This window comes from Actinocrispum sp. NPDC049592 (genome assembly GCF_040675465.1).
GTDB lineage: Bacteria > Actinomycetota > Actinomycetes > Mycobacteriales > Pseudonocardiaceae > Kibdelosporangium.
Genome location: NZ_JBFAPA010000001.1, coordinates 111450 through 168216 on the forward strand (window position 1 = coordinate 111450; position 56767 = coordinate 168216).

A 56767-nucleotide genomic window follows, 5' to 3' on the forward strand; every position below is an offset into this window, starting at 1 on the left:
CGTCCGGACGGCTGAACTGAGTGCGCTCAGGATCCTGACCGGGACGGCCAGCCTGCACCTGATCCGGACGACCCGAGTCCTGACGAAGCTGGTCCGGACGGCTGAACTGAGTGCGCTCAGGATCCTGACCGGGACGGCCAGCCTGCACCTGATCCGGACGACCCGAGTCCTGACGAAGCTGGTCCGGGCGACTGAGCTGGGTGCGCTCAGGGTCTTGGCCTGGGGGGCGGCTGAGTTGGGTGCGCTCCGGGTCCTGGCGGGATTGGTCGGGGCGCGCGACCTGCGTGCGTTCCGGGTCCTGGTGGGATATCTGGGTTCGGTCCAGGTCTGGGCGGCCTGTTTGGGGCCGGTTGGGGTCGGGCACCGGTTTGTTCATCCGGACGGGGTCGCTCACCACCTTCGTCCGGTCGAGCGCCTGGATGTCCTCGCGTTTGACGACTTTGGTGATCGGGCCGTCCTCCTGGTGGCCGCCCTTGCTCAGCCAGCCGCCGGTCTGCCGGATCACGGTGTCGAGGGTGGGCCTGCCGGCGAGGTCGGCGCCGAGGGCCGCGGAGATCAGCCGGTAGTGCACGCTCTTGGTGGGGAGGTGGCTGATCCGCTCCGCCTTGGCGGCGGCCATCAAAGCGGCCATCGGATTCTCGCGGACACCACGCGGGGGTTCGCCGGTGAGGGCGTACGACACGGTCGCGGCGAGCTGCCAGGCGTCCGAAGCGGGGGTCGCGGGGGCGCCCGCCGCGGTCTCGGGCGCGAGGAAGTCCGGCGTCCCGACCATCATCCCGGTCTTGGTCAGCGTCGAGTCGCCCTTCGCCCGCGCGATGCCGAAGTCGATCAGGTGCGGCATGCCGGACGGGTCGATCATGATGTTCGACGGCTTGATGTCCCGGTGCAGCACGCCCTTCGCATGCGCCGCCGACAAAGCACCGGCCATCGTGACCCACAGCCGGGCCGCGGCGATGTCATCGAGCGGACCGTTCTCGTGCACGGCGTCCGCCAGGGCCATGCCCTCGATGTACTCCATGACAATGCCGAGGCCGTCCTCGTCCTCGACGATGTCGTAGACCCGCACACAGTTCGGGTGCCGCACGGCCGCCAGGGCACGCGCCTCACGCAACATCCGCTGCTCGGTCTCGGCATCGGGGGCGTGCGCCATCTTCACGGCCACGGTCCGGTCCAGCTGGGTGTCCATGGCCAGCCACACCGTGCCGAACCCGCCATGCCCCAACGCCTTGATCTTCTGGAACCGGCCACCCGACCGGGTCCACATGCTGTTCCCGGTTACCTGGCGGGTCATCGGCGGCTTGACCGGCGGCGGCGCGCCCCCAGCCAGCGGGAACGGCAGCGGCCCAGGGGTGTCCGCGAGCTTGGCGGGCCGCTGGCGGCCGGCCAGCAGCTCCGAGTTCTGCTGACCGGACAACAAAGGCGGCTCACCCCGGAACGGCGGCGGCGACGGTTCCGGCCGGTACGGCGGGATCTGCTGTTTCGACGGCGGAGGCTGCTGCTGGTGCTGAGCCAGTGGTTGCTGCGGCGGAGGGGGTGGCTGCTGCTCCTCCTGGACCGACCGGTTGATGGCCGTCCACGTCGGCGGCCCGATCACCAGCACCGGGATCATCGCCAGCACACTGCCCAGCAGCAGCCCGATCCACAGGAGGAACGCGGTATTTGCCTCGACGCCCACGCTGAACAGCAGGAAGGCCACGAACGGCAGCCAGATCAGCCGGCCCGGCCACTTCGGCCCGCGCCGCATCGCGGTGCGCGCCTGCAGGATCACGAACAACGCCGCCGCACCCGGCAGAGCGACCAGCCGTGCGATGTCCACCGCGTACAGCGGACCGCCGCTGGGCCGGGTGAGCACGTCGTAGACCGTGGGTCCGCCACCGAGGAACGCCACCTGCGGGCCGATCAGCAGGTTGTCCGACTTCTGCAGCGAGGTGACCTCGGCCCCGGACAGCCCGAACGAGGGACCCCCGCCGAACACCGACGAGTAGACCTGCGACATCCCGATCGTCAGCACCCACGGGATGATCAGCGCGAACGTCAGCCCGATGATCGCGAAGATGGTGACCGTCGTGGCGTTGTAGGCGTTGCCGGTGCCCTTGCGGATCAGCGCGACCAGCAACGAGGCGAGCATGGGGAACACCGCGAGGAAGAAACCCGCGGCGATGGTCGCCCAAATCCATTCCCCCGGCCAGATCCCCGGCCCGAAAACGGTGTGGGCGAACGACAGCAGACTCGCCGCCATTCCGACCAGGCCGTCCACGATCCCCTCCTCTGTGGCGCTCACCCGACGTGAGCACTGACCACCATATGTCCAGCGGCGTGGGCGAGGTTAGGCAACCGTGGACGCTGTTAGCGGGACGTGCCATGGGCATCCAGGTTGCATGGGTGGCAGAGTGCTGGCATGGGTGACTACCGGGACGCATATCGGCGCAGCCTGACCGATCGTGACGGGTTCTGGCTCCCGGCCTCGACCGCGCTGGACTGGACGAAACCGCCCACCACAGCGCTGGACGAGAGCAATGCCCCGTTCTACCGGTGGTTCCCCGACGGCGAGCTCAACACCTGCTTCAACGCGTTGGACCGGCACGTGGACTCCGGCCGGACCGCGCTGATCTACGACTCGCCTGTCACCGGCAGCAAGCAAACGTTCACCTATCGTGAGCTTCGGGACGAGGTCGCGGTCTTCGCGGGCGCCCTGGCGGGTCTTGGGGTCGCCAAAGGTGACCGCGTGATCATTTACATGCCCATGATCCCGCGCGCTGTGGTAGCGATGCTCGCGTGCGCACGGCTGGGCGCGGTGCACTCCGTGGTGTTCGGTGGGTTCGCGCCGAAAGAGCTGGCCAGCCGCATCGAGGACGCCCGGCCCAAGGTCATCGTGGCGGCGTCGTGCGGGATCGAGCCGACCCGGGTGGTCGCCTACAAGCCGATCATCGACGAGGCGCTGAGCCGGACCCAGCACCAGCCAGACCACGTCGTCGTCACGCAACGGCCGCAGGCGACGGCCGAGATGGGCGCGAAGGACATCGACTGGGACACCCTGGTCGCCACCGCACAACCCCACGACTGCGTCCCAGTGGCCGCTACAGACCCGCTGTACATCCTGTACACCTCGGGTACTACCGGTCGTCCCAAAGGCGTCGTACGGGACAACGGCGGGCACGCGGTGGCGCTCGCGTGGTCGCTGAAGGCCGTCTACGACATCGACCCCGGCGACGTGTTCTGGACGGCGTCGGACGTCGGCTGGGTCGTCGGCCACTCGTACATCGTCTACGCGCCCCTGCTCGTCGGCGCCACAACCGTGCTCTACGAGGGAAAACCGGTCGGCACTCCGGACGCGGGCGCGTTCTGGCGGGTGATCGCCGAGCACGGGGTGAAAGCCCTGTTCACCGCGCCGACGGCGTTCCGCGCGATCAAACGCGTCGACCCCGAGGCCAAGGAACTGGCCAAATACGACCTGTCGAGGTTCAAGACCCTGTTCCTGGCCGGCGAACGGCTCGACCCGGAGACCTACCACTGGGCGACCGACAAGCTCGGCGTGCCGGTGGTCGACCACTGGTGGCAGACCGAGACGGGCTGGCCGGTCTGCGCGAACCTGCGGGGCCTGGAGCCGATGCCGATCAAGCCCGGCTCGCCGACCGTGCCCGTGCCCGGCTACGACGTCCGGGTTCTTCACCCGGACGGGTCGGCGTTGCCCCCAGGGCAAGAAGGTGCGATCGCGATCCGGCTGCCGTTGCCGCCGGGCACGCTGCCGACCTTGTGGAACGACGACAAGCGGTACCTGGAGTCGTACCTGTCCACATTCCCCGGCTACTACTTGACAGGCGACGGCGGGTACATCGACGAGGACGGCTACGTCTACGTCATGGGCCGGACCGACGACGTCATCAACGTGGCCGGGCACCGGTTGTCCACAGGTTCGATGGAGGCCGTGCTCGCGTCCCACCCGGCCGTCGCCGAATGCGCGGTGATCGGGGTCCGGGACGAGCTGAAAGGCCAGCTCCCCCGAGGGTTCGTGGTGCTCAAGGCCGGGGTGGAGATCGACGAGCAGACCCTGGCCGACGAACTGGTGGCCGCAGTGCGCCGGGACATCGGCCCGGTCGCCGCCTTCAGGGACATCTCCGTGGTCAACGGCCTGCCGAAGACCCGCTCCGGGAAGATCCTGCGCAAGACCATGCGGGGCATCGCGGACGGCCGCGACGAGCCGGTCCCGTCGACGATCGAGGACCCGGCGGTCCTGGACGCGCTGAGGCCCGTCCTACGCCCCTAAGACACCTAAGACACCTACGACACCGTCAGCTGGATGTCCTTGGGTTCGGGTTTGGTGCTCCACTTGGCCGTGCTGCCCGAGGGGAACTCCGGGGCGATGGTGAGCACGCCCGCGGTGAACGGGTCCGGCACGGGGAACAGCAGGCCGGTGACGCCCGACTTGGGCGTGACCTTGGTGCCGTCCGGGAGGGTCAGCACGACGCTGCGGCTCATGTCCACCTTGAGCTGGTTGTCGTCGGTGCTGATCTTGGCGTTCTTCAGGTGCAGCCAGACGTGCTTGGCGGGCGGGTTCGCCACGCCCGCGATGGACGCGTTCAGCTCGGCGCCGTCGCCGAGCGTCAACGTCACCGCGAGCGGGCCCGAGGTGCGTTGCCCCTGGTAGGAGCCCTGGGCCGAATAGTCGCCGTTCTGCCAGCGGACCTGCCTGCCCGCCGCCGACCCCGAACTCGATCCCGAACGTGGGGCCGCGTCGACGGACGGGGCCGGGCCACTGCCGTCACGGACGCTGTACGAGTAGGGCTTGTCGTCGGTGACCTCGAGGGTGGCGTCCGAACCGGTGGGCACGCTGATGATGACGCCACTGCCGGGCGTGATCGGCCGGGGCAAACGCTTGCGCACGTCCTTGACCACGACGTCCACCGGCAACGAGGGCGCACCCTCGGGCGGTGGCGCGTACGAGTCGTCGCTCTGCAACCGGTAGAGCACCAGGAACTCGTAGCCGGGCGCGGCGCTGGCGGGCCCGGTCTCCAGGCTGCCGCTGGTCTCGTCGGTCGTCGGGCGGACCGACATCGCGCCGAACTGGTAGGCGAAGTGCGGGCCCTTGAACACGCCCTGGATCGGGCGCGCACCCGATGGGATGCCCTGTGACCAGCTGAAGACGTCGACGTAGTCGGCCGGTTTCACGGACAGGTCGACCGTTGTGGCCGGGCCGGCAACGGGTTTGCCACAGGCGGCGAGTGCCGCTAAGGCGGTCAGGACGACGAGCAGACGAGAGCGCACCACGGGCAACAGGGTGTCATCCGTAACCCCGTAGCGACAATCGGCCGTTGTGACCTGGAGTGATTGGTCTATACCTTGAAGTGGTCGCCGCCAGTAAGAACGCGGGAGGACCTGTGCTCGTACGTCGACTACTCGCGGCAGTGACGGTGTCGACCGTCGCCGCGACCGGTGTTTGCAGCCCGGCGAGTGCTGATGAGGCGTTATCGGCCGGCAAGTCCTTGTCGGACGTCGTACCCGCCCCGGTGTCGGTCACGCCGGATGCACGACAGGCATTTCAGCTGAACTGGGGGACCGTCATCTGGGCCGACCGGGGTGCCGGGGACATCGGCACCCAGCTGGCCTCGATCCTCCGGCCCTCCACCGGCTACCTGATCCCGGTGCTGCCTTCGTGGTTCCACGGCAACGGAATATCCCTGAAGCTCGGCGGCGCCGACCGCAAGGTCGGCGCCGAAGGCTACGAGCTGACCGTCAAGCGCTCGGAGATCGTCATCCGGGCCAACACCCCCGCCGGTCTCTTCGCGGGAACGCAGACGCTGCGCCAGCTGCTGCCCGCCAAGGTGGAGAACCGGACCCGCCAGCCCGGCCCGTGGGTCGTGCCCGGCGGCAGGATCGTGGACTACCCGCGGATGGCCTACCGCGGCACGATGCTGGACGTGGCCCGGCACTTCTTCAGCGTGGCCGAGGTCAAGCGCTACATCGACCAGATCGCCCAGTACAAGATCAACCGCCTGCACCTGCACCTGGCCGACGACCAGGGCTGGCGGATCGAGATCCCCGGCTGGCCCCGGCTGACCGGCTACGGCGGCAGCCTCGAGGTCGGCGGCACGCCCGGCGGCTTCTACACCGAGCGCGACTACGCCGAGCTGGTCCGGTACGCGCGGAGCAGGTTCATCACCATCGTGCCCGAGATCGACATGCCCGGGCACACGAACGCGGCCCTGGCCTCCTACGCCGAGCTGAACTGCAACGGCGTGGCCCCGCCGCTCTACACCGGCACCGACGTCGGTTTCAGCTCGCTGTGCGTCGGCAAGGAGATCACCTACAAGTTCGTCGACGACGTCGTCCGCCAGCTCGCCAGGATCACCCCGGGCGAGTACCTGCACATCGGCGGCGACGAGGCGCATTCCACGCCGCCGGCGGACTACACCACGTTCATGAACCGGGTGCTGCCGATCGTGGCCAAGTACGGAAAGAAGGTCACCGGCTGGCACGAGATCGTCAAGTCCGATCTGCGCACCTCGGCGGTGCCCCAGTTCTGGGGAACCGACGACGTCGACCCGGACGTGGCCGCGGCCGCCGCGCGGGGCAACAAGATCCTGATGTCGCCCGCGCACAAGTCCTATTTGGACATGAAGTACGACGAGAACACCCCGCTCGGCCAGGACTGGGCCGCGCTGATCGAGGTGGACGACGCGTACGGCTGGAACCCGGGCGCGTTCCTCAAGGACGTCGGCGAGTCGTCGGTGTTCGGCATCGAGGCGCCACTGTGGACCGAGACGATCACCGACAGCGCGGACATCGAGTTCATGGCGTTCCCGCGGCTGCCCGCCTACGCCGAGCTGGGCTGGTCGCCGTGGTCCACGCACGACTGGGCGTCGTTCCGGGTCCGGCTGGCCCACCAGGGCGCCCGCTGGGTGCCGCAGGGGATCAACTTCTACCGGTCCCCGAAGGTTCCCTGGTAGGACGCGAGCGGCGGGGGCTCCGCGCCCCCGCCGCTCAAGTCCACTAAGGACCGTAGTTGACCAGGAGCCGGCGTTCGCGCCAGTACTGCGGGAGCAGGCCGTGCCGGTCCTCGTGGCCATAAACCGCTTCAGCCGGGAACGTGTGGTCGTTGTTGACCCACACCCGATCCGCGTGGATCGCTTGCGCGGCACGGAATCCCACGCCCGTGTCACGTGACCAGACCGACACGCCGCTGCCCGCGGGCAGGTCGTTGACCAGCTTCACCGCGTCGTCGAAGTCGTTGAACCGGCCGGCCGAGATCACCGGCCAGCCGGGCGGAACGCGGTTCTTGTCGCCCTCGATCATGGTCGGTGCCACGAAATATCCCCCGGTGAGGGGACCGCCGAGGTCCAGCCGGCCGCCGCCGCACCGCACGACCGCGCCCGACGAGACGGCGTTGTCGATGTACCACAAGACTTTGCCCAGCTCGTCCGCGCTCACCAGCGCACCCACCGTGGTGGCCGGATCCAGGGGGTGGCCGGGTACGAGAGCCTCGACGCGCCCCAACGCCGCCTCGAGGAACTGCTCGTACCGGCCATGCTGCACGAGGGCCAGCGAGGTGCCCGTGGCGAAACCGTCCAGTGCACGGCCTGCGAACCCGTCACCGCGACCGGTCACATCACCGAAGAACACCGCTGGTCCCCGGCCCCCCGGCGGCTCGCCGGCGTAACCGTTGACCACGTTGATCACGCCGGGCGGCACCAGATCCGCGATCACCCCGAGCAGAACGTGCAGTGACACCGGGGTTTGCATCGCGGGCTTGAGCACAACCGTGTTACCCGTGGCGAGAGCGGGCGCGAGCACCCAGGCCGCGTTGAGCATCGGGAAGTCCCACGAGATCGACCGCGACACCACGCCCAGCGGCTTTCGCACGCCATGGACCACGACCGATCCGTCGACAAGCGAACGAGTGCATTCCTTGGCCCGGATCGCGCCCGCGAAATAACGGAAATGATCCGCCGCCAACGGAAGATCGGCACCGAGCGTTTCGCGAACCGGTTTTCCGGTCTCCCAGCTCTCCGCGACCGCCAGCGCCTCCAGGTTGTCCTCGATCCGGTCGGCGATCTCGGTCAGGATGACCGCCCGTTCGGCCACCGCGGTCTTCGACCAGCGTGCGGCGGCGCCGTGCGCCTGTTCCCACGCCAGTGAGACGTCCTCCACCGTGCCGTCGGCGACTTCGGCGAACGCCTCGCCGGTGACCGGGCTGGTGTCGGCGAAATACCGTCCTTCCGCGGGCGAGACGTACTCGCCGCCGATGAAATGGTCGTAGCGGCCCGCGAACCGAACGACGCACCCGGGCTCCCCAGGAGCGGTGTACCTGCTCATGCCCTCACGCCTCCCCGCATGCTTTCATGGGTACATCGGGCCGACGCTAGAAGAGGCCGGGTTGCAGTCACGTTGCAGAGGCATGGGGAAATGACCGAACGCGGGTATGCACACCTGGTGAGCCGGTTGCGGGACGGGGTCCACTCGCCCGGCTCGCCGGAAGGCGCGCTGCGGCCGCTGGTTACCGCTTCGTGGCAACGATCTCTCGCGGCCAAGGTGGATCCGGACCACGGTGTACCACCCATGGTGTACGACCAGGGTGAGGTCGCCGAGCTGCGCGCGGACCACCCGCTGGCGCCGGTGATGCCCGCGTTGCGCGCGATGCTGGTCTCGATCGCCGACGAGGCCGAGCACGTCATGATCATCACCGACGCGGCCGGGCACCTGTTGTGGCGCGAGGGCAGCGCACGGGTGCGGGTGAACGCGGACCGGGTGGGGCTGACCGAGGGCACCCGCTGGACCGAGGACGCCATCGGCACCAACGCGATGGGCACCGCGCTCGCGGTCGACGGGCCGGTGATGATCCACGCCACCGAACACCTTGTACGTACGTACCATCCATGGACCTGCGCGGCCGCACCGGTGCACGACCCGGAGACCGGCACGATCATCGGTGTCATCGATGTCACCGGCCCACTGTCCACAATGCACCCTTCGACCCTCGCCCTGGTGTCCGCGGCGGCACAGCTCGCCGAGAACCAGTTGAAGGTTTCGCTGGCGTTGCGCGACGAACGCCTGCGGCTGCGCAATATGCGGCATTTGACGGGTTTGCGCGCGGGCGCGCTGCTCAACCGCAACGGCCGCGTCATCGCCGCCGAGTCCTGCGGGCCACTACCGTCCAAAGTGGATGTCGAACGCGACTCGTTGTGGCTGCCCGACGGCCGCCAGGCGCTGCTGGAACCGTTGTCCGAAGGGTTCCTGCTGCGGGTGATGCCGGCCGGTGCCACCGGGCACCGGTTGCCGTTGCTGACATTGCCGTTCCTCGGCGTCAACGAGCCGAAGGCGCTGATGGACGGCCGGGAGATCCCGCTGACCCTGCGGCACGCCGAGATCCTGGCGCTGCTCGCGTTGCACCCCAAGGGAATGACCGCCGAGCAGCTGGCTCTGGAGCTGTACGGGGAATGCGGCAACCCGGTGAGCGTGCGCGCGGAAATTCACCGGCTGCGCACGCAACTGGGCACATCCGTCATCGTCACCAAGCCCTACCGGCTGGCCGCCGAGGTGGACGCGGACTTCCTCAACCTGCGGGGTCCGTTGCGGGAACGGAAGGTCCGCCACACGGTCGCGCTCTGGCGCGGGCCGCTGCTGCCGCGGTCGCTGGCCCCGGGCGTGTGCGCGGAACGCGAGGCGGTGCACGCCCAGCTGCGCAACCTCGTCATCGAACGCGGCGACTCGGACACGCTGTGGGTGTTCGCGCGCACCACCCCGGACCTGGCCGTCCTGGAGGCGTTGCTGCGCAGCCTGCCGGTCGCCGACACCCGCCGTGACTGGGCGCAGTCGGAGCTTCGGCGGTCCGTGGCCGACGCGTAGCGGGCTTACACAACCCGAACATTCGCCGGACGTTCCGCTCATGGTGAGCCGTCAGAGTTACTGCCATGACCAAGTGGACACAACGCATCGCCGCGGCGAGTGGCGTCACCGTCATCACCCTGACCCTGATGGGCACGGCCGCCAGCGCCGACCCGAGCACCCCGCCGGCCGCGCCGCCGACGTTCGACGTCAAACGCGTCTGCGACACCCGCATCCCCAAGATCGAGGACAGGGCCAACAAGCTGATCGCCCGGATCACCGGCGACGCCGGCACCAAGGGCTCCTCGGCCAACCTGCGGGCGCGGGCCGAACGCGCCAAGACCGCGGGCAACGACGCCCAGGCCGACTGGCTCAACGGCAAGGCCCAGCACCGCGACGACCGCGTCGCCCTGGTCCGCAAGGCGATTGACCAGATCAACGCCTACAAGCAGAAGTACTGCGGCAAGTGAAGCGGCTAGCCGCGGCCTTCGCGGTCGCCGCCCTGCTGCTGGGCGGGTGCGTGAAGGAGACCACCAGCCCGCCGCCGACCGGGGACCTAGACTCCATCGAGTCCACACTCAACAGTGTCGAGTCGGAGTTGAATGAGCCATAAGGGCCTGGTGCTCATCGTCGAGGACGAGCAGTCGATCGCCGATCTCGTCGGCCTCTACCTGCGCCGCGACGGGTTCGGCGTGCACTTCGAACCCGATGGCCCCGGCGCGCTGGCCGCGGTGAAGCGGCTGCGGCCGGTCGCGGTCGTGCTCGACATCGGGCTGCCCGGGATGGACGGCATCGAGGTGTGCCGCCAGCTGCGCGCGGCCGATGACTGGACGCCGATCCTGTTCGTCACCGCCCGCGACGACGAGGTGGACCGGGTGCTCGGCCTGGAGATGGGCGCCGACGACTACGTCACCAAGCCCTTCAGCCCACGGGAGCTGGTCGCGCGCGTGCGAACCGTGTTGCGCCGCGCGGCCGGCCCGCCGGGGCGGGAGGTGCTCGCGGTCGGCACGACCAAGCTCAACGTCGAGCAGCGCCGCGCCTGGGCCGGGGACCGCGAGGTGAGCCTGACCTCCACCGAGTTCGACCTGCTCGAGCACCTGATGCGCGCACCCGGCCGGGTCTACGCGCGCGAACAGCTGCTCAGCGCGGTCTGGGGGTACGAGGCCGCCGCCGGGACCCGGACCGTGGACGTGCATGTCGCCCAGCTGCGCGCGAAACTCGGCGACGACAGTCCAATAAGGACAGTCCGGGGCGTGGGTTACGCCGCGGAGGCCAAGTGAACCGCCGCCGGACCACGCTCGCGGTCCGGATCACGTCACTGTGCCTGCTCGTCGCGGGCATCGCGGCGATCGTGGCCGGGCTGGTGTCCTGGCGCCTGGTGGTGAACACCGCCCAGAGCGTCAGCAGGTCCGTGCTGTCCGACCAGGCGACCGTGGTGGCCGCCCAGCTCGACGAGGGCGGCCAGCTGCTGCTGCGGCCGCGGATCGTGGAGATCCTGAAGGGGCAGAACATTCTCGCGGTGAACATCGGCCCGCGAGGGGCCGTGACCGGCGACACCACCGCGGTGACCATTGCCCGGCAGGCGGATGTGCTGGACGGCAGTGACCATTCCAAGGTCACCGAGTACAACGGTCACACCTGGCTGATCGAGGCACGCGCGACCCCGCGCGGCGGGTTCGTCCTGGTGCAGCAGCCCGCCGGGGACCGGTCCACGGCCCGGAAGCTGCTCGGGAACATCCTGGTGGCGCTGGGCATCGGGCTCGCGGTCGCCGCGGTCGCCGGGGTCCTGCTGGGGCGCCTGCTGGCCCGTCCGCTCCGGCGGACCGCTCAGGTCGCACACACCATGCGGGGCGGCAGGCGGGATCTGCGGGTTCCGGTCGAGGGGCCGACCGAGGTGGCCGACGTCGCCGTCTCGGTGAACGCGCTCGCGGATGCGTTGCAGCGCAGCGAATCCCGGCAGCGCGACTTCCTGTTGTCGGTGTCCCACGAGCTGCGGACGCCGTTGACCGCGGTGCGCGGGTTCGCCGAGTCGCTGGCCGACGGCGTGGTCACCGGGCCGGAGGCGGCTGACGTCGGCAAGACCATCGAGAAGGAGTCGCACCGGCTGGAACGCCTGGTCGGCGACCTGCTGGACCTGGCCAGGCTGTCCGCCGACGACTTCCGGCTGGACCTGACGACAGTCGATCTTTCCGGTGTGGCAAGGGAAATGGCCGACGTGTGGTCGGCCAGGTGCGCGGCCGAGGGCGTCGCCTTCCGGTTGGAGGCGTCCGGCCAGCCGATCATGGCCCACACCGATCCCCGGCGGCTCAGGCAGGCGCTGGACGGGCTGATGGAGAACGCGTTGCGGGTGACGCCGTCCGGACGGCCAATCGTGTTGTCGTTGCTGGGCCGCACTTTCCAGGTCCGCGACGGCGGTCCGGGACTGTCCGAAGAGGACTATCGGGTCGCGTTCGACCGGGGCGCGCTGTACAAGCGGTACGCGGGCGTGCGGCCGGTCGGTACCGGTCTGGGGCTGGCGATCGTGCACGGCCTGGTGACCCGTATGGGGGGTTCGGTGCGGGCCGGGCCCGCTCCCGAGGGCGGCGCCTGTTTCACGATAACGCTGCCCGGGTAGCCGACTTCGGTGACAACTCATGCCGAGATCGAACGCAAGTACGAGGCCGAGTCCGACACCAGCGTGCCCGCCTTGGACACGATCCCGGGCGTGACCACGACGTCGGGGCCGAAGCACGAGACGCTCGAAGCGATCTACTACGACACCCCGGACCTCCGCCTGGTCCGCTCGGGGATGACGCTGCGCCGCCGGGAGGGCGGCGCCGACGAGGGCTGGCACCTGAAGGTCCCAGCCGGCCCCGACCAGCGGGAGGAGATCCGGCTGCCGCTGGACGGCAGCCTTGGCGACCTGGCGACGCTGGTGCAGGGCATCACCCGGGGCGAGCCGCTCGAGCCGGTCGCCCACATCCGGACCAACCGCACCCGCTGGGAACTGCTGGGCCGCAAGGGAAAGCTGCTCGCCGAGGTGACCGACGACCGGGTCACCACGGACGACAAGTCCTGGCGCGAGTTAGAGGTGGAGCTCGGCGAAGGGCCGCGGGACCTGCTCGACGCCGCCGAGGAGAACCTGCGGCGGGCCGGGTTCCGGCGCTCGAAGGTGCCGTCGAAGCTCAGCCGCGCCCTCAACCGGCCGATCGAGAAACGCGAACCCGTGCACCGCAAGGCCAAGGCCGGGACCGCGGTGATCGCGTACATCGCCGGACAGGTCGACACCCTCAAGCACTACGACATCCTGGTACGGCAGGACACGGACGACGCCGTGCACCAGATGCGCGTGGCCACCCGCCGGTTGCGCAGCGCGTTGCGGGTCTACCGGCGCCTGCTCGATACCGGCGACCTGGCCGCCGAGCTGCGCTGGCTCGGGCAACGGCTCAGCCCGGCCCGGGACCTCGAAGTGCAGTACGACCGGATCCAGCAGGCGGTCTCGTCACTGCCGGTCGAACTGGTGCCCGGCCCGGTGCAGGCGCGCCTGACCCGGCACTTCGGACCGCTGCAGCAGGAGGCCGGCGAACACGTCCTGCAGACGTTGCGCAGCAAGCGGTACATGAAACTGCTCGACCGGCTCGACGCGCTGGTGGCCGAGCCGCCACTGACCAAGAAGGCCGGCCGCAAGGCACGCAAGGAACTGCCCGTGCACCTCGCCCGCGCCCACCGCAAGACCGCCCGGCGGGTCGCCGCCGGAGAGATCCACCCGGCGCGCAAGGCAGGCAAGCGCTTGCGGTACGCGCTGGAGGCGGCCGTCCCGGTGCTGGGCAAGCGCGCGGACAAGGCACGCAAGCGGGCGAAGGAGTTCACCAAGCTCGGCGGCGAGTACCAGGACCACGTCGTCAGCCTGCCCACCCTGCGTGAGCTGGCCATGCAGTCGCACGCGGCCAACGAGAACGCGTTCACCTTCGGCCTGCTGCACGGCCGGGCGCAGGCCGAGGCCGCCCAGGTGGAACGGCAGCTGCCGGGATCGTGGAAGCGGGTGAAGGGGGTCTAGCCCCACCCCGGTTCTACGGCTGCGGGCAGTGCGCGGCGATCTTCCGGTCGGGGAGGATGGACCCCGGCCGGAAGGAGGTCCGATGCGCACGATCCGAGCGCTCCCCCGCAGCGCGCTGCTGTTCGCGGTCGCGCTCGCCTGCCTGCCGGTCCTGGTCCTGGTCATCGTCGCGTTCTGCTTCGTGTTCCCGGCGCCGTGGGCGATGCTGCGGGTCCGCCGGTTCTCGTCGATGGCCCGCACGCTGGCCGGGGTGTCCAACGTGGGGATCTACTGGGACCCGCCCGCGCCGATGGAGCCCGACGAGGAGGGCTACTACCAGGTCAACAACCGGCTGGTGCGCAACCCGTGGTGGCACGAGTTCTCCCGGCGGCTGGACTGGGTGACCGACGACCCGGGCGCCCGCCGCGACCTGGCCTGGCTGTTCTGCGAGCCCCTGGTCGGCGGTCCGCTGGCCGGGCTCGGGCCGGGAGCGCTGGCGTTCGGCGTGTGGCTGACGACGACCTCGTGGTGGCCGCTGGCGGTCCCGCTGGGTATCGCGGGTGTGCTGGCGACGCCGTATCTGGTCCGGTTGCACGCGCGGTGGACGTCGGCGATGTTGCGAGGCCGTCCCGAGGGGCGGATGGCCCGGCTGGAGCAGGCCGTCGAGCTGCGGGTCAAGCAGATCTGGCACGCCCTCGTGCTGTTCCTGCTGGCCGTGGCGAGCGTGCTGGTGACCCTGGTGACCGCGGTGCTGGCGATCCCGATGCACTGGTTCGGCCTGTGGATGTTCGGCTGGCGGCCGGTGATCGAGTCCGGGCGGGCGTTGACCAACCTGCGCCGTTCGCTCGTGACAAAGTGGACAGACGTGCCGATCCCCCGGCCGTACCTGCCGCATCCCCCGCCGCCGCAACGGCGTGCGGACGGCATGTACCGCCGTGGCCGTCAGCTCTACAAGACCCCCAACATCCCGATGCGGCTGGCCATGTACCGCTGGGTGATGACCGATCCGGCGACCTGGCGCGACCTGGCGTCGGGTTTTCTGGACACCTCGGTGGGCCTGTTCGCCGTGCCCGCTTCGATCTTCGCGGCACCCTGGGTGCTCCGGCTGCAGGGCCGGGTGTCCCGGTTCCTGCTCGCTCCCACCGCCGCTGCCCAGCTGGCGCAACGGGTTCAGCACCTGACCGTGTCCCGCGCCGAGGCCAACGACGCTCAGGCGGCCGAGCTGCGGCGGATCGAACGCGACCTGCACGACGGCGCCCAGGCCCGGCTGGTGGCCCTGGGCATGACGCTGGGGGCCGTGGAACGGCTGATCGACCAGGACCCCGAGCTGGCGAAGAACCTGGTCGCCAAGTCCCGGGAGGCATCCGCGGATGCCTTGGTGGAACTGCGGGATCTCGTCCGCGGGATCCACCCGCCGGTGCTGGCCGAGCGCGGGCTCGGGGACGCGATCCGCGCGCAGGCCTTGGACAGCCCGTTGAACGTGACCGTATCCGGGTCCCTGTCTGATCGACTGGACGCCCCCATCGAGTCGGCCGCGTACTTCGCCGTGAACGAACTCCTGGTCAACGCGGCCAAACACGCCAGGGCCGACCACGTTGACATCCAATTAGGACATTCGGATGGCATTTTGACGATCTCGGTCACCGACGATGGCCAGGGCGGCGCGAACCCCGACCGCGGCAGCGGACTGGCCGGGTTGCGCCGCCGGCTGGCCGCGTTCGACGGGACGTTGACGCTGGACAGCCCGCGCGGCGGGCCGACCGTGGCGTCGCTTCGGATCCCTACCCCGTGAAGTCCGCCTTGTGGTCCAGCGTCCACTGGGCGTAGGTCAGCGCGGGGCGGCCGGTGATCCGTTCGACGGTGTCGGTGACCAGGTCGGGCTTGCCCAGGAACTCCTCGTAGATCCGGATCCTGGTGTCGACGATCGCCGCGCTGCCGTGCGCGCCGAACCGTTTCGTCAGCTCCTCGCGGGCCTCGTCGCCGATCAGGTCCTCGTAGGCGACCGGCCGCCCGATCGCCTGGCCGATCAGGTCGGCCTGGCGGGCCTGCGTGATCGACTCCGGGCCGGTGAGCATGTAGATCTGGCCTTCGTGGCCGTCCTCGGTGAGGGCACGGGCGGACACCTCGGCGATGTCCCGTTCGTGGATGGACGCCAGGTTCGACTGGGCGTACGGGAGCCTGAGCGTCTCGCCGTTGCGGATGGATCTGGCCCACTGCAAGGAGTTCGTCGCGAACGGGCCCGGGCGGACGAACGTCCACGCCAGGCCGGAGTCCCGCAGGGCGGCCTCGACGATCCGGTGGATCCGGGCGATGCCGTTGCGCGGATCCGGATCCTGCGCGGCCTGCGCCGACAGGAGCACGATGTGCTTGACCCCGGCGGCCTTCGCCTGTGCCACGAAACCGTCCACACCGGACGGTTGGGTGTACAGGTAGACCTTGTCCACGCCTTTCAGCGCGTCGGCGAAGGTCTCCGGTTCGGCGAGGTCGGCCTTCCGCTTGTCGACGCCGTCGGGCAGGGTGTCCGGGTTGCGCGAGGTCGCGCGGACCTCAACGCCTTGCTGCAGCAGGAGATCCACCACCGCGCGGCCGACGTTCCCGGTCGCGCCCGTCACCAGGATGGTCATGCCACGAACTCCTTCCGGTGGTCCCGCACCCATTCCTGGAAGCTACGGGCGGGTGTACCGGTCGCGCGCTCGACGTCGTCGGTGACATCGGCTGCGACGCCGACGGTGCGTTCCATGTAGCGCAGCATCGCCTCAGCGGCTTCCTTGCTGCGCAACCGGTCGGTCATGTCCTGCAGGGCTTCTTCCTTGCTGAGCTGGTGGACCTCGACGGGCTTGCCGGTGTCCGCCGAGATCTGCGCGATGATCTCGCGCACGGTCAGCGACTCCGGGCCGGTCAGGGTGTAGATCTCCTTGTTGTGCCGGTCTTCCAGCAGGCTCGCGACGGCCACGGCGGCCAGGTCCTTCTCGTGGACCGGCGCCACCTGCTGCTCCGGGTAAGCGATGCGGGCCACGCCGGTCTCGCGGATCGGCTGCGCCCACTGGCGGATGTTCGTGGCGAAGAAACCACCGCGCAGGAACGTCCACCCCAGGCCGGACCGCTGCACGGCGTCCTCGACCAGGCTGTGCCGCAGGGCGATCGGGTTCCTGTCCGCCCCCGGATACCCCACCGAGATCGAGGAGAGCACCACGACGTGCCGCACTCCCGCCTGCTCGGCGGCGGCGACGAACTCGTCCACAGTGGACGGCTCGGCGTACAGGAAGACCTTGTCAACGCCGGCAAGGGCGTCCGCGAACGTGCCCGGGTCGGTCAGGTCGAGCTTGTGAGTGTCGCCCGCCGGGTTGCGCGAGGCGGGCCGGACGGGAACCCCGGCTTGGCGCAGGAGATCAACCACACCGCGACCGACAGCGCCGGTCGCCCCAGTTACCAGAATGGTCATACGACGAGTATCAACCGGTTGTTAAATCTCGTCAACCAAATAGCTGAATGATAGCCTTCACCGGTGCGCGAACCGGGCAGTCCACGTCGGTCACCAGCGCCGGAGGAGCGTCAGGCGGATGCCGAGCGGTCCCGGCGCCAACTGCTGGCGGCCGCGTACGACGTGTTCGCCTCCAAGGGGTACGCGGGCGCGCGGGTGCAGGAGATCGCCGAGCGCGCGGGCGTGAACAAGCAGCTGATCAACTACTACTTCGGCGGCAAGGAAGGCCTGTACCGGGCGCTGCAGCGGCAGTGGCTGGAAGTCGAGGCCACCTTCGACGACCCCACCCAGTCAGCCGCGGACGTGGCCGCGAAGTACCTCCATGCGAGCCTCGCAGACCCACGCGGCACCCGCCTGATGATGTGGCGCGGGCTCGCGGCGGGCTGTGGCGGCGACCCGGTCCCCGACGAGGAGCCGGTCCAGGACCTGTCCGGCCTCACCAACCGCCAGCAGGCAGGCGAGATCGACCCGTCGATCGACCCGGCCTGCCTGCTGCTGTCCCTGATCGGCATCACCAGCATCCCGGTGGTCGTGCCCGACCTGGTGCGGAAACTCTTCGGGGTCGACCCGTCCGACCCGGAGTTCGAAACCCGCTACACCCACCACATCCGCGACCTCATCAACCGCCTCGCCCCACCCGCGTGACCGGTCAGCGGGCCGCGGCGAGGATCCCGCCGACCAGCTTGAGCATGGTGTCGATGTCGTCGGCCTGGTACATCAGGTCGACCAGGACGTGCCGGACCTCGGTCTGCTCGCCAACGCGCTTGATCACGGCCGCCACGTCCTGGACCACCGTGTCTGTGCGGATCGTCGGGTAGATGCGCAGGATCATGTCGAGGGACTTGGGATCGCGGCCGATCTCCGCCATCAGGCCGTGGATCTGCTCCAGCGGCCGGTTGATCATCAGGTCGACGTCGGTGGCCTGCGGCAGAACCAGCGCGGGCAGCCAGCCGTCGGCGCGGCGGGCGACCCGCTTCATGGCGGCCGGCGCGAAGCCGGCGAGGTAGATCGGCGGCTTGCGGACCGGCTTGAGCTCGCTGCGGGTGGCCGCGATCGTCCAGTGCTTTCCGTTGTGCTCAGCCGGGTTCGCGGTCCACAGGTGCTCGAACACGTCCAAGGCCTCGTCGAGGCGCTCACCGCGTTCGCTGATCGGCACGCCCACCGCCTCGAACTCCTCCGGCGACCAGCCCGCGCCCAGACCGGGCACGAACCGGCCGCCGCTGAGCACGTCCAGGGTGGTGAACATCCGGGCCAGCACCGCGGGCGAGTAGTAGGGGGCGTTGATGATGTTGCTGCCGACCAGCACCCGCTCGGTGGCGCTCGCGGCCACGGCCATCAGCGCGAACGGGTCCAGCAGGGCCCGGAACTCCTCGGGGAAGTCGTCCGCGCCGTTGTACCCGACCTTCGGATCGACCGGCGCCAGCAGCCGGTCGATCACCCACAGGCTGTCCGCACCGAGGTTCTCGGCCTCACGGGCATACCTACCGGCCTCCGCCGCCTGCCACGCCACGGCGCCGGTCTGCGGCAACGTGAATCCGATCTTCATGACACTCCTTTGACGAGATGTGACTAGTTCAAATAGTAGTCACATCGAAAAACGAAGTGCCATCGCTGGCTACCATTGACCCGTGGCTCACGACGACTGCGCGAGCGCCGACGCGGCACTGACCCGGGCATTCACCATCCTGGGCACCCGCTGGACGGCGATGCTGCTGGGCGTCCTCGGCCGCGGCCCGGCCGGCTACCGCGAGCTGTCGCGAGCCCTCGGCAAGGTCAGCGACTCGGTCCTGTCCGAACGCCTGACCACCCTCACCGAAAGCGGTCTGGTGTCCAGAACGGTCCAGGAGGGCCCGCCGATCACGGTGACCTACCGGCTCACCACGGCCGGCGAGGCCCTGATGCCGGTCCTCGACCAGATCTCCGCCTGGGCCGACCACCACCTCCCCGAACCCGCCCACAGCAGGCAGCCCTGACAGCGCCCGGCCGGGCGCCCAGACCTGTAAGTCGGACTCGATGCGTTTGATGTGGACATGCATTCCTTCAACGCTGTGTCGATGTTCATCACCAAGTTGCGGAAAAAGCGAACCGGCCGCGTCACCCCAGGTGGGCGACGCGGCCGGTTTTATTCGACTTATCCGGGTCAGAACTTGCCCGCCTTGATGTCGGCCACGGTCACCCGGGCGGACTTGTAGGTGTCCGCCGGCATCGGCTTCTCGCCGGGGCCCGGCTTCGCGACGGAGCTGATCGGCAACCCGGTCTTGGCGTTGATCGTCAGCACCTGCCCGCCGGTGCCGCCGAAGATCGCCGGTCCCGCGGTGAGAGCCAGCGCGGCCTGGCCGTCGCTGGTCGTCTCCTCGACGGTGACATCCGGGATGGTCGAGATCAGCCGCAGCACACCCGCCCGGACCTGGGCGTTGGCCGCACCCCTGGTCAGCGCGTTGAGGCTGTTGACCCAGAGGCTGTTGTTGATGTAGCCGTCCATGCCCTTGCCGGTGGGCCGCGGCCGCGGCTGCGCGTCGGCGACCCCCTTCATCTTCAGGATCCGGACCCGCTCGGCCTCGGACTTGTCCCAGGCCGCCTGCGCCTCGGCGGGGCCCAGGCCCAGGCCCCACCCGTTGGGGACGGCGTTGACCATGTCCTGCCGTGCCTTGTTGAGGTCACCCTTGGCCGCGTCGCGCGCCGCGGCGATCTCCTTGGCGTCCACCGGGTCGGCGAGGTTGTCGTCGTGGGCGACCGCCGCGGACAGCTCGGCCTTCGTCTCGGAGACGTACTCCGCGCCCTTGTCGGTGTACAGGTTGTAGGTGATGTACGGCTTGCCGTCCGGCGCGGTGCGGTTGCGGATGACCAGCGACGCGTCCCCGGGAAGCGTGCCGTCGGTCGCCTTGACGTCCGCGGCCAGCGACACCAGCTTCGAACCGACCGGAGGCGCCTCGGCCGTCGTCCCGGACGACGGTGCGGGGCTCACCCCCGACGTACCGACGGACACCACGACCGCCGCGACGGCAGCCGCACCAACGGCGCCGATACCGACCTTGCCCATCAGGCCCAGCCGAAAGTTGCGGACCCAGCCGGGCTTCTCCTTGCGCGCCGGCGCCGCCACCCGCATGGTCCCGGTCTGTGCCATCGCCGTCCCGAGCATCGTCCGCGCCCGCTCGTAGGCCTCCGGACGCAGCGGCGGGACCTCTTTCAGCTGGCCGACCAGGTCCATCTCATCCATGATCACGAGCTCTCCTTCACACGTTCGCGTTGGTCAACAGGGCCGCTACTTCGGGCGCGGTCCGCAAAGCCGTGCGGGCCTGGTGCAGCAGGCGGCGGGCGGTCCCGGCCGGCATGCCGAGCGCCCGCGCGGCGTCGGCGACCGTCAGGTCCTCCCAGGCGACGAGGGTCAGGACCTCGCGCTCCTCCGGCTGCAGCCTCGCCAGCACGCTCCGGAGCACCGACTGGGTGTCCACCCGGGCGTCCACCGCCGACCAGGGGTCCCACCCGTTCGCCAGGCTCGTCGCGTCCGGTACCGGGTCCTCGGCCGGCCGGGACCGCCAGTGGCGGCGCATCTTGTTCAGCGCCACCCCGTACAGCCACGGCCGCGCCTCGGGGTAGGCCCGGTCGTAGGTGCTCCGGGACTCGAAGGCCGCGACCCACACCTCCCCGAGCAGGTCCTCGGCCGCCTCGCGTCCCACCCGCCGGGTGAGGTAGGCGCCGATCGCCCGCTCGTGACGGCAGATCAGCTCCACAAAGGCCTCTCCGTCACCGTCCAGCGATTTGCCGATCAGTTCCGCGTCTGAGGTCATCACGCTCCTCGTCTCGCTGTGCCCTTACACCCCGCCTTTGCCATGAGGGCCGGAAACCGTTCAGCGTTCGGGTGCGGTCTCGCGTGATGTGTCGACGTCTGGAGCGGTGTTCTCGGTGTAGTGCCCGGGGCGAACGTGGCCCGGATCAGCGCTTACGCCCAGGTGACCGGCAGTGCGTGGACGCCGTAGATGTTCATGTCGGTGCGGAGCTTCACCTCACGGGCCGGAACGGCGAGCTGGAGGGCCGGGAACCGGCGCAGCAGCCCCTCGAACCCGGCGCGCATCTCGATGCGGGCCAGTTGCTGGCCGAGGCACTGGTGAACGCCGTGTCCGAAGGCGAGGTGACCGCGGGCTTGCCGGTGAATGTCCAAAGTGTCCGGGTTGTCGAAGCGCTGCGGGTCGTGGTTGGCGGCCAGCATCGACACGACGACGGTCGACCCCTTGGCGATCGTCTCGCCGCCGAGCTCCAGGTCCTCGGTGGCGTAGCGGTAGAAGATGTCGCCGATGGACAGGTAGCGCAGCAGCTCCTCGACCGCGTCCGGGATCAGCTCCGGGGTGGCGCGCAGTTCGGCCATCTGCTCGGGGTGCTCCACCAGCGCGAACGTACCCAGCGCGAGCATGTTGGCGGTGGTCTCGTGCCCGGCGAGCAGCAGCAGGAAGGCGACCCCGACCAGCTCCTCGATGCTCAGGTCGTCCTGCCGGGCCAGGTCGGACAGCAGGTCCTCACCCGGCTCGGCGCGCTTGCCGACGACCAGCTGGGCGAGGTACCCGGTCAGCGCGCCCACCGCGGCCATCTTGTCCTCCAGCGACTGGTCCCGGACCAGGAACTGGGCGGAGTTGGCCTGGAAGGTCTCCCGGTCCTCGTAGGGGACCCCGAGCAGCTCGCAGATCACCAGCGACGGCACCGGCAGCGCGAACTCCCTGACCAGGTCGACCGGCGGGGCCAGCCGGGCCAGGTGGTCCAGCTGACGCTCGACGATGTCGTTGATGTGCTCCTCGAGCAGTTTCATCCGCTTGACGGTGAACGCGCCGGTCAGGCGCTTGCGCAGCCGGCCGTGGTCCGGTGGGTCCATCGAGATGAACACGCCCGGCATCTGCGGGGACGGTTCGGTGGCCACGGGCATGCCAGGCGTCTCGAACGGCACGTGGATGACACCGAGGTCGAGCCGGGAGCTGAACCGGGTGTCGGCCATCACCTGGCGGACCGCCTCGTAGCCGGTTACCAGCCAGCCCTCGTGACCGTCGGGGAAGATCATCGGACTGACCGGCCGCGCGCTGCGCAGCCGGGTGATCTGCCGGGGCGGGTCGAACGGGTTCGCATCGCGCTCCATGGGCAGACCGTGCGGGATGCCGACCTTCTGGCTCATCGGATCGCCTCTCGTGGTGGTGTGTTGCGCCCACGATCACGACAGTCGCTGACATGCCCCTGACACGGGCGAGACATGGCCGTTCGCCCGTTCGTGGCAAAATCGGCCGGGTGCAGGTGGGGATGCTTGGGTCATTCGAGGTTCGCGCGGATGACGGCGTCCTGACCGACGTGCCGGGCGCCCGGCTGCGCGGCCTGCTGATCGCCCTCGCGCTCGACCCGGGCCGGGTGGTGCCGAAGGCGACGCTGGTCGACTGGATCTGGGGTGAGCGGCCACCGGCCGACGCGTCGAACGCGTTGCAGCGCTTGGTCTCCCGGCTGCGGAAGGTGCTGCCGGACGGGTCCATCGAGGGGACCGCCAACGGCTACCGGCTGAAGGTGGACCCCGATGCCGTCGACGCGGTCCGGTTCGAACGCCTCGTCGGCCAGGCCCGTGACGAGAACGACCCGCGGCGGCTGCGTGAGGCGCTGGCGTTGTGGCGCGGTGCGGCCATGCAGGACGTCGGGCTGCAGGACAGCGAGGCGTTCGACGCGGCGGTCACCCGGCTCGAAGGGCTGCGGCTGACGGCCATGGAGGACCGGTTCGACGCGGAGATCGACCTCGGCCGCGGCGCGGGGCTGGTCACCGAGCTGACCGACGTGGTGGCCGCGCATCCGGTGCGGGAACGGCTTGTCGCCGCGTTGATGCGGGCCCTCGTCGCGACCGGCCGCGACACCGATGCGCTGCTTGTGTACCAGCGCACGCGGGAGACGTTGGCCGACACGTTGGGTGTGGATCCCTCGCCGGAGCTGTCCGAACTGCACGTGGCTCTGCTGCGTGGCGAACTGGGGCGGCGGGAGGAGACCCGCAAGACCAACCTGCAGGCCGAGCTGACCAGTTACGTCGGCAAGGACGAGGACCTCGCCGCGGTCCGTGGCCTGATCGCCGAACACCGGCTGACCACGCTGATCGGGCCGGGCGGTTCGGGAAAGACCAGGCTGGCCAAGGAAACCGTGCGCACGCTGCTCGGCGGCCTGCCGGACGGGGCCTGGCTGGTGGAACTGGCGCCCATCGGTCCGGAAAGCACGGTGGGTGGGCCTGCAGGGCAGGGGGACGGGAAAAACATCGCGCAAGCGACCCTCGCTGCCCTTGGTCACCGGGACTCGCTGCTCGGCGAGGCCCAGGACACCGAACCGACCGACCGGGTCATCGCCGCCATCCGCGACCGCGAGATGGTGCTGGTCCTGGACAACTGCGAGCACGTGATCGAGTCGGCGGCGGCGTTCGCCCACCGTGTGCTCGGCGAGTGCCGCCGGCTGCGGATCCTCACGACGAGCCGTGAACCCCTTGGTATCACTGGGGAAGCACTGTGGCCGGTCGCGCCGCTGGTCCTGCCTGCGGAGGACGCCGACCCTGGTGAGATCGAGTCCGCTCCAGCCGTCCGGTTGCTGCGGGACCGTGCTGGCGCGGTGCGTACAGACCTCGCGGCCGATGCTTCGACACTGTCCACAATGGCCCGGATCTGCCGGGCGCTGGACGGGATGCCGTTGGCGATCGAACTCGCGGCGGCCAGGTTGCGAACGATGACCCTCGATCAGCTCGCCAACCGGCTCGACCACCTGCTGCGCCTGCTGACCGGCGGCAGCCGGACCGCGCTGCCGCGGCACCGGACGCTGCGCGCGGTGGTCGATTGGAGCTGGGAGTTGCTCAGCGACGCCGAGCGGATGGTGTTGCGCAGGCTTTCGGTGTTCTCCGGTGGGGCCAGCCTGGAAGCGGCCGAGCGGGTCTGTGCGGACGATCCGGACGATGTGCTGGAACTGTTGACCGCGCTGGTCGAGAAGTCGCTGGTGGTCGCCGGGAGCGGCGAGGCGCCGCGCTACCGGTTGCTCGGCACCATCAAGGAGTACGCCACCGAACGGCTCGCCGAGGCCGGCGAAGCCGAACTGGCGCGCCGCGCGCATCTGGCCTACTTCACCGAGTTCGCTGAGATCGCGGACCCGTATCTGCGCGGTCGCGAGCAGCTGGAATGGCTTGCGGTGCTCACGGCCGAGCACGACAACATCAGCGCGGCGATGCGTGGCGCGCTCGCGGCGGGCGAGGCGGAAGGCGCGATGCGGCTCGCCGCGGCCGCCGGCTGGTACTGGTGGCTGGGCGGGCACAAGGCCGAGGGCCACGAGCTGATCATGGCGGCCACCGCCGTGCCCGGTGAGGTGCCCGACGAGATCCGGGTCGTGGTGTACGCGTATGTCGTGATGCTCATGGTCTCCGGGCGCAGCGACCAGTTCGAGGCGGCGGAGTGGATCCACCGGGCGTACGAGATCGACGAGCGGGCCAGAACCAGCCACCCTGCACCGAAGGCCATCGCCCCGCTGGAACGGATGCTGCAGTCGCCGGACGCCGCCCTGACCGCGTGGGAACCGTTGTTCACCGACGAGAACCCGTGGCTACGGGCCCTGAGCCGGCTGCAACACGGCAAGACGCGGATCATGCTCGGCGACGGCGGGCTGGACGCGGACGCGCATCTCGAGGCGGCGCTCACCGAGTTCCGGGCGAGCGGTGAACGCTGGGGCGTCTCGTTCGCCCTGACCGAGCTGGCGGACCGGATCGCCGTGCGTGGCGAGTTCACCGCCGCGGCCCGGCACTACGAGGACGCGATCGCGATCGTCACCGAGGTCGGCGCGGCCGAGGACATCGTGACGATGCGGTCGCTGCAGGCCCAGTTGTACTGCCTGGCGGGCGATGCGGAGGCAAGCGCCACGGCGATGGCGGAGGCACAGCGGTACGCGGAACAGGTCGCGTGGCCGGACGCGTTGGCCGAGCTGGCTTTGTCGAAGGCCGAACTCGCGCGCCGGAGCGGTGACGCCGAGCAGGCTCGCCGTCATCTCCGTGACGCGACAGCGATGCTGGGCAAGGCGGCCGAGCGGCCGAACCCGCGTGCGACAACCCAGGACCTGCTCGGCTATCTCGCCGAAGATCTGGGCACGGCCCGCGAACACCGTGCCGCGGCGGTCAAGGCGGCGACCGAGGCGGGCAACGCACCGCAGATCGCGCGAATCCTCGTCGGGGTGGCGGATCTGGCGTTGCGCCAGGAGGAGTTCGAGCAGGCGGCGCGGCTGCTGGCGGCCGCCGAAAGCGTGCGCGGCCTGCGGGATCGGTCCCAGCCGGATGTGGACCGGATCGAGCAGGCCGCGCGGAGCCGCCTCGGCGACACGAGGTTCGCCGAGGCGACCCAGGAGGGGTTGCGGGCGGACTGGAACGAGCTGGCCGCGGTCACACTCGCTTGGTGAACTTGGCCCGGGCCCACACATAGCCGACGACCGCGATCCCCACGCTCCAAGCGAGTGCGGCGATGATGTGGCCGGTCGAGGGTATACCGGTGAACAGGCCCCGCACGCTCTCGATGATCGGCGTGAACGGCTGGTACTCGGCGAACTGCCGGATACCAGGGCCCATCTTGTCCGCGGGCACGATCGCGCTGGAGAAGAACGGCAGCATGATCAGCGGCACGGCGGCGAACCCCGCCGACTCCGGCGTCTTGGCGGCCAGGCCGAACGCGATGGTCAGCCAGGTGACCGCGAACACCGCCAGCACCAGGATCCCAGCCACAGCAAGCCATTGGGGGAAGGTCGCGGCCGGACTGAACCCCATCAGGAACGCAACACCCACGATAGCCACCATGCTGACCACGGTACGGACCAAAGTGGACACAACATGTCCGGTCAGCACGGCCCCGCGCGAGACGTCCATGACGCGGAACCGGTTGATGATGCCCTTGGTCATGTCGGAGTTGACGGCCGTAGCGGTGGCGCCCATCCCGTAGCAGATCGCCAGCATGACCATGCCCGGCGTGGCATAGTCGACGTAGGCGCCGCCACCGACGCTGAACCCGTCGCCGAGCACATAGACGAACATGAACATCATCACGATCGGCATCAGGATCGCGTTGAACCAGATGACCGGGTTGCGCATGGTGTGTTTGACGTTGCGGCGCAACATGATCGCGGCGTCGGTCAGGGGTGCGGTGAGAGTGCTCATCGGGCCACGGCCTCCGTGCTCGAGTGTCCGGTAAGGGCAAGGAAAACGTCGTCGAGGTCCGGCGTGTGCACGGAGAACTCCTCGACCTCGATGGCGTACTCATCGAGCCGGTCCAGCACGAACCGAACCGACTTGACGCCGCCATCACTGGGCACCCGCAACACAAGCCCCTCAGGGTCCGCTGTGGACCCGGTCAACACCCGCGCCGCGGAGTCCAGCCGCGCGGCATCGGCGAACCGGAGCCGGACGTGACTGCCGGGAATCTGCCGCTTGAGCTCATCCGGGGTGCCCTGAGCAACGAGCTTGCCCTGATCCAGCACGGCGATCCGGTCGGCGAGCTGATCGGCCTCCTCCAGGTACTGCGTGGTGAGGAAGATGGTCATCCCCTCGGCGACAAGCTCCCGGACGATCGTCCACATGGTCCGCCGGCTCCGCGGATCCAACCCAGTAGTGGGCTCGTCCAGGAAGATGATCCGCGGCCGCCCCACCAGCGTCATGGCCAGATCAAGCTTGCGCCGCATGCCCCCGGAGTAGGTGGCGGCCATCTTCCCAGCCGCCTCCCCAAGATCAAACCGCGCCAACAACCCCTCGATGACCCGCTGCCCCTCCCGCCCGCCAAGGTGCAACAGATCGGCCATCAACCGAAGGTTCTCGGCCCCGGTGAGCAGGTCATCAACCGACGCGAACTGCCCAGTAACCCCAATAGCCCCCCGCACAGCCTTCGTCTGCGTACCGACGTCGTACCCAGCCACCCGCACCACGCCGGCATCGGGCTTCATCAACGTGGTCAGGACGTTCACCGTCGTCGTCTTCCCAGCCCCATTGGGCCCCAACAGCGAGAAAACACTCCCCGCCGGAACCGAGAAGTCAATGCCATCAAGCACAACCCGGTCCCCAAACCCCTTACAGAGCCCCAAAACCTCAATCCCAGATTCACTCATGCCGCAACCCTGACCCCACCCCCTGACACCACCCCGCCACCCCCCTGACACCACACCCAACGGGGGTGAGGCGGCGCAGCCGCGCGTGGAGGTCTGGGGGCCCGACCCCCAGACGGCCGGCCCGGCGGAAGTTGTGAAGCAACGACAGCCGATCCCGTCGTGAGAACGGCTCGTGTCCGAGCTGTTCGATCACGACACGGAACTCGTTTCCGCCAGTCGGTCCAGGATGCAGGACGACCACAGCCGTCTCCCGACCTTCGTCCTGCGCAGCACGTCACATCAACAGCATCGCGATGAGGAACAGTCTCGAGCTAGCTACCGCCATCAGCGGTCACACTGCGGCACCATCTTGATGCTGTCGGACCCAAGCACCACCACCCCTGCGTCCAGGTCGACGCCGTTGGGTGGCGCACCGTTGGTTTCCTCGTCGCGCAGAAGCGACTGCGTGGCACGCTGGTCCAACTCGACCCGTTTGGCTCCATAGAAGAAAGCGATGAACTCGTCGAAAGAGGCTGCCGACAGCGACGTTCCAGTTCCAGTGTCCCGCACGCGCCGCGCCCGCCGCCACGCTCGTTCACAGAGCGCCAAGAAACTGATCCCCAAGGCGATAGCGGGAAGAGAACATACCCAGAACATCACCATGCTTGGTGCAACGTCCAGGCCCGGACACCGGTTCCGGCCCGGTACGGACTCGCGCAGTGACCTGACCGTAGGACACTGTCCTCCCACGTCGTTCCCGCACAGTCCTCACCACTACGGGAGATCTCCGCCCGAGCCTCTTCCAAAGAAGACCAGGGACGCACTGAAACGGCATGGGAAGCCTGGACGAGAGCGGCAGCTACTGCTGTACCTCGCTGCTGTACAACATGGATCAGGGCCGTCCATTCCTCTTTGGACGGCCCTGACCAGGTGTGGAGCTGAGGGGAATCGAACCCCTGACCTTCTCGATGCGAACGAGACGCGCTACCAACTGCGCTACAGCCCCTTGGTGCCTGGAAAGCATAGCAGTGGCCTTCCAGGCGGTTTTCACTCCCCTACCGCTCGGCGATATCGCAGGCTGTGGGGGTCGTCGAGCTCGTCGAACGCCGGGTCCTCGTCGTCGATGTCGACCACGACCGCGTGGGGGTGGGTGACCCGGGGCGGGGTGTGGCCGATGGGGGCGTCGGGGTGGTGGCGCTCGTCGTGGTGGTCGTAGTCACCGTCGTAGTCGCGGTCGTGGTCGAGGCGGGCTCGTTCACGCTCGCGTTCGCGGTATTCGAGTTCCTGGTCGCTGGGGCGGATGGCGCGGCGGGTCTGTGCCATCCGGGCGAGCCGGCGCTGGCGGATCTCCTCTTCGATGCGGACCTGGCGGCGCAGGTAGGCGAGGTAGCTCACCAGGCCGAGGTCGATCACCCCGTGGCCGATCCAGGCCATGGGGTAGAGGACGCCTGCCGCGACCGCGCTGCCGACCGCGAGCAGCAGCAGGACCACGACCACCCGCTGGCGGGCGGCGTAGCGGGCGCGCGCCGTCAGCGCCGCGGCTTCGGGGTCGAAGCCGCCGCGTCCTGGGCGGTAGCGCCGGTGCTGCTGCTGGGGCGCAGGGTTATGGGTGGCGGCGGAGACGGTGTCCGTGTCCACGGGGTCACGATCGTCCGCTTCGGCGTCGATGTCGAGGGGGTCGTGCTGTTCCGTAGTCGAATCAATACCGTCGGGCGCCGGTCCGGCTTCTTCCGTAGGGTCGGCGACGTCCGTCTCGCGCATGTCGGCCTCCTCGGCCGCGCCCTTCCGCACGACCCGGGCGGCCAGTGCGGAGTCCGCGGTCCTGGCGATCTCCTGGCGCTTGCGCACGATCATCGGGACGAGGACGACCAGCCACGCCACGACGAGCGCCACCACGATGAGTGAGCTCGGCATGCCTCGTCACCTCCCCCGATCCGTTGCAATTAGTCACGGTAGTCACAACAGTCACAGCAGTGTCGGAGGCGCGCCGGTAGCGATCTTGCGGCGCAAGGGCCTTTCAGGCGTAGTGCTGCGGCAAAAGAGCCAACGAGGGAAAGGAAGTTCCCCCTACCGGGGGATGGTGGCGCGCCCGTCCGCGAGCAGCCGGCCGACCAGTCCATCTGGTACGTCCTCGGTCGTCACCGCCAGGCACAGATGGTCACGCCAGCCCCCGGCGACGTCCAGGTAGCGGCGGAACAGGCCCTCCTCGCGGAACCCGAGCTTCTCCAGCACCCGCAGGCTGGCCTTGTTCTCCGGGCGGACGGTGGCCTCGATCCGGTGCAGGCCGGCCATCATGAAGCAGTGGTCGACGACCTGCGCGACCGCCGCGGGTGCGACGCCGCCGCCGATCACGTGCGAGGCGACCCAGTAGCCCACCCAGGCGGAGCACAGCGAGCCCCGGATGATGTTGCCCACGGTGACCTGCCCGGCCAGCTGACCGTCCACTGTGATCACGAACGGCAGGGTCATGCCGCGCCGGGCCAGCGCCCGCAGCGAGGACCACTGCCCCGGCCACGCCAGCATGGCGTTGCGGTCCTCCCATGTGCCGGGAGCGGTGGGCTCCCAGCGCTCCAGGTGCTCCCGGTCACGCAGCCGGATCCGGCTCCAGGCACCACCGTCGAACAAGCGTGGGCCACGGACCGCGACCAGCCCCGCGGGCACCTGGAGCGGCCCGAGAGTGGCGGGCCAGCCGGGGTGCCGGCCCTGGGGGCGCGGCGGATCCATCACGCCGCTCACCCCCGCTGGGCGAGGAAGCTGACCTGGACCTCTTCGCCGACCGCGACGTCCGTCGTCTCCTCGTCCACGAGCACCAGGCAGTTCGCCTCGGCGAGCGCGGCCAGCAGGTGCGCGCCGGACAGGCCGAGGGGCTGGACCAGGTACTGGCCGTTGCTCTCGTCGCGCAGCAGCTGCCCGCGCAGGAAGCCGCGGCGGCCCTTGGTGGACGTGATCGGCGAGAGCAGGTGGGCGCTGACCAGGCGGCGGCGCGGGTTGCGCTTGCCCTGCGCGGCCCGGATCAGCGGGCGCACGAAGACCTCGAACACGACCAGCGCGCTCATCGGGTTGGCGGGCAGCACGAACGTGGGCACCGCGTCCGGGCCGAGCCGGCCGAAGCCCTGCACAGAGCCGGGGTGCATGGCCACGCGGGTCATGTCGATCTCGCCGAGCTCGGACAGCGCGGCGCGGACCTCGTCGCCGGTCGTGCCGCCGACCCCGCCGGCCAGCACGACGATCTCGGACAGCAGCAGCCTGCTCTCCACGACCTCGCGGACCTTGCGGTGGTCCGGGCTGACGATGCCGACCCTGGTGACCTCCGCGCCCGCGTCCCGCGCCGCGGCCGCCAGCGCGTACGAGTTCACGTCGTACACCTGGCCCTGGCTGGGCGCGCGGTCGATGTCCACCAGCTCGTCGCCGATGGAGATGATCGACACGCGGGGACGCGGGTAGACCAGGACCTTGGCGCGGCCCACCGCGGCCAGCAGGCCGACCTGCGCCGAGCCGATCGTGGCGCCGCGCCGGACCGCGACGTCACCGGTCTGCACGTCCTCGCCGGTCCGCCGGACGTAGGCGGCCGACGGGACCGGCTGGTTGATCGTGACCCGGGCCGGGTGCTCGTCGGTGTACCCGAGCGGGACGACCGCGTCGGCCAGGGTCGGCAGCGGCGCGCCGGTGTCCACCCGGACGGCCTGTCCAGGCTGCAGCCGGCGCGGCTGGCGGGACCCGGCCTGGATCTCGCCGACCACCGGGAGCACCACCGGCTCTCGGCCGGCCGACTGCACGTCGACGCTGCGCACCGCGTAGCCGTCCACCGCCGCCTGATCGAACCCGGGCAGGGCGTGTTCGGCCACGACCTCCTCGGCGCAGAGCAGACCCTGTGCCTCGGAGATCGCCACACGCACGGGCGCCGGCCGCACCGCGGCCGCCAGCGCCCTGGCGAGCTGTTCGTCGACGGACCTCATTCACCTGACCTCGTGCTAGTCGGAAACCCGGGCGCGCAGCCACGCGCGCAGGCCGGGCCCATACTCGGGGTCATCGAGGGCGAAGTCCACGGCGGCACGCAGGAAACCACCAGGATTGCCCAGGTCGTGACGTCCGCCCCGGTGCACGACCACGTGGACGGGGTGTCCCTCGGAGATCAGCAGGGCGATCGCGTCGGTCAGCTGCAGCTCACCGCCTGCCCCCGGGGTGATCCGCTTGAGAGCGTCGAAGATCGCCCGGTCAAGCAGGTAACGGCCGGCCGCGGCGAAGGTCGACGGCGCGTCCTCGGCCGCCGGCTTCTCGACCATGCCCCGCACGACCTTGACGTCCTCGTCGGCCGTGTCCTCGACGTCGAACACGCCATAGGCGGAGATCTGGTCCTTCGGGATGTCGAACGCGCACAGCACGCTGCCGCCGCGCTCGGCGCGCACGTCGGCCATCTTCTTGAGCACACCGGTCGGCAGCACGAGGTCGTCGGGCAGCAGCACCGCGACCGCGTCGTCGCCGCCGTCGAGGTTGGGTTCCGCGCACGCCACCGCGTGCCCCAGCCCCAGGGCCTGCTCCTGGATGGCGGTCTCCACCGCCAGCAGCGCGGGCGCCCGGCGGACCTTGTCGAGCAGCGCGGTCTTGCCGCGGGCGCGCAGGGTCTCCTCCAGCTCGGGTTGCGGCTGGAAGTACTGGACCACGGCGTCCTTGCCCGGGGAGGTGACGATCACCAGCCGGGACGCGCCCGCGTCGGCCGCCTCCGCGGCGACGAGCTCGATGCCCGGTGTGTCGACCACCGGCAGGAGTTCCTTGGGCACCGCCTTGGTGGTGGGCAGGAAACGAGTGCCCAGGCCAGCGGCGGGCACGATTGCTGTCTTGAATGCGAGCGACGGGCTCATGGAATGTGAGCCTAACCTCAAGGCGTGACCGTGCTTCCCGCCACCAAGGACGAATGGCGTTCACGTTTGCTCGCCGACCGCCGGGCCGTGCCGCCCGAGGTCCGCGCCACCGAGGCCGCCGCGCTCGCCGGGTTCGCCCGTGAGCTGGTCGACGCTGGTCAGACGGTATGCGGTTATGTCCCGGTCGGTACCGAGCCCGGGTCTGTACAGATGCTGGACTCGCTGCGGGACGCGGGCGTCCAAGTGCTCCTTCCGGTCGTGGTCGGATATGCCCCGTTGGACTGGGCGGTCTACGAAGGTTCACTGCGACCGGGGCCGCATCGGTTGCTCGAACCCACCGGCCCCCGCCTCGGGCCGCAGGTCATCGGCACGGCGGCGGTGGTCCTGGTGCCCGCGCTGGCCGTCGACTCGACCGGAATCCGGCTCGGACGTGGCGCTGGTCACTATGACCGTTCACTGGTGCACGCCGCCCCAGACGCGGTCGTCGCCGGGGTGGTCCGCGACCAGGAGTTCCTGCCGCACTTGCCGTTCGAAGCCCACGACATCAGGATGACCGCGGTCCTGACTCCCGGCCGGGGCAAGATCGACGTCTCCAGCCCTTAGCACTCTGCGTGCTAGACTGCCAGCTACTTGGGAGAGGTCTCAAAAGGAGAGAACGCCGTGCCGACCTATCAGTACGCATGTACGGTGTGCGACCACCGCTTCGAGCAGGTGCAGTCCTTCACCGACCCGTCGCTGACGGTCTGCCCCGAGTGCTCCGGCAAGCTCCGCAAGCTGTACGGATCCGTGGGCGTGGTCTTCAAGGGCAGCGGCTTCTACCGCACCGACAGCCGCTCCTCGTCGAGCAGCTCCGAGACCTCGCCGGTCTCCGCAGGCGCGTCGAAGTCCAGCGAGAAGACCTCCACCAGCACCAAGTCGGAGTCCTCCACCTCGACCACGAGCACCTCGTCGAGCAGCACCCCCGCCGCCAAGGCCTCCTGACCCACACCCCGTTTCTTCAAGACCCGGTGCCAGCACCGGGTCTTCGCTTTTCCTGATCACCCATCGTGTCGAGCCTGAATCGCCACTCGTCGAGGACGACCCCGGCCGGTCGCGTTGATCTGGGCCGACTGGCAGTCCTGCGGATCCTCACGCGAGGAGCTCCGCGATCCGGTCTGGACGCAGTACAAGGAGTGCTTCGTCGTCGTTCGCAGCCGCTACCGGGGAAGGCTGTTCTCCCCGTGCGTGTAGGTGGACAAGGACTTCGCCATCGCGCGGCCTGCACCAGGGTTATCCCAAGACACTCGGCTCGATGCACCACTTTGCTCGAGAATCTGGACGCCATGGGATGCGCTCCTGGACTCCGGCAGCTGCCTCGGCGCTTCCGGCCGCTGGCGTGGCATGCCTCACGTTGACCGAAGTGTCTAAGGGGATGGTTCGCCGGTCAGGATCTCCTCGAATCGGATCTCTGGTTTCTCGCAGCGGGTGGCGACTGCACGGTGGAGTTTGAGGCAGTTGATACCGCTCCGACGGCGTGGCGCGGCTGGTAGGGCTGCGGGCCGAACTTCAGGTCGATCATCCTGGTGTCCAGATCGATGTGGGTGTGCCAGAGCCACACTGGTTCGGGATGGTCCGGACGGCAACGGTTGATCTGTAAGCGAATCACCGTGCCGCTCTGGATCGGCAGGTGCTCGGTGTGGGTGGTCCGGGCGGTGCGGTGGGTCAACCGCGGATGCAGCCGGTTCCAGGCCCCGATGGCGGCAGGACCATAAAGGGGGGTGTCGGTATCGATGGTGCTGTCGGGTGGGCCCAGGTGGCCGGGTCGCCGAAGGCGAACTCGCTGCCGTGGCGCCGTGACCGACCCATGATGTCGGTTCACGCGTGGGAGTTGAGCGGCGCAGGACCCTGTCTGAACGCATCCGGACCAGCACCGCGAACGCCAGGTCGGGCCAGTTGGAAGGCCAGCCATGGTCCGTCGTAGCCGACGTCGGTCACGATCAGGATGTCGGGATCACCAGGCCGCCAAAGCTCAGCAACCCGCATCCCAGCCTTCTCGATGCAATCGGCTCAGCAGCCCGGACCGACGGGCCAGCCGCCGTTCTGAGAGCGCAGATCTTCAGTTGGTTCGGCTGGGTAAGCGTTGTCGGTCAGCGCGAGCACCGGCCGGGCCTCGGCTGGCCACCTCGCGACGGCCGACCCGATGCCCCGGTGTTTGCGGCGCCGGCGGCGTCCTGGCGGGCTCGGTTTGTCATCGAGTCCACGCTCGCCAACCCGGACCGGTCCTGCGCATCACCGGCGGTCTGAAAGGCGGGCAGGACCGCTCCCATGTCCCGTCGCGCTGCGAGCGGCGGAACAAACCGCGGACCGTCGGCCACGGCGCATACCCCGCTGAGATGTCACGCCACGGGCGTCCCCCTTCGGATGCGTCAACGGGTCCCGCTGATGAGCTGCGGTTTCTCCCACTTCGGCGGACCGCCGGTGCAGCGACGGGCCAGCTCAGCCGACTGCGCGTGGGTCAGGTCATGCCGCATCCTCACCGGGAAGGTGGCGGCGAACTCTGGCGTGGACACCGAGCGCGGGGATCCCTGGTGAGTGGCGAGGTCTCCGGTATGAAGTTCCTGCTTTGGCACAGAACCAGATACCGGAGACCTCTTCAGTCATCGATCACCGCCAGCTGTGACTTCGCACCAGTCCCACGAGGTCAGTTCGTGGAACCGTCGTCGAGGTGCCTGGTGAGCAGGTCGGTGATCACGGCCTGGCCGGCGGCCAGCTTGGCGTAGGTGGCCTGCATACTGCTGTCGACCTTGGCGAACCCGGCCTTCATCTCGGATTCGAGCCGGGTCAGCCGTTGGCCGTGCTCGGTCAATGTTCCTTGCATGCCGTCCAGCGTCTCTTGCATAGCGTCCAGCCTGGTGCCGTGATCGGTTTGGGTGCGGTGCAGGGTTTGCAGGGTTTTGCCTTGGTCGATCTGGGTGGTGCGCAGGGCTTGGATCAGGGATTTGTGGACGTCGAGTTTTGTGCTGATGTCCGCGACATCGCGGTCGGCACCGCCTGCCAGGACGCGGGCGGCCGCGGCGTCCTTGCTGATCAAGCCCACCCGTTCCTCAAGGGCACCGACACGGCTTGCCATCTGGCCTTCGAGGGCTGCGACACGCGCTTCCAACCCCTCCATGGAGGCCACCTCCTCACTGTAGCGACCGGCCGCGGTCTCCTCGTGCGGCCGTGCATGCATGGTCTTGTCCTGTTTTTCAGGCTGTGATTCCGCCACCGGTCGCCACCGCTTTCCCGAGTCGTGCATCGAAGTTCTCGATCAAGGTGAACCTGCTCGGCGCAGCGCCCGGCTATCGCGGGCGAGCACCTCGGCACACGGCCTCATCGCTCATCGGGATGAGCGCTGCTGCTGGTCGCGGAGCAGGTCGCGGATCTCGGCCAGCAGCTCGACCTGGGTGGGCTCGGCGGGACCGGGCTCCTCGCCCCGCTTGCGGCGCTCCTGGATCTTCTTCACCGGCAGCACGAGCGCGAAGTACACGACGGCCGCGATGATGACGAAGTTGATGATCGCGGTGAGCACCGCGCCGATGTCCATCACGGACTTCTCGTTGCCTCCCACGATCTGCCAGGCCAGACCGGAGACGTTCGAACCGCCCACAGACGCGATCAACGGGTTGATCAGATTGGTGACCACGGCCGTGACCACGGCGGTGAACGCAGTGCCCATCACGACCGCGACGGCCAGATCGAGCACGTTCCCGCGCATGATGAAGTCCTTGAAACCCTTCAGCACAGCGCTACTCCTCACTAGGCGGAGACGAATTTCACCGGAGGGTAACCGTCACCTCCCGCGAGAGCGACGCTGCCGCCACCCTGATCGCGACCGCCCTGGGTAAGCCCACGACGAGCAGCCGTCTCGGCTCACCCGAGCGAATGGTCACCACGACCGCGTCGGAAGCGAGCACCTCCTGGTCAGGACCCACGATGTCCACATGGGACCCCGGCACCAGCAGGTCGGCGATGCTGTCGTCGACGAGCCGCACGGCAACAGCGGCCGCGTCGGGCAGGCCAGTGGTCAGACGTATGTTCGACGGACCGAGCAGCCGCACGGAGGTGATCGGCTCCCCGGCGGCCGCCGCGCCCGCGAGAACCTGACCGCCGACCGAGGCGGGATCGGACAAAGCTCCCGACGGCACCAGCGAAGGCGGCGCGCGCAGCAGCTTTATGTCCGATGTGGACAGGGGCGTGCCCGGGGCCAGGTCCCGCGCGGCCACGAGCACGGGCACCTCCGCCACCCGCACCGGCCGGAACGCGAGCACGGCCGCGAACAGCACCAGCCCGGCGGCGAGGATCCGGCGCAGCGCGAACACCCTCGTCCAGCCCTTGGTCCGGAGCGATCGGAGCAGACGACTTGTTGCCATGTCTTCGACGCTATTCAGCCGCAAGCAGTCCGGAAAGCCGATCGCAACGCCTGTGGACAACTCACCGGTACGAGTGGAAGGTTCTACCGCGCTGCCGCAGCTCGCAGCGGATCCGAGGCGAACGCCTTGATCCCGTCGGCAAAAGACACCCCGGCCCGGAACCCGAGCAGATCCGCGGCCCGGCGAGGCGAAGCGACCACGTGCCGCACATCCCCGGCCCGCGCACCGCCCACGACCCGAGGCGCCGGACCACCACAAGCAACGGCCAGAGCCGACGCCAGATCCCCGACGGTGTGCGGTTCCCCGGAACAGACGTTGATCGCGGAGAAACCACCCGATGGGGTCTCCAGCGCCAGGACATTGGCCATGGCCACGTCACGGACGTGGACGAAGTCCCGGCACTGCAAGCCATCCTCGAGCACCGTCGGTGCCTCGCCGTGCTCAAGAGCCGACCTGAACAGCGAAGCGACCCCGGCGTAAGGCGTGTCGCGAGGCATCCGAGGCCCGTACACGTTGTGGTACCGCAACGCCCACACGTCACCACCGGCCTGACGTGCCCATGCCGAAGCCAGGTTCTCCTGCGCCAGCTTGGTCGCCGCGTACGTGCTCCGCGGGTCCAGCGGCGCGTCCTCCGGCACCAGATCCCACGTCAAAGCGGCCCCGCACACCGGACAAGGCGGCTCATACTGCCCCGCGGCCAGGCGGACGACATCACGCGGACCAGGCCGGACCACCCCATGTGACGCACAGACATAACGGCCCTCGCCGTAGACCACCATCGAGGACGCCAGCACCAGACGCTTGACCCCAGTCGCGTGCATTGCGGCGAGCAGCACAGCAGTGCCATGGTCGTTGTTGAGCACGTATAGCGGCGCGTCCGACGGGTCCAACCCGTGTCCCACGACAGCTGCCTGGTGGCACACCGCGTCGACTCCAGGCAGTAACCGGTGAAGCAGAGCGGAATCCTGTACGTCGCCCCGTACAAGACCTGAAGTCCACTCGGGAATGCCGTCGTGTGCCTGCGGCAGGAGGTTGTCCAGCGGCACCACCTCGTGCCCTCGCTCGGTGAGAAGGTCGGCGATGTGCGAGCCGATGAACCCGGCCGCCCCGGTCAGGAGAACGCGCATGCGCCCAAGCTATGACCGCTACCACCTCGGCACACTCCCCGCGGGAGAGACGTCATGGAACGGTCAGATCTCGATACGGATATCTTTAGGCCCATGGAACGCAGTGCGCAGCGTCTTGGCAGGGCTCTCATCGTCGTCGTGGACGACCGGATCGCGCACGGTGAGAACGAGGACTCGCCGGGACCGCTGGTGACGGAACTGTTGGAAGAGGCCGGTTTCATCGTCGACGGCACGGTCGCGGTGGCCGGTGAGGTGGTCGACATCCGCAACGCGCTGAACACCGCTGTGATCGGTGGCGTGGACCTGGTGGTCACCGTCGGCGGCACCGGGGTGCTGCCGCGCGACGTGACGCCGGACGCCACTCAGGGTGTGCTCGACCGCCCGATCCCGGGCATCGCCGAAGCGCTGCGCTCCTCCGGTCTGGCCGCCGGTGCCGTGGACGCGGGCATCTCCCGCGGGCTGGTCGGCGTGTCGGGCAGCACCCTCGTGGTCAACCTCGCCGGTTCGCGGGCCGCGGTGCGCGACGGCATGGCCACCTTGTCCTCACTGGTCCCGTATGTGATCGGGGAGCTGTCCGGATGGGACGGGAACTGAGCGACGAGCAGCGCCGCCGCCTGGACGAGGTCTTCGGCGACGTACTGCCCGAGACGACCAAGGACGAACGCGAGCCAGACCCCGAGCCCGAGGACTGGTACGAACGGAACAAGCCGCCCCACCACGGCCAGCGCTAGCGGCCCGGTGGGCGGCCAGGTCGCCGAAAAAGGAACCGGCCTGCTGGCGGTCCGGAGGGAAGCCAGGTCGTCGGAAGGAACCGGTCTCCGGCCAGCGGCGCGGGACGGCCGGTCAGACGGCGAGGGCAACCTCTGCTGGCGGCCCCGGGCGGCATGCGGCCGGTGGGAAGCCGGGTCGCCGAAAGGAGCCGGTGTCCTGCCAGCGTCACAGGACTGCCGGTCAGACGACGAGGGGAGTCCGCCCCGTCTCCGGCCTGAGACGGCGTGCGGAACGGGCGCCGCGACGAAGCCAGCCACCCATCACCAGGCTGCCCACTCCTTGGTTCACAGCTAGACGGCTAGGGGGAGGCGGACCTCGAAGCGGCATCCGGGGCCGTGGTTGTGCGCGGTGATCCGGCCTCGGTGCGCCTCGACCAGGCCTTTCGCGATGGCGAGGCCCAGGCCCGCGCCGACGGGCTCGTCCCCGCGCGGTGCCGGTGTCCGGGCGGCGGTGCCCCGGAAAGCCACCTCGAAGACCCGGGAAAGTTCCTGCTCGGGGATGCCACCGCAGCCGTCGTCGACGGCCAGCACCGCGTTCCCGCCGTCCACCCCCAGCTGCACGGCCACGGTGCCGTCCGGGGGTGTGTGCCGGATCGCGTTGGACACGAGGTTGCGCACGACCCTTGCCAGTTCCGGGTCGCTGCCCAGCACGATCGGCCACGCCTCGGCGGTGGCTACCAGCCGCACCTTCTTGCGCTCGGCGACCGGCGACTGACCGGCGAGAGCGTCACTGACCACGTCCTGCAGCGGCACCGCGGACAGCGTCAGCTCCAGCGCGCCCGCGGTGATCCGGGACAGCTCGAACAGGTCGTCGACCATCCCGGACAGCCGGCGGGTCTCGCCGCCGATCCGGTTGGCGTACCCGGCGACCTCACGGGGCTCGGACACCACGCCGTCAGCCAGTGCCTCGGCCATCGCCCGGATGCCCGCCAACGGTGTCCGCAGGTCGTGGCTGATCCACGCGACCAGCTCCCGCCGTGATGCCTCGGCGGCGCGTTCGCGGTCGCGGGCCTCGCGCTCCCACACGCTGCGCCGGGCGATCATGCGGCCGAGCACCACCGCCGTCGGCACGGTGACGAGCATGACCATCAGGCAGACCAGCAGCATCGTGGTCAGCGTGGCGTTGAACATGAACCCGCTGACGCCCAGCACCCCGGCCATGACCGCCGCGATGGGCGTCAGCACGAGCACGGTCAGGTTGGTCACCAGACGGCGGTTGCGCAGCAGGTACAGCAGCAGCACGCCGAGCGCCGTCACCGGCACCGTCAGGGCGAACGCGACCGGCAGGATGTGCAGCAGGTGCTGCAGCATCGTGCTCATCGGCTCAGCCGGTGAGATGACGTCAGGTGCGGTCATAGCGGTACCCCACACCCCACACGGTGGCGATCCGGGCCGGTTTGGCCGGTACCGCCTCGATCTTCTCGCGCAACCGTCGCACGTGGACGGTCACAGTGGACTGGTCGCCGAAGTCCCAGCCCCACACCTTCTCGAGCAGGTCGGTCCGGGAGAAGGCGGTGCCCGCGTTGGTCATCAGGAACAACAGCAGGTCGAACTCGCGCGTGGTCAGCGACAGGTCCTCGCCCCCCAGGGTGGCCTTGCGCGCGCTGGGGTCGACCGACAGGTCGCCGTCCTCCACCAACCGCGCGGGGGCCGCGGCAGGCACCGCACGGGCCCGGCGCAGCACTGACGACACCCGAAGGGCCAGCTCACGAGGGCTGAACGGCTTGGTGACGTAGTCGTCCGCGCCGAGCTGCAGGCCCGCGATCCGGTTCTCCTCCTCACCCAATGCGGTCAACATGACCACCGGGACGGTGCTGTACTGCCGGATCCGCCGGCACACCTCGAGGCCGTCGATCCCGGGCAGCATCAGGTCCAGCACGATCAGGTCCGGCTCCGCGCGGGCGACCAGCGACAGGGCGAGCTCGCCGTCCCCGGCCACGGTCACCTCGTGCCCGGCCAGCTCCAGGTAGCGGCGCACAACGTCGCGGACCGTCTCGTCGTCGTCCACCACCAGCACTCGTCCGTGTTCGCTCATCGCCTCACCAGTTCGTCAGCAGCAAGTGGTTCACCATAAGCGCGGTGACCGCCTGACCGGCCAGCCACCACCGTGCCCGGGGCAGCATGCCCGCCGCGGGCACCAGCCAGACCGCGAACGGCAGCCAGATCCGTTCCACCTCGGACTTGGACAGCCCCGACACGTCTGCCAGGAGGACGACCACGGCTGCGGCAGCCACCAGTGGTACACGCCAGGCGCGCGGCAGCCCGGCAGCCACCGCAGGCCCGACGGCCAGCGCCAGGCACGCCAGGTTCGCCCACACCCAATACCAGTACGGTCGGTCGTTCGCGATGCCCTGGTAGTAGCGCTCGACGACCAAGTGGTAGCCGTCGAACCACCAGAACCCCGCCCACGCGAACACGCCAGCCACGGCCACCGCCGCGAGCACGGCGAGCCCCAGAGTCCGCCAGCTCCGGGTCACCGCACACACGGTCAGTGCGACCACGCCTAGTAAAGCAAGCCCGTACGACAAAAACGCGCCGAAGCCGAGCAGCAGCCCACCGGCCAGCGCCGCCAGCCGGGTCCGCAACGCCAGCAAAGCGATGCCGGACGCCGTCACACCGGCGAAAAGCCCGTCCGCAGACACCCCGATCCACACCGCGCCCGGGAACAGGGCGATGAACGGCAGCGTCGACCGGGCCAGGGACTCCTTGCCCAGCAACGAAACCGTCGCGGGAACGGCCACTGCGGTCAGCCCGCCGACGAGAATGCAGACGATCCCGGCCCAGCCGCCGCCGGACAGCCCGAGCCGGTCCAGCCAGACGAACACCAGGGTCGCGCCCGGCGGATGCCCGGAGACGTGCGTCGTCCAGGAATCCGGCTGGAAGTCGAGGATCCGCGAGGTGAACGTCCGCAGCATCACACCGATGTCGGTGATCCCGGGCACCGCGCTGAGGTACTCGTCCTGGCTGGTGAGCTGCCCGGCGACCCCGCGCTGCCAGCCGTCCACCATCGCCAGCGAGAAAATCCACAGCACACTCGTCGCGTACCCCAGCAGCAACGCACGCCGCCATGACAGCCGTTGTGCAAGCTCCTGCCCCCAGGCAACGGCAGCGACAGCCAGCATGACGGCGAACGGCGTGCCGGGGCCAACATGCGGCAGCCACTGCGCGAGCACCGGCCACTCGCCGAACGTCGACGGCGCGCCCGGGAAGTGAGCGCTGCCGGACAGCCGGATACCGAAGCCGAAACCGACCCCGATCGCGGCCAGCAACAGAGCCAGCGCGACCAGGTCACCACGGATCCGCCGCGGACGGGTCAAGACCAGGGACACCTGGGGAAGGTAGCCCTCCTCGGGCCGGTCCGCCGACTGGCACCGCGATCCGTCAGAAGTCCGTAAGAAGTTCGCCGCCGTCACAGTTTGGTAAGCGCCGCAAGGGTTCTGCCCTCGTCCGGAAGAGACTTCACTCGGCGCCATGGACGAGATCGATGTGGTGCTGCCGTGCCTCGACGAGGCGGCGGCACTCCCCTTGGTGCTGACGGCGCTGCCACCGGGTTACCGGGCGATCGTCGTGGACAACGGGTCCACCGACGGGTCACCCGAGATCGCCGGCCGGCTGGGCGCGAAAGTGATCCACGAGCCACGCAAGGGCTACGGCGCTGCCGTCCACACAGGACTGGAGCACGCCACGTCCGAGCTGGTCGCGTTCATGGACGCGGATGCCTCGCTCGACCCCGCTGAGCTGCCCAAGCTCACCCGGATGCTCGACCACGCCGATCTCGCTGTGGGCAAACGCGTTCCAGCGCAGCGAGGAGTCTGGCCATGGCACGCGCGTGCAGGAAACGCCCTGTTGGCAACGCTGTTGCGCCGGAAAGGCCTGCCGGTCACCGACATCGCGCCGATGCGGGTGGCTCGCCGTCAACAGCTGCTCGATCTGGGCATCAAGGACCGCGCGTTCGGTTATCCGCTGGAACTCCTGCTCAGAGCCGCCGAGAGCAGGTGGCGGGTCGTGGAGACCTCCGTTACCTACCGGGCGCGAGCCGCGGGCACGAAGTCGAAGGTCTCCGGTTCGGTCAGGGGGACGCTGCGCGCGGTCCACGACATGGCCGGGGTGCTGCGATGATCATCTTGGTGCTGGCCAAGGCCCCTGTCCCCGGACGGGTGAAGACGCGACTGTGCCCACCGGCAACGCCCGAGCAGGCGGCCGACATCGCGGCTGCGTCTCTTTTGGACACATTGGACGTTGTCTGCTCGGTTCCCGGCGCACGACCAGTGGTCTCGTTCGCCGGCGAGATCGGCTGTGCGGCGCGGCAGAAGGACCTCGTCAAGGCGCTGAACCGGACCGCTGTGTTCTGGCAGCGCGGCCAGGACTTCGCCAACCGCCTCGCCAACGCACACCTGGACGTCGCCAGGCACTGCCCCGGCCAGGCCGTTCTACAGATCGGCATGGACACCCCGCAGGTCACGCCCGCCATCCTGACGGGTGCGATGGAACGCTTGAAGGAGTTCGACGGCGTGCTCGGCCGGGCGGCGGACGGCGGCTGGTGGGCCCTTGGCCTGCACAACCCGGCGGAGGCCGATGCCCTGCGGACTGTCCGGATGTCCCGGCCCGACACCGGCGACCTGACTCACGCCGCTCTCGCTCACCTGAGGATCGGCGAGCTGCCGGTGTTGTCCGATGTGGACACCATGGCGGACGCCCGCCAGGTGGCCCGGCAGGTCCCGAACGGCCGGTTCGCACAGACGGTGGTGGCGACGGCGTGACTGAGTTCGACATGGCGCTGGCGGGCGAGACCTGCTGGCTGGAACTGTCCGACGGGGCGCGGATCCCGTTGCCGGTGGAGCGCTGGCGGGCGACCCCGGATCCGAGCGACGAGATGATGCTCGCCCACTGTGCCGGCCCGACTCTCGACATCGGTTGCGGCCCGGGGCGACTCGCGAGCGCCCTGTCCAAACGGGGCGTGCCAGTGCTGGGCGTGGACACCTCACCGGTCGCGATCAGGATGACCCTGGCCCGTGGCGCGGTCGCCCTGCGGCGAAGTGTGTTCGATTGCCTTCCTGGCGAAGGGCGTTGGCACACCGCGCTGCTGGCCGACGGGAACATCGGCATCGGCGGTGACCCGGTCACCCTCCTGCGCCGGATCCGGGATCTGCTTTCACCCCAGGGGAAGGCGATCGTCGAGGTCGATCCGCCCGGTGTGCCGGTCCACCACCATCGAGTGCGCCTGAACGGCACCGGGACCTGGTTCCCGTGGGCTTGGCTCGGCGCGGACGGTGTCGAGCAGACAGCGAACGCGGCCGGACTCGACCGTCGATGGACGGCATCGAGCGGGGACCGTTGGTTCACGGAACTGGTGCCGGCATGAAGCTCCCCACGTTCAAGAGCGCGGCCCACCACGAACGCGCCACCGCCCGGATCGGCCTCTGGCTCGGCATCGCGTTCGTCGTCTGCTTCATCACCGGTCTGCTGAGCCACGCCGTGCAGCACCCACCCAGCTGGTTCTTCTGGCCGTCCCGCCCGGTCAACCTCTACCGGATCACCCAGGGCGTCCACGTGGTCTCCGGCATCGCCGCGATCCCGTTGCTGCTGGCCAAACTCTGGAGCGTCTACCCCAAGCTGTTCGAACGCCCGCTGGTCCGGAACCTGCCGCACGCCCTCGAACGCGGCTCGATCCTGGTGCTGTCCGGCGCGGCCTTCTTCGAGCTGACGACGGGCATTCTCAACGTCGCCCAGAACTACAAGTTCACGTTCTTCTTCCCTGACACGCACTACGCGGTGGCCTGGATCGCCGTCGGCTCGATCATCCTGCACATCGCCGTCAAACTGCCGACCATCCGACGCGCCCTCACCAGAGACCCCGAACCCGAAATCCCCTCCAGGCGGGCGTTTCTGCGGACAACCTGGATCGCCACGGGAGTAGCGGTCCTCGCCACCGCAGGCACCACGCTCCCCCTCCTCCGCGGCGTCTCGACCCTGGCCTGGCGGACCACGAACGGCCGCCAAGGCCTGCCCGTCAACAGAACCGCCGCGGCCGCGGGTATCACCAGAGACCCGGACTGGACCCTTCAGGTGGCAGCCAAGACGTTCACCCTCGACCAGCTCAACGCCATGCCCCAGACCACAGCGGACCTCCCGATCGCCTGCGTCGAGGGCTGGAGCCAGAACGCGACCTGGACCGGCGTGCCCGTCAAGGATCTGTTGACAGCAGCAGGGGTTCAGCCAGGAGCGGAGATCCGCGTGCAGTCGATGGAACGCAACGGCCTCTACCGATCGACGGTTCTCCCTGGGGAACACACCAGCGACCCGCTCACGCTGCTGGCGTTGAAGCTCAACGGCGAAGTGCTCGACCTGGACCACGGCTACCCGGCGCGGATCATCGCCCCCAGCCGTCCCGGAGTCCTGCAGACCAAGTGGGTCAACCGGTTGGAGGTGTTGTGAAGACACGACTTGCGCTCGGCCTCGCCGGGATCGGGATGGCGGCTTGGGGTGCCTGGCTGGCGTTGGACGTTCCGCAGCTTTTCGAGCTGGGGGCCTGGTTCGTCGCAGGGCCGGTCATCCATGACGCTCTGCTCGCGCCCGTTGTGGCGGCCTTGGGGTTTGTGGTCAGAGGACCCGTGAAGGTGGGGGCGGTGGTGTCCGGGGTCCTGGTGTTGATTTCCGTTCCGTTGCTGTGGCAGGACGGCGTTCCTGCGAACCCCGGTCTGCACGACGCGAACTACTGGGCGCGCCTCGGGATCAGTCTGGGGGTGGTGTGGGTGTTCGTGCTGGTCTTCTTCCTGGTGCGCAATGTGATCAAGAAGCGCAGAGCGGCTGCCGCGAAATGAAACCGAGCCGCACAGAGATGGACGAGGGGTGATCCATCCCGTGCGGCTCAGTTTTGACCGGCCCCGGGGCAGTGGGCCGGCGGCCGACCTCCGCGGAGCAGAGGATCGGCGTGTTCCGGCTCACCCGACGAGAACCGGAAACCTGTGTTGTTGTGCGTCCACCTCGTGGGGTTGTTCCGGCTCCCGGGCGGAACAACCCCACGAGGCTCCTCTCACCACCCCCGGCCCTCCCCGACAGGACCGGAGCTTGGTCTCGGCCGCCCTGCAACGGCCGAGCGTCTCGTTCTTTCGAAAACTCAGTTCAACGGGACGGGCTGCCCGCCGAGGGTGACCTGGACGGTCTTGGTGCCGTTGCCGATGGTCAGCGTCACCTTGTCGCCGGGCGCCTTGGAGCGGACCGCCGCGACGAGCGCGTCGGAGGTGTCGATCCGGCGGTCGTCCATCTTGGTCACGAGGTCTCCGACGGCGAGCCCGGCCGCCTGGGCCGCGCTGTTCGGGGTCACCTCGGTGACCTGCGCGCCGTTGGTGGTGCCGTCCTGCGGGGTCTGCACCTTCACGCCGAGCACGGTCTGGGTGGCCTTGCCGGTCTTGACGATCTCGTCGGCGGTGCGCCGGGCCTGGTCGATCGGGATGGCGAAGCCGATGCCGACCGAACCGCCCTGCTGGCCGCGGGTGCCGCCGGTGCTGTTCGGGCTGTAGATCGCCGAGTTGATCCCGACGACCTGGCCGGCCATGTTCACCAGCGGGCCGCCGGAGTTGCCCGGGTTGATCGCCGCGTCGGTCTGGATCGCGTCCATCACCGACTCCTGCGTGCCCTGGTCGCCGCCGGCGCGGGTCGGCCGGTGCAGCGAGCTGACGATGCCGGAGGTGACCGTGCCGGACAGGTCGAACGGCGATCCGATCGCGACCACGGCCTGGCCGGTTTTCAGGTCGTCGGACCGGCCGAGCGTGACGGGGGTCTTGCCGGACACGCCCTTCGCCTGCACGACCGCGACGTCAGATGTCGGGTCGCGGCCGAGCACGGTGGCGTCCGCGGTCTGCCCGTCCTGGAAGACGACCTTGAGCGGGCTGCCCTGCGCGGCCTCGGCGATGACGTGGTTGTTCGTGATGATCAGGCCGTCCTGGCGGATCACGAAGCCGGAGCCCTCGCCGCTGCGGGTCTGCAGCTGGACGACGCTGGGCAGCAGCTTGTCGGCCACCGACTCGACCGAGCCGGGCGCCGCGGACGAAGCCTGCTTGGCCGGCGGCGGCGCGTCCAGGGCGGACGGCGCGCTCGCGATCTTGTTGTCCGCGGTGATGAACCCGCCCACGGCACCCGCGCCGCCCCCGACGAGCAACGCGAGCACGGCGACCCCGATCACGAGCCCGTTGGACCGGCGCGGCGGAGGCGGGGGCGTGACCGAGTACGTGGGAACGTTCGGCGGGGGCATGTACGGCCCTGGCTGACCGTGCACGGCCGAGCCGTACAGCACCTGCGGCTGCTCGTGCGCCGGGGCGTGCTGCGCCTGCGCGGCCCAGGGGCTCGGCGGCGTCGGCTCGCCCGTGTCGTGCAACGAGGCTGTGTCACGAGGAGAGGCTGTGCCATAAGGAGAGGCAGCGTCGTACGAAGAGCCGGTCTCGCGCGGAGCATCGGCCGCGGGGGCCGCACCGGCCGCGGGCTGCGAGCCGGTCTCGGGCGCCTGGCCCGGCTCCGGCAGCGACGCCGTGGGCTGCGCCGGAGCCGGCTCGTGCGCCTGCCCGCTGCTGTCAGGCTGCTGCGGGCCGGGGCTGTTCTCGGTCATGGCACAAAGCTTGCCGCCTGTGTCTGAGAACCGCCTGAGATGAACCTGGGGAGTTCTGTGAGAACTTCAGCCGGCGTTGCGCAGGCGCTCGGCGACGGCCTCGGGGGTGACGTCGTTGATCCACACCGCCATGCCCGACTCCGACCCGGCGAGGTACTTCAGCTTGTCCTTGGTGCGCAGGATGGAGAACACCTCGAGGTGCAGCCAGGCCAGGTCGCGGCACTCGCGCACCGGCGCCTGGTGCCAGGCGGCGATGTACGGCAACGGCCGGTCGTACAGGGAATCGAGGTGCCGCAGGACACGCGAGTAGAGGCTCGCGAAGTCGTCGCGTTCGTCGTCGGTCAGCGCGGGCAGGTCCGGGACCTGGCGGTGCGGCACCACGTGCACCTCCACCGGCCAGCGGGCGGCCACGGGAACGAACGCCGTCCAGTGTTCGGACGACTCGATGACCCGCGTGCCCTCCTTGCGTTCGGCGTCGAGCACGTCACCCATCACCGGACGGCCGTTCTTGTCCATATAGGACGACGCGACGTCCAGCATCCGCGCGGTGCGCGGGGTGATGAACGGATACCCGTAGATCTGGCCGTGCGGGTGGCTCAGCGTCACGCCGATCTCCTCGCCCCGGTTCTCGAACGGGAACACCTGGGCGACGTAGGGCAGCTTCGACATGGCCTCGGTCCGGTCCGCCCAGACGTCCACCACCGTGCGGATGCGCGGCACGGTCAGCTCACCGAACGAGCTGTTGTGGTCGGAGGTGAAGCAGACGACCTCGCAGCGGCCCTCGCCGGGCGCCCGCTGCACCAGCTCACGACCGTCCACAGTGGTCATACCATCGCCGTGGAAGCCGTGCACCGGGTGCGAGAACGAAGGGAACCGGTTCTCGAACACCACCACGTCGTAGCTGTGCTCGGGGATCTCGGTCAGCTTGCCCGGTTCGGACGGGCACAGCGGGCACATGTTCGCCGGCGGCTTGTACGTCCGGGTCTGCCGGTGCGCGGCCATGGCCACCCACTCGCCGGTCAGCGGGTCGCGCCGCATCTCCGAACCGGGCTGGAACGGCGGCAGGTCCCGGCTGTCGGCGACGGTGCGCACCGGCGCGTCCGGCGTGTCGTCGAAGTAGACGATCTCCCGGCCGTCGGCCAGCCGGGCAGTGGTTCGCCTCACGCGGTTTCCCCTCCGGTGTCGGGCATCGCGTCCTCGCCGACGTCGGCGATGGTCAGCTCGCCGACCCGCTCGGCGAGGAAGTCACGGCCTTCCTGGCTCAGGCCGTCGTCCGTGACCAGCACGTCGGCGTCCTCCAGGTCGGCGATGGTGGAGATGCCGACCGTGCCCCACTTGGTGTGGTCGGCCAGCACGACCAGCCGTCCGCCGGCCTCCACCAGCGCGCGGTTGGTCTCGCTCTCGTTGAGGTTGGGCGTGGTGAACCCGGGCCCGGACGCCATGCCGTGCACGCCGAGGAACACCATGTCCAGGTGCAGCGACCGCAGCGTGTGCACGGCCACCGGGCCGACCAGCGCGTCCGACGGCGTGCGCACCCCGCCGGTCAGCACGACCGTCCGGTCGGACCGGCCGGTTCGTTGTAAGACGTCGGCGACCCTGATCGAGTTGGTGACGATGGTCAGGTCGGCCACGTCGTCGAGGTAGCGGGCCAGCGTCCAGGTCGTGGTGCCCGCCGACAGGCCGATCGCCGTGCCCGGCTTGACCAGCCCGGCCGCGAGCGCGGAGATGGCCTCCTTCTGCGGCAGCTGCTGCACGGACTTGGCCTCGAACCCGGGCTCGTCCGTGCTGCGCCCGACGACCGCCGTGGCGCCGCCGTAGACCTTCTCCACCAGTCCGCGGCGCGCGAGCACCTCCAGGTCCCGGCGGACGGTCATGTCCGACACGCCGAGCCGGTCCACCAGGTCGCTGACCCGGACCGCGCCGGTCTTCTTGACCTCGTCCAGGATCATCGCCTGCCGCTGCCGCGCGAGCACCGCACACCCCTTCCAGCCCATGCCCAGCCCTGCGGGGAGCATAGGGCGCCAACACAACATACTCAAACATCTTGTTCGATCGAGAATGTTTCGGTGTGCCTCTGGCCGAGACACCGCGGGCCCCGACCGCCACCACCCATTATGCGCCCTCCAACTGGGAATGTTTCGCCCCACCGGCTGCTGTGGAGCTTCACCCGGCTGGGTTAACAGGTCCGTAACGGGGCTTGACAGAACGTGCCACCGCTACCAGATTGTGAGCACTCTTGTTTGAGTCCGTGGGTTTGGAGCGACATATGAACCGCTTGACTCCTCCGTTCGAGTCGATGATCGGGCGCCGGGCCGCCCTCAAGGGCCTGTTCGCCACTGTGGGCCTCGCCGCGGTCCCCGGCCTAGCCGCGTGCGGCGACTCCGGCGGGTCCGGCGGCAGCGGCACCTCGACCGCGGTCAGTCTCGGCTCGAACTACTCCGACGCGGTGCCCAAGGGGGCGCTCGCGGACGTGATGAAGACGTTCACCGACACCGAGAAGCTCCAGGTCAACATCAACACCAAGGACCACGAGGCGTTCCAGCAGCAGATCACCAGCTACCTGCAGAGCGGCGCGGACGACGTCTGGTCCTGGTTCGCCGGCTTCCGGCTGCGCTTCTTCGCCTCCAAGAACCTGGTCGGCGACATCTCCGACCTGTGGAACACCATCGGCTCGAACTACACCGCTGCCCAGAAGGAAGCCTCCACCGGCGACGACGGCAAGCAGTACTTCGTGCCGTTCTACTCCTACCCGTGGGCCGTGTTCTACCGGCCGAGCATCTTCCAGCAGAAGGGCTACACGGTCCCGAAGACGTTCGACGAGTTCATCGCGCTGTCCACCAAGATGAAGGCGGACAACATCGTCCCGCTGGCCGCCGGCCAGAAGAACGGCTGGCCGCAGCTGGGCACGTTCGACCAGATCAACTTCCGCACCAACGGCTACGACTTCCACGTCAGCCTGATGGCGGGCAAGGAGGACTGGGCGGGCGACAAGGTCAAGGCCACCTTCGACAACTGGAAGCGGCTGCTGGAGTTCTACCAGCCCAACTCGCTCGGCCGGGACTGGCAGGAGGCCGCCCAGTCGGTGCTCAAGGGCGAGGCGGGCATGATGGTGATCGGCTCGCAGCAGATCGGCCAGCAGTTCAGCGCCGGCGGCAAGCTCGACGACCTCGACTTCTTCGCCTTCCCGGAGATCAACTCGCAGTACGGGCAGGACACCATCGAGGCGCCGATCGACGGGTTCTGCATGGCGCAGAAGCCGCGCAGCGCCGACAACGCCAAGAAGCTGCTGACCTACATCTCCGGCGCGCAGGCCCAGCAGACCTACCTGAAGTCGGACCCGACCAGCATCGCGGCGAGCAACAAGGCGGATGCGGCCTCGTACAACAAGCTTCAGCAGAAGTGCGTGAAGTTCGTCAACGACGCCAAGCACATCACCCAGTTCCTCGACCGGGACACCGACCCTGGCTTCGCCCAGGAGGTCGCGATCAACAGCGTCAACGACTTCATCAAGAACCCCAACGACATCGACGGCCTGGTCAAGAAGATCGCCAGCCAGGCCAAGCAGTACTTCCAGAAGTAATGACTGTTCTCCAAAACGTCCCACGCACGGACCCGACGCCCGCCCCCCGCAGGGGGCGGCGCCGGGCCACGGCGCTGTCCGGCACCGACCGGATCGTGCTGATGCTCATGGTCGGCATCCCGACCGTGCTGCACCTGGCCCTGGTGTGGGTGCCGACGCTGTCCTCGATCGTGCTGTCGTTCAGCTCATGGGACGGCATCGGCGACCTGAGCACGATCAAGTTCGTCGGCGTGCAGAACTACATCGACATCTTCACCGCCTACCCGCGGTTCTGGCCCGCGGTGCAGCACAACCTCATTTGGCTGGCGTTCCTGCTGGTCCTGCCGACCAGCTTCGGCCTGCTGCTGGCGGTGCTGCTGGACCGGCAGCTCAAGGGCACCCGGATCTACCAGTCGATCCTGTACCTGCCGGTGGTGCTCGCGCTGGCCATGGTCGGCTTCATCTGGCAGCTGATGTACGAGCCGAACCTGGGGCTGGTCAACAACGTTCTGGGGATCGCGCAGTCCAGCCCGGTCGACTGGCTGGGCGACTCGGACATCAACATCTACGCCGTGCTGGTGGCCGCGGGCTGGAAGCACACCGGTTACGTGATGCTGCTGTACCTGGCGGGCCTGAAGTCCTTCGACCCGTCGCTGAAGGAGGCCGCCGCGCTCGACGGCGCCAACGGCTGGCAGACGTTCTGGAAGGTCACCTTCCCGGTGCTCAAGCCGATCAACGTGATCGTGCTGGTGATCACCGTGATCGAGGGGCTGCGCGCGTTCGACATCGTGTACGCGATCAACCGCGGCCGCAACGGGCTGGAACTGGTCTCGGTGCTGATCACCGACAACATCATCGGCGAGTCGAGCCGGATCGGCTGGGGCTCCGCGCTCGCGGTGATCCTGCTGGTGATCTCGCTCGGCTTCATCATCACCTACCTGGTCCAGGTGTTCCGTCGGGAGGATCGGACGTGACGAGTACGACCTTGGACCGGCCGTTCCTGCGGGAGACCGGGGCGAGCGAGCGGGGCAAGAAGAACGCGCGGCTGCGCGCGTCGCGGGTCGCGCTGCACACGTTCCTGATCCTGGTCTGCCTGATCTGGCTGGCGCCGCTGCTGTGGACGGTGTTCGCCTCGCTGCGGACCTACGAGGACACGTCGGCCAACGGATACTTCTCGTTCCCGAAGGAGCTGACCCTCAGCAACTTCGGCAAGGCCTGGTCGACCGCGGACCTGCCGAACTACTTCCTCAACACACTCGCGATCACCATCCCCGCGCTGATCATCACGCTGCTGTTCAGCTCGCTGGTGGCGTTCGGCGTGACGCGGTTCAGCTTCAGGTTCAACCTGGTGCTGCTGATGGTCTTCACCGCGGGCAACCTGTTGCCGCAGCAGGTCATCATCACCCCGCTGTACCGGCTGTACCGGCTCATCCCCGTGCCGGAATGGCTGAACTACAAGGAAACCCTGCTGGACACCCAGCTGGGCCTCGTCCTGATCCACATCGCGTTCCAGACCGGGTTCTGCACCTTCGTGCTGTCCAACTACATGCGCACGATCCCGCAGGAGCTGACCGAGGCCGCGCGGGTGGACGGGGCCGGGGTGTTCCGGCAGTACTGGCAGGTCATCCTGCCGCTGTGCCGCCCGGCCCTGGGCGCGCTGGCCACACTCGAGTTCACCTGGATCTACAACGACTTCTTCTGGGCGATCGTGCTGATCCAGACCGGGGACAAGATGCCGATCACATCGGCGCTGTCGAACCTGAGAGGCCAGTTCTTCACCGACTACAACCTCCTCGCCGCCGGTTCCCTGTTGGTCGCCATCCCCTGCCTTGTGGTGTTCTTCGCGCTGCAACGGCAGTTCGTCGGCGGCCTGACCCTAGGATCGACGAAAGGCTGATTCCCGTGCGGCCGGTCACCGAACTGCCCATCGACCCCGAACGCGCCGTCATCCACGAGCAGGGCTGGCAGTCCTGGTCGCCGTCCACCGGGTACTCCCCCGGCAGCCCACCCCACCGCCCGGCCACCGACGTCCGGCGGATCGGGGCGTGGCGGGCGGAGTCCCTGCCCGCGCCGGAGGTGTACCGCGGCGAGGGGCTGATCGCGATCGACCCGGGCGACGGCGGCCCGGTGCACGTGATCGCCTCGGCGGACCCGGTGAACTCGGTGCCCGCCATCGACGTGTCCATCGCCGGCTCGACGGCCGTGGTCTCCGCGGGCGGCGATGTCGTGATCCGGAAGGACTCCGGGCCGGACGGCATCCAGGGCGCGCTGGCCCGGTGGGCCGATGACGTGGCCGCGTCGCTCGGCCTGCCCGCTCCCCGGCCCGCGCCGACCATCTGGTGTTCCTGGTACCAGTACTTCACCAAGGTCACCGAGTCCAATGTGGACTCCAACCTGGCGCTGATGGGGTCGCTGCCGATCGATGTGGTGCAGGTCGACGACGGCTACCAGGCCGAGATCGGCGACTGGCTGATCCCGTCGCCGGACTTCACCGATGTGCCCGCGCTGTTCGCGCGGATCCTGGACTCCGGCAGGCGCGCGGGCATCTGGACCGCGCCGTTCCTGGTCGGCGCGAAGTCCGTGGTCGCCGCCGAGCACCCCGACTGGCTGGTGCGCAACTACGACGGCTCCCCGGTGAGTGCCGGGCACAACTGGAACCAGGACCTCTACGCGCTCGACAGCACGCACCCGGGCGCCGCGGAGTACCTGTCCACGGTGTACCGGACGTTCCGCGGCTGGGGCATCGACTTCCACAAGATCGACTTCATCTACGCGGGTGCCCTGTTCGGCAAGCGGTACGCGGACATCGACCCGATCGCGGCGTACCGCGACGCGTTGCGCCTGATCAGGGACGCCATCGGCGCCGACGCGTACCTGCTGGGCTGCGGTGCGCCGCAACTGCCTTCGATCGGTCTCGTCGACGCCATGCGGGTCAGCCCGGACATCGCCCCGACCTACCTGCCGCCGGACGGCGACATCTCCATGCCCGGCCAGTGGGGCGCGGCGCTGAACGGCGTGTCCCGGGCGTTCCAGCACGGCCGGTTCTGGGTCAACGACCCCGACTGCATCGTGGCCCGTCCCGGCATCGAACGCCGGGAGGAATGGGCCGCACATGTGTCCCGGTTCGGTGGCCTGCGCGGCAGTTCCGACGGCCTCGACCAGCTCGACGACTGGGGCATGGAGACCACCCACCGCCTCCTTTCGGAGCCAATCCCACGCCATTTCATCCCCTCGTAGGAGATTTCGGCGCGCCCGGACGTCTAGGTAGGTGAGGAGCTCCCGCCTCCTCCCGCCCCACACGCATGGGCGGCGGAACTACCCGAAGGAGCCGGGTCGATGAGGCTGCTCGCGCCGCCTGACACCGGTCCGACCACGAGACAGAGCCCACTCCGAAGCGCCCGCCCCGCGGCCGCTGTTCTGGCCGGACAGGCTCAGCACGCCAGCACCACGCCTCCGCTGGGGGCTCGATGACGGCGATCATCCGTGACCATGAGCTCCGCCGGTTGTTCGTGGACCACCATCAGCACCTGTTGCACAAGGCATGGTGGTCGACGAACAACCGGCAGGACGCCGAGGACCTGGTCCAGGAGGTGTTCGTCCGGCTCGTTCAGGTCTGGCCCAGCCGGGCCGAGACCGTGCGCAACGAACGGGCCTTCGTCGCCACGGTGCTGTCCAACGTCATCAAGGACTTCTACCGGTCCAGCAACCGCCGCCCGCGGGTGGCGCGCGAACCGGTGGAGACCGACGCGGAGTCCTGCAGCCAGCCGGAACCGCTGCTCGATGACGAGCTCGGCAAGGTGATATCGGTGCTGCCCGCACGGCAGCGCGATGTCATTTACCTGATCTATGGCGAGGACCTCAAACCGGCGATGGCCGCCGAACGGCTGGGCATCTCGGCCAAGGACTGCCATAGGTATCACTCCCTGGGGCTCAAACGGATCAGAGCACAGCTGACCGGGCCCCTGCCTACCGAGGAGGGGCGAGGTGAGCGTTGAACGGCGGCTGCGCCAGCACGCCGAAGCCCTGACCAGGGAAGTGGCAGCGATCGACACGACGGTGCTGCTGGCCGCCATCCAGGCGGCCGGCACGCCGCCACCGTTCTCCGGCCGGGCCGGGTTCACCGACCCGGCCGAAGAGCTGCGGTACCACCGGGAACGCGCGGAGAACGGCGACCCGGACTGCGCGGTGCGGCTGGCCGAGCTGTACGGGCTGCTGGGCCGGCCGGACGAGGCGGCCCGGTGGTGGCGGCACGCGGCCGGGCTCGGTGATCCGGACGCGATCGACTACGTCCGCGAGTTCCTGTCCGCTGTCGGCATTCCCATTCCTTCCGAAGCTCACGTGTGATGGACGTGTGGCTCGTGCGCCTTGGGGGTGTGCACGAGCCACACCCTTCCTGTTCACGAGGTGGTGGCGAGGACTTTGAGCATCGCTGAGGCCACGTTGTTGACGGCGGCCTGCGCGGTGGTGGTGGCGGTAACGGGTTGGACGGTCATCAGGACCACGACGTAGTCGCCGGAGTCGTCGTGCACGACACCGGCGCTGTGCAGGTAAAGCTTGTCGCCGTAGTACATCCAGCCTTGTTTGGCGTAGACCTGGGCGGGCTGGCCGAGCAGGCCGAAGAACTGGTGGTAGCCGTCGGCGGCGGCGGGCTGGGCGGCGCTGAGGTCCTCGACGATCTGATCCCGGTCGCTTTCGTCCATTTCGGACAGTATGTGTTGGTACAGCCTCGCGAATCCGGCTGGCGACACCACGGTTTCACCCCACTGGCTGGGGTGGTCCGGTGTCTCCGTGCCGGTCATTCCAAGGCTGGCGGCCACTCTGGTCATCGCGTCCGGACCGTCGAACTTGCTCCACAACGCGTTCATGGCGTTGTCGTCGCTGAGGCTCAGCGCCCGTGAGATCCACTGTTCGTCCGAAGTGGACAGATCGTCGTCGCGGTCGAGCATGTCCACAACCAACATCAGTTTGGACAACGAAGCCGAGTAGAACTCTGTGCTGCCACCGACTTGGAGGTCGCCGGTGGTCATGTCCAGCACCGCTGCGCCCACCGTGAGGTTCTTCGCGGCCGCGTTCAGGCCTGCCGCGATCATGTCCTGCGCGTACGCCGGTGCCGGGGTTGGTGTGACCGGGATCGGCGGTGGCGCCAACACCTCGACCGCGGAGCCTGCCGGGGTTACCGGCTCCGCGAGGGTCGGCGCCACCAACACGACCGCGGCCAACACAAGGCCGCTGACCAGTGCTTTTCGACCGAACCCGGACACACTTCCACGCTAGGAACGGTCCCTGGGAATGCGGTGAGAGCAACCTGTCAGTTCGCTGGCTGCCACCAGGTCGGCCAGTGCGCTGCTGCACGCCCGTGCGGCCGTGGGTACCCGGCCTCAGTCAATGCGCTGGCTGCCCACCCAGCCCGCTACCCTCCCAGCCAGTCAATTCAGGCCCCACCCAGCCAGTCAGTTCAGGCGCCGACCGCCAACCCGGTCGGCTAGGGCGCTGCCCATCCCAACCATCAACTGGCGCATGCACCCCCACCCAGCCCTGCCAGTGCACACAATGCCCACCAACCAATCGGTTACCGCATCCCCACCCAGCCCCTGAGCGTGAGCACAGCCCGATCAACCCGTCAGTTGGTGCACGGCCATCCAGCCCAGTGAGTGCAGGCGCTGCCACCCAGGGCACCAGATGGCACACCGCCACCCGGCCCATCGGTTCATGTGCCGCACACCCGATTCCGTCGGGCCACACCGTGCTCGACTCAGCTCCGGAGGCGCACACGATCCCCGTCTATCCATCAGTTCACGCGCTGCACGCCCAACTCCGCCAGACCACACCGCGCTTCCGGCTCTGTGGCGCACGCGATCCCCACTCAGCCATCACTTCGCGCGTTCTGCGTCCAACTCCTGCCTGCCGGTCGGTGTGTCGGGCCGTCAGTCTTGGTCCGAGGCGGATGGGTGTGTGGCGAGGCGTTGGGTCCAGGCTGTGTGTTCGTCGGGGTCGAGGATGCTGCCGATGAAGAGGTCGCGGAGGGCGGCGAACAGCTCGTCGGTGTCGGAGTCCC

The 56767-nt window shown here is 69.1% G+C and carries 55 protein-coding genes and 1 tRNA gene (1 of these 56 running past the window's edge); 26 read left to right on the forward strand and 30 right to left on the reverse strand.

Annotated elements, in window-relative coordinates; all coding sequences use genetic code 11:
• The coding region (locus AB0J95_RS00520) for a protein kinase (protein WP_364750277.1) at nt 1–2257 on the reverse strand (2257 nt) is incomplete at its 3' end.
• A 141-nt stretch (nt 2258–2398) separates the two neighbouring features.
• On the opposite strand from AB0J95_RS00520, the gene AB0J95_RS00525 reads away from it, so the two are divergent.
• Entirely contained in the window at nt 2399–4264 is a 1866-nt protein-coding gene (locus tag AB0J95_RS00525; protein WP_364750280.1) for a propionyl-CoA synthetase, read from the forward strand.
• 14 nt (nt 4265–4278) lie between these two features.
• On the opposite strand, the gene AB0J95_RS00530 is transcribed toward AB0J95_RS00525, so the two are convergent.
• Entirely contained in the window at nt 4279–5265 is a 987-nt protein-coding gene (locus AB0J95_RS00530; protein WP_364750283.1) for a hypothetical protein, read from the reverse strand.
• A 137-nt stretch (nt 5266–5402) separates the two neighbouring features.
• Here AB0J95_RS00530 and AB0J95_RS00535 point away from each other — a divergent pair, with 137 nt between their 5' ends.
• Entirely contained in the window at nt 5403–6944 is a 1542-nt protein-coding gene (locus AB0J95_RS00535; protein ID WP_364753368.1) for a beta-N-acetylhexosaminidase, read from the forward strand.
• A 43-nt stretch (nt 6945–6987) separates the two neighbouring features.
• Here AB0J95_RS00535 and AB0J95_RS00540 read toward each other — a convergent pair whose 3' ends face one another.
• The gene (locus AB0J95_RS00540) at nt 6988–8310 is read right to left on the reverse strand and encodes an aldehyde dehydrogenase family protein (RefSeq protein ID WP_364750285.1); all 1323 of its coding nucleotides are present in this window, start codon (nt 8308–8310) and stop codon (nt 6988–6990) included.
• A gap of 90 nt (nt 8311–8400) precedes the next feature.
• Between AB0J95_RS00540 and AB0J95_RS00545 the strand changes: the two genes are divergently transcribed.
• From AB0J95_RS00545 to AB0J95_RS00570, 6 genes are all read left to right on the forward strand, one after another.
• Complete coding sequence (locus tag AB0J95_RS00545; RefSeq protein ID WP_364750288.1) at nt 8401–9840, forward strand: GAF domain-containing protein; 1440 nt, start codon at nt 8401–8403, stop codon at nt 9838–9840.
• A 65-nt stretch (nt 9841–9905) separates the two neighbouring features.
• Nucleotides 9906–10289, forward strand: coding sequence for a hypothetical protein (locus AB0J95_RS00550; RefSeq protein WP_364750290.1), 384 nt, complete (start codon nt 9906–9908; stop codon nt 10287–10289).
• A gap of 132 nt (nt 10290–10421) precedes the next feature.
• Complete coding sequence (locus tag AB0J95_RS00555; RefSeq protein ID WP_364750292.1) at nt 10422–11099, forward strand: response regulator transcription factor; 678 nt, start codon at nt 10422–10424, stop codon at nt 11097–11099.
• Nucleotides 11096–12433 (forward strand): HAMP domain-containing sensor histidine kinase, encoded by a 1338-nt coding sequence (locus AB0J95_RS00560; RefSeq protein WP_364750295.1) that lies wholly within the window; start codon nt 11096–11098, stop codon nt 12431–12433. Before AB0J95_RS00555 ends, AB0J95_RS00560 begins: the two co-directional genes overlap by 4 nt.
• Nucleotides 12434–12442: 9 nt before the next feature.
• Nucleotides 12443–13855, forward strand: a complete 1413-nt coding sequence (locus tag AB0J95_RS00565; protein WP_364750298.1) for a CYTH and CHAD domain-containing protein — start codon at nt 12443–12445, stop codon at nt 13853–13855.
• Nucleotides 13856–13937: 82 nt separating this feature from the next.
• Nucleotides 13938–15626: a sensor histidine kinase gene (locus AB0J95_RS00570; protein ID WP_364750301.1), complete on the forward strand. Its 1689-nt coding sequence runs from the start codon at nt 13938–13940 to the stop codon at nt 15624–15626.
• On the opposite strand, the gene AB0J95_RS00575 is transcribed toward AB0J95_RS00570, so the two are convergent.
• Both AB0J95_RS00575 and AB0J95_RS00580 read right to left on the reverse strand, forming a co-directional pair.
• Nucleotides 15616–16458 carry an SDR family oxidoreductase gene (locus AB0J95_RS00575; RefSeq protein WP_364750304.1) on the reverse strand — a complete coding sequence of 281 codons (843 nt, stop codon included), beginning with the start codon at nt 16456–16458 and terminating at the stop codon, nt 15616–15618. The two genes, AB0J95_RS00570 and AB0J95_RS00575, sit on opposite strands and share 11 nt — an antisense overlap.
• On the reverse strand, nt 16455–17276 hold the full coding sequence (locus AB0J95_RS00580) for an NAD(P)H-binding protein (protein ID WP_364750307.1): 822 nt from the start codon (nt 17274–17276) through the stop codon (nt 16455–16457). The genes AB0J95_RS00575 and AB0J95_RS00580 overlap by 4 nt, the downstream gene beginning before the upstream one ends.
• 63 nt (nt 17277–17339) lie before the next feature.
• On the opposite strand from AB0J95_RS00580, the gene AB0J95_RS00585 reads away from it, so the two are divergent.
• Complete coding sequence (locus AB0J95_RS00585) at nt 17340–17960, forward strand: TetR family transcriptional regulator (protein WP_364750310.1); 621 nt, start codon at nt 17340–17342, stop codon at nt 17958–17960.
• 4 nt (nt 17961–17964) lie between these two features.
• On the opposite strand, the gene AB0J95_RS00590 is transcribed toward AB0J95_RS00585, so the two are convergent.
• A complete protein-coding gene (locus tag AB0J95_RS00590) occupies nt 17965–18861 on the reverse strand; it encodes a TIGR03619 family F420-dependent LLM class oxidoreductase (protein WP_364750313.1) in 897 nt (298 codons plus the stop codon).
• Between the two features lie 82 nt (nt 18862–18943).
• Between AB0J95_RS00590 and AB0J95_RS00595 the strand changes: the two genes are divergently transcribed.
• Nucleotides 18944–19288, forward strand: coding sequence for a helix-turn-helix domain-containing protein (locus tag AB0J95_RS00595; RefSeq protein ID WP_364750316.1), 345 nt, complete (start codon nt 18944–18946; stop codon nt 19286–19288).
• A gap of 167 nt (nt 19289–19455) precedes the next feature.
• On the opposite strand, the gene AB0J95_RS00600 is transcribed toward AB0J95_RS00595, so the two are convergent.
• The 3 genes from AB0J95_RS00600 to AB0J95_RS00610 all read right to left on the reverse strand — a co-directional run bounded on the left by AB0J95_RS00600 (nt 19456) and on the right by AB0J95_RS00610 (nt 22470).
• Nucleotides 19456–20532, reverse strand: a complete 1077-nt coding sequence (locus AB0J95_RS00600) for a hypothetical protein (protein ID WP_364753370.1) — start codon at nt 20530–20532, stop codon at nt 19456–19458.
• A gap of 16 nt (nt 20533–20548) precedes the next feature.
• Nucleotides 20549–21103 carry a sigma-70 family RNA polymerase sigma factor gene (locus tag AB0J95_RS00605; protein WP_364750319.1) on the reverse strand — a complete coding sequence of 185 codons (555 nt, stop codon included), beginning with the start codon at nt 21101–21103 and terminating at the stop codon, nt 20549–20551.
• A 152-nt stretch (nt 21104–21255) separates the two neighbouring features.
• Nucleotides 21256–22470, reverse strand: coding sequence for a cytochrome P450 (locus AB0J95_RS00610; protein WP_364750322.1), 1215 nt, complete (start codon nt 22468–22470; stop codon nt 21256–21258).
• Between the two features lie 110 nt (nt 22471–22580).
• Here AB0J95_RS00610 and AB0J95_RS00615 point away from each other — a divergent pair, with 110 nt between their 5' ends.
• A complete protein-coding gene (locus AB0J95_RS00615; RefSeq protein WP_364750325.1) occupies nt 22581–25736 on the forward strand; it encodes a BTAD domain-containing putative transcriptional regulator in 3156 nt (1051 codons plus the stop codon).
• Here the strand turns inward: AB0J95_RS00615 and AB0J95_RS00620 are convergent.
• The 8 genes from AB0J95_RS00620 to AB0J95_RS00655 all read right to left on the reverse strand — a co-directional run bounded on the left by AB0J95_RS00620 (nt 25720) and on the right by AB0J95_RS00655 (nt 32263).
• The gene (locus AB0J95_RS00620) at nt 25720–26484 is read right to left on the reverse strand and encodes an ABC transporter permease (RefSeq protein WP_364750328.1); all 765 of its coding nucleotides are present in this window, start codon (nt 26482–26484) and stop codon (nt 25720–25722) included. The genes AB0J95_RS00615 and AB0J95_RS00620 overlap by 17 nt on opposite strands.
• A complete protein-coding gene (locus AB0J95_RS00625; RefSeq protein ID WP_364750331.1) occupies nt 26481–27425 on the reverse strand; it encodes an ATP-binding cassette domain-containing protein in 945 nt (314 codons plus the stop codon). The genes AB0J95_RS00620 and AB0J95_RS00625 overlap by 4 nt, the downstream gene beginning before the upstream one ends.
• 324 nt (nt 27426–27749) lie before the next feature.
• Entirely contained in the window at nt 27750–28067 is a 318-nt protein-coding gene (locus AB0J95_RS00630; RefSeq protein WP_364750334.1) for a DUF6191 domain-containing protein, read from the reverse strand.
• A 270-nt stretch (nt 28068–28337) separates the two neighbouring features.
• Nucleotides 28338–28410: transfer RNA gene (locus AB0J95_RS00635), tRNA-Ala, on the reverse strand.
• 41 nt (nt 28411–28451) lie between these two features.
• Entirely contained in the window at nt 28452–29318 is an 867-nt protein-coding gene (glpR, locus tag AB0J95_RS00640) for a gephyrin-like molybdotransferase receptor GlpR (RefSeq protein WP_364750337.1), read from the reverse strand.
• Nucleotides 29319–29471: 153 nt separating this feature from the next.
• Nucleotides 29472–30128 (reverse strand): GNAT family protein, encoded by a 657-nt coding sequence (locus tag AB0J95_RS00645; protein ID WP_364753373.1) that lies wholly within the window; start codon nt 30126–30128, stop codon nt 29472–29474.
• 8 nt (nt 30129–30136) lie between these two features.
• Nucleotides 30137–31360 carry a gephyrin-like molybdotransferase Glp gene (glp, locus tag AB0J95_RS00650; protein ID WP_364750340.1) on the reverse strand — a complete coding sequence of 408 codons (1224 nt, stop codon included), beginning with the start codon at nt 31358–31360 and terminating at the stop codon, nt 30137–30139.
• A 15-nt stretch (nt 31361–31375) separates the two neighbouring features.
• Entirely contained in the window at nt 31376–32263 is an 888-nt protein-coding gene (locus AB0J95_RS00655; RefSeq protein WP_364750343.1) for a UTP--glucose-1-phosphate uridylyltransferase, read from the reverse strand.
• A 24-nt stretch (nt 32264–32287) separates the two neighbouring features.
• Here AB0J95_RS00655 and AB0J95_RS00660 point away from each other — a divergent pair, with 24 nt between their 5' ends.
• Nucleotides 32288–32866, forward strand: coding sequence for a 5-formyltetrahydrofolate cyclo-ligase (locus AB0J95_RS00660; protein WP_364750345.1), 579 nt, complete (start codon nt 32288–32290; stop codon nt 32864–32866).
• A gap of 57 nt (nt 32867–32923) precedes the next feature.
• The gene (locus AB0J95_RS00665) at nt 32924–33244 is read left to right on the forward strand and encodes an FmdB family zinc ribbon protein (protein ID WP_364750347.1); all 321 of its coding nucleotides are present in this window, start codon (nt 32924–32926) and stop codon (nt 33242–33244) included.
• A 1424-nt stretch (nt 33245–34668) separates the two neighbouring features.
• On the opposite strand, the gene AB0J95_RS00670 is transcribed toward AB0J95_RS00665, so the two are convergent.
• From AB0J95_RS00670 to AB0J95_RS00690, 5 genes are all read right to left on the reverse strand, one after another.
• Nucleotides 34669–34812 (reverse strand): hypothetical protein, encoded by a 144-nt coding sequence (locus AB0J95_RS00670; RefSeq protein WP_364750349.1) that lies wholly within the window; start codon nt 34810–34812, stop codon nt 34669–34671.
• 131 nt (nt 34813–34943) lie between these two features.
• Nucleotides 34944–35372 (reverse strand): hypothetical protein, encoded by a 429-nt coding sequence (locus AB0J95_RS00675; protein WP_364750352.1) that lies wholly within the window; start codon nt 35370–35372, stop codon nt 34944–34946.
• Between the two features lie 249 nt (nt 35373–35621).
• The gene (gene mscL, locus AB0J95_RS00680; protein WP_364750354.1) at nt 35622–36026 is read right to left on the reverse strand and encodes a large-conductance mechanosensitive channel protein MscL; all 405 of its coding nucleotides are present in this window, start codon (nt 36024–36026) and stop codon (nt 35622–35624) included.
• A gap of 31 nt (nt 36027–36057) precedes the next feature.
• Entirely contained in the window at nt 36058–36654 is a 597-nt protein-coding gene (locus AB0J95_RS00685; protein ID WP_364750356.1) for an SAF domain-containing protein, read from the reverse strand.
• Nucleotides 36655–36737: 83 nt separating this feature from the next.
• Complete coding sequence (locus AB0J95_RS00690) at nt 36738–37781, reverse strand: NAD-dependent epimerase/dehydratase family protein (RefSeq protein ID WP_364750359.1); 1044 nt, start codon at nt 37779–37781, stop codon at nt 36738–36740.
• A 93-nt stretch (nt 37782–37874) separates the two neighbouring features.
• On the opposite strand from AB0J95_RS00690, the gene AB0J95_RS00695 reads away from it, so the two are divergent.
• Both AB0J95_RS00695 and AB0J95_RS00700 read left to right on the forward strand, forming a co-directional pair.
• The gene (locus AB0J95_RS00695; RefSeq protein ID WP_364750362.1) at nt 37875–38375 is read left to right on the forward strand and encodes a MogA/MoaB family molybdenum cofactor biosynthesis protein; all 501 of its coding nucleotides are present in this window, start codon (nt 37875–37877) and stop codon (nt 38373–38375) included.
• Nucleotides 38360–38512 (forward strand): hypothetical protein, encoded by a 153-nt coding sequence (locus AB0J95_RS00700; protein WP_364750364.1) that lies wholly within the window; start codon nt 38360–38362, stop codon nt 38510–38512. Before AB0J95_RS00695 ends, AB0J95_RS00700 begins: the two co-directional genes overlap by 16 nt.
• 330 nt (nt 38513–38842) lie before the next feature.
• Here AB0J95_RS00700 and AB0J95_RS00705 read toward each other — a convergent pair whose 3' ends face one another.
• The 3 genes from AB0J95_RS00705 to AB0J95_RS00715 are packed head-to-tail and all read right to left on the reverse strand — an operon-like array spanning nt 38843 to nt 41880.
• Nucleotides 38843–39907: a HAMP domain-containing sensor histidine kinase gene (locus AB0J95_RS00705; RefSeq protein WP_364750367.1), complete on the reverse strand. Its 1065-nt coding sequence runs from the start codon at nt 39905–39907 to the stop codon at nt 38843–38845.
• Nucleotides 39894–40586, reverse strand: coding sequence for a response regulator transcription factor (locus AB0J95_RS00710; RefSeq protein ID WP_364750370.1), 693 nt, complete (start codon nt 40584–40586; stop codon nt 39894–39896). The genes AB0J95_RS00705 and AB0J95_RS00710 overlap by 14 nt, the downstream gene beginning before the upstream one ends.
• Before the next feature lie 4 nt (nt 40587–40590).
• Complete coding sequence (locus AB0J95_RS00715) at nt 40591–41880, reverse strand: hypothetical protein (RefSeq protein WP_364750373.1); 1290 nt, start codon at nt 41878–41880, stop codon at nt 40591–40593.
• A 142-nt stretch (nt 41881–42022) separates the two neighbouring features.
• Here AB0J95_RS00715 and AB0J95_RS00720 point away from each other — a divergent pair, with 142 nt between their 5' ends.
• The 5 genes from AB0J95_RS00720 to AB0J95_RS00740 are packed head-to-tail and all read left to right on the forward strand — an operon-like array spanning nt 42023 to nt 45372.
• Nucleotides 42023–42670, forward strand: coding sequence for a glycosyltransferase family 2 protein (locus AB0J95_RS00720; RefSeq protein WP_364750375.1), 648 nt, complete (start codon nt 42023–42025; stop codon nt 42668–42670).
• A complete protein-coding gene (locus AB0J95_RS00725) occupies nt 42667–43311 on the forward strand; it encodes a DUF2064 domain-containing protein (RefSeq protein WP_364750378.1) in 645 nt (214 codons plus the stop codon). Before AB0J95_RS00720 ends, AB0J95_RS00725 begins: the two co-directional genes overlap by 4 nt.
• Nucleotides 43308–43913 carry a methyltransferase domain-containing protein gene (locus AB0J95_RS00730; RefSeq protein WP_364750380.1) on the forward strand — a complete coding sequence of 202 codons (606 nt, stop codon included), beginning with the start codon at nt 43308–43310 and terminating at the stop codon, nt 43911–43913. The genes AB0J95_RS00725 and AB0J95_RS00730 overlap by 4 nt, the downstream gene beginning before the upstream one ends.
• Nucleotides 43910–44986 carry a molybdopterin-dependent oxidoreductase gene (locus tag AB0J95_RS00735; RefSeq protein WP_364750383.1) on the forward strand — a complete coding sequence of 359 codons (1077 nt, stop codon included), beginning with the start codon at nt 43910–43912 and terminating at the stop codon, nt 44984–44986. The genes AB0J95_RS00730 and AB0J95_RS00735 overlap by 4 nt, the downstream gene beginning before the upstream one ends.
• Nucleotides 44983–45372, forward strand: coding sequence for a hypothetical protein (locus AB0J95_RS00740; RefSeq protein ID WP_364750386.1), 390 nt, complete (start codon nt 44983–44985; stop codon nt 45370–45372). The genes AB0J95_RS00735 and AB0J95_RS00740 overlap by 4 nt, the downstream gene beginning before the upstream one ends.
• A gap of 296 nt (nt 45373–45668) precedes the next feature.
• Here AB0J95_RS00740 and AB0J95_RS00745 read toward each other — a convergent pair whose 3' ends face one another.
• The 3 genes from AB0J95_RS00745 to AB0J95_RS00755 form a co-directional block, all read right to left on the reverse strand.
• Nucleotides 45669–47153 carry a trypsin-like peptidase domain-containing protein gene (locus AB0J95_RS00745; protein WP_364750389.1) on the reverse strand — a complete coding sequence of 495 codons (1485 nt, stop codon included), beginning with the start codon at nt 47151–47153 and terminating at the stop codon, nt 45669–45671.
• 66 nt (nt 47154–47219) lie between these two features.
• Nucleotides 47220–48317 carry a galactose-1-phosphate uridylyltransferase gene (gene galT / locus AB0J95_RS00750; protein WP_364750392.1) on the reverse strand — a complete coding sequence of 366 codons (1098 nt, stop codon included), beginning with the start codon at nt 48315–48317 and terminating at the stop codon, nt 47220–47222.
• The gene (locus AB0J95_RS00755; protein WP_364753376.1) at nt 48314–49126 is read right to left on the reverse strand and encodes a DeoR/GlpR family DNA-binding transcription regulator; all 813 of its coding nucleotides are present in this window, start codon (nt 49124–49126) and stop codon (nt 48314–48316) included. Before AB0J95_RS00755 ends, galT begins: the two co-directional genes overlap by 4 nt.
• Nucleotides 49127–49419: 293 nt before the next feature.
• Between AB0J95_RS00755 and AB0J95_RS00760 the strand changes: the two genes are divergently transcribed.
• From AB0J95_RS00760 to AB0J95_RS00785, 6 genes are all read left to right on the forward strand, one after another.
• Complete coding sequence (locus AB0J95_RS00760; RefSeq protein ID WP_364750395.1) at nt 49420–50733, forward strand: ABC transporter substrate-binding protein; 1314 nt, start codon at nt 49420–49422, stop codon at nt 50731–50733.
• Complete coding sequence (locus AB0J95_RS00765) at nt 50733–51686, forward strand: sugar ABC transporter permease (RefSeq protein WP_364750397.1); 954 nt, start codon at nt 50733–50735, stop codon at nt 51684–51686. Before AB0J95_RS00760 ends, AB0J95_RS00765 begins: the two co-directional genes overlap by 1 nt.
• Entirely contained in the window at nt 51683–52609 is a 927-nt protein-coding gene (locus tag AB0J95_RS00770; RefSeq protein WP_364750399.1) for a carbohydrate ABC transporter permease, read from the forward strand. The genes AB0J95_RS00765 and AB0J95_RS00770 overlap by 4 nt, the downstream gene beginning before the upstream one ends.
• A 5-nt stretch (nt 52610–52614) precedes the next feature.
• A complete protein-coding gene (locus tag AB0J95_RS00775; RefSeq protein WP_364750402.1) occupies nt 52615–53949 on the forward strand; it encodes a glycoside hydrolase family 36 protein in 1335 nt (444 codons plus the stop codon).
• Nucleotides 53950–54179: 230 nt separating this feature from the next.
• The gene (locus AB0J95_RS00780) at nt 54180–54707 is read left to right on the forward strand and encodes an RNA polymerase sigma factor (protein ID WP_364750405.1); all 528 of its coding nucleotides are present in this window, start codon (nt 54180–54182) and stop codon (nt 54705–54707) included.
• Nucleotides 54697–55056 (forward strand): hypothetical protein, encoded by a 360-nt coding sequence (locus AB0J95_RS00785; protein ID WP_364750407.1) that lies wholly within the window; start codon nt 54697–54699, stop codon nt 55054–55056. The genes AB0J95_RS00780 and AB0J95_RS00785 overlap by 11 nt, the downstream gene beginning before the upstream one ends.
• A gap of 53 nt (nt 55057–55109) precedes the next feature.
• Here AB0J95_RS00785 and AB0J95_RS00790 read toward each other — a convergent pair whose 3' ends face one another.
• Nucleotides 55110–55973, reverse strand: a complete 864-nt coding sequence (locus AB0J95_RS00790; RefSeq protein WP_364750410.1) for a serine hydrolase — start codon at nt 55971–55973, stop codon at nt 55110–55112.
• A gap of 663 nt (nt 55974–56636) precedes the next feature.
• On the reverse strand, nt 56637–56767 hold the 3' end of the coding sequence (locus AB0J95_RS00795) for a TetR family transcriptional regulator (RefSeq protein ID WP_364750413.1). 496 nt of this gene lie beyond the right edge of the window; the window shows 131 of its 627 coding nt (coding positions 497–627); its start codon lies beyond the right edge, outside the window; its stop codon occupies nt 56637–56639.

Coding starts and splice junctions, on each gene's coding strand:
- AB0J95_RS00525 (WP_364750280.1), top strand. CDS start 2,399: ATGGGTGACTACCGGGACGCATATCGGCGCAGCCTGACCGATCGTGAC.
- AB0J95_RS00540 (WP_364750285.1), bottom strand. CDS start 8,310: ATGAGCAGGTACACCGCTCCTGGGGAGCCCGGGTGCGTCGTTCGGTTC.
- AB0J95_RS00545 (WP_364750288.1), top strand. CDS start 8,401: ATGACCGAACGCGGGTATGCACACCTGGTGAGCCGGTTGCGGGACGGG.
- AB0J95_RS00550 (WP_364750290.1), top strand. CDS start 9,906: ATGACCAAGTGGACACAACGCATCGCCGCGGCGAGTGGCGTCACCGTC.
- AB0J95_RS00555 (WP_364750292.1), top strand. CDS start 10,422: ATGAGCCATAAGGGCCTGGTGCTCATCGTCGAGGACGAGCAGTCGATC.
- AB0J95_RS00570 (WP_364750301.1), top strand. CDS start 13,938: ATGCGCACGATCCGAGCGCTCCCCCGCAGCGCGCTGCTGTTCGCGGTC.
- AB0J95_RS00575 (WP_364750304.1), bottom strand. CDS start 16,458: ATGACCATCCTGGTGACGGGCGCGACCGGGAACGTCGGCCGCGCGGTG.
- AB0J95_RS00580 (WP_364750307.1), bottom strand. CDS start 17,276: ATGACCATTCTGGTAACTGGGGCGACCGGCGCTGTCGGTCGCGGTGTG.
- AB0J95_RS00590 (WP_364750313.1), bottom strand. CDS start 18,861: ATGAAGATCGGATTCACGTTGCCGCAGACCGGCGCCGTGGCGTGGCAG.
- AB0J95_RS00600 (WP_364753370.1), bottom strand. CDS start 20,532: ATGGATGAGATGGACCTGGTCGGCCAGCTGAAAGAGGTCCCGCCGCTG.
- AB0J95_RS00605 (WP_364750319.1), bottom strand. CDS start 21,103: ATGACCTCAGACGCGGAACTGATCGGCAAATCGCTGGACGGTGACGGA.
- AB0J95_RS00610 (WP_364750322.1), bottom strand. CDS start 22,470: ATGAGCCAGAAGGTCGGCATCCCGCACGGTCTGCCCATGGAGCGCGAT.
- AB0J95_RS00620 (WP_364750328.1), bottom strand. CDS start 26,484: ATGAGCACTCTCACCGCACCCCTGACCGACGCCGCGATCATGTTGCGC.
- AB0J95_RS00625 (WP_364750331.1), bottom strand. CDS start 27,425: ATGAGTGAATCTGGGATTGAGGTTTTGGGGCTCTGTAAGGGGTTTGGG.
- AB0J95_RS00630 (WP_364750334.1), bottom strand. CDS start 28,067: ATGGTGATGTTCTGGGTATGTTCTCTTCCCGCTATCGCCTTGGGGATC.
- glpR (WP_364750337.1), bottom strand. CDS start 29,318: ATGCCGAGCTCACTCATCGTGGTGGCGCTCGTCGTGGCGTGGCTGGTC.
- AB0J95_RS00645 (WP_364753373.1), bottom strand. CDS start 30,128: ATGGATCCGCCGCGCCCCCAGGGCCGGCACCCCGGCTGGCCCGCCACT.
- glp (WP_364750340.1), bottom strand. CDS start 31,360: ATGAGGTCCGTCGACGAACAGCTCGCCAGGGCGCTGGCGGCCGCGGTG.
- AB0J95_RS00655 (WP_364750343.1), bottom strand. CDS start 32,263: ATGAGCCCGTCGCTCGCATTCAAGACAGCAATCGTGCCCGCCGCTGGC.
- AB0J95_RS00675 (WP_364750352.1), bottom strand. CDS start 35,372: ATGGCAAGCCGTGTCGGTGCCCTTGAGGAACGGGTGGGCTTGATCAGC.
- AB0J95_RS00685 (WP_364750356.1), bottom strand. CDS start 36,654: ATGGCAACAAGTCGTCTGCTCCGATCGCTCCGGACCAAGGGCTGGACG.
- AB0J95_RS00690 (WP_364750359.1), bottom strand. CDS start 37,781: ATGCGCGTTCTCCTGACCGGGGCGGCCGGGTTCATCGGCTCGCACATC.
- AB0J95_RS00695 (WP_364750362.1), top strand. CDS start 37,875: ATGGAACGCAGTGCGCAGCGTCTTGGCAGGGCTCTCATCGTCGTCGTG.
- AB0J95_RS00700 (WP_364750364.1), top strand. CDS start 38,360: ATGGGACGGGAACTGAGCGACGAGCAGCGCCGCCGCCTGGACGAGGTC.
- AB0J95_RS00705 (WP_364750367.1), bottom strand. CDS start 39,907: ATGACCGCACCTGACGTCATCTCACCGGCTGAGCCGATGAGCACGATG.
- AB0J95_RS00710 (WP_364750370.1), bottom strand. CDS start 40,586: ATGAGCGAACACGGACGAGTGCTGGTGGTGGACGACGACGAGACGGTC.
- AB0J95_RS00720 (WP_364750375.1), top strand. CDS start 42,023: ATGGACGAGATCGATGTGGTGCTGCCGTGCCTCGACGAGGCGGCGGCA.
- AB0J95_RS00725 (WP_364750378.1), top strand. CDS start 42,667: ATGATCATCTTGGTGCTGGCCAAGGCCCCTGTCCCCGGACGGGTGAAG.
- AB0J95_RS00735 (WP_364750383.1), top strand. CDS start 43,910: ATGAAGCTCCCCACGTTCAAGAGCGCGGCCCACCACGAACGCGCCACC.
- AB0J95_RS00745 (WP_364750389.1), bottom strand. CDS start 47,153: ATGACCGAGAACAGCCCCGGCCCGCAGCAGCCTGACAGCAGCGGGCAG.
- AB0J95_RS00760 (WP_364750395.1), top strand. CDS start 49,420: ATGAACCGCTTGACTCCTCCGTTCGAGTCGATGATCGGGCGCCGGGCC.
- AB0J95_RS00765 (WP_364750397.1), top strand. CDS start 50,733: ATGACTGTTCTCCAAAACGTCCCACGCACGGACCCGACGCCCGCCCCC.
- AB0J95_RS00780 (WP_364750405.1), top strand. CDS start 54,180: ATGACGGCGATCATCCGTGACCATGAGCTCCGCCGGTTGTTCGTGGAC.